Source organism: Rhizobium sp. NFR07 (genome assembly GCF_900111905.1).
In the GTDB taxonomy this organism is placed as follows: Bacteria; Pseudomonadota; Alphaproteobacteria; order Rhizobiales; family Rhizobiaceae; genus Neorhizobium.
In genome coordinates, this window is record NZ_FOKM01000011.1 from 56322 (window position 1) to 111837 (window position 55516).

The following is a 55516-nucleotide window of genomic DNA, read 5'->3' on the forward strand; positions in this document are numbered from 1 at the left end:
GATGCCAACGGCCCTGCCAGTCTTTGCCCTGCCCGTGGTGCCTCTTACATTCGAGACGCTGCAGATCATCTTCCCCTATTCGCTGGCGCTTGCCGCCGTCGGACTTCTGGAATCGCTGCTGACTGCCCAGATCGTCGATGACATGACCGATACGACCAGCAGCAAGAGCCGCGAATGCGTCGGGCAGGGGACGGGCAACATCGTGTCGGGTCTTTTCGGCGGCATGGGCGGTTGCGCCATGATCGGCCAGTCGGTGATCAATGTGTCCTCCGGCGGTCGCGGACGGCTGTCGACCTTCGTTGCCGGAGCATTCCTGCTGATCCTGCTGCTCGTGCTGGACGACATCCTGCGCATCGTCCCCGTCGCCGCTTTGGTGGCGATCATGATCATGGTGTCGATCGGCACATTTTCTTGGAAGTCGATCCTCGACCTGAAGCGCAATCCCGGCACATCTTCGATCGTTATGCTAGCGACCGTCGCGACGGTTCTCGCCACGCACGACCTTTCCAAGGGCGTCATCGTCGGCGTTCTGCTCTCCGGCGTCTTTTTCGCCGGCAAGGTTGCCCGCATGTTCAATGTCTCGTCCGAACTCTCGACCGACGGCAAGTCCAGAGACTATGAGATCCAGGGGCAGCTCTTCTTCGCCTCGACCCAGAGCCTCATCCAGGCCTTCGACTTCGACGAGCCGCTGGAACGGGTCTCGATCGATGTCGGCCGGGCGCATCTGTGGGACATCTCGGCAGTCGGTGCGCTTGACCAGGTGGTGCTCAAGTTCCGCCGCCGTGGCGTCGAGGTCGAAGTGAAAGGCGCCAACGAGGCGAGCGCCAGCATGATCGACCGTTTTGCCCTGCATGACAAGGAACATGCCTCGCCGGCAGCGAGCACACATTGAGATAGAAAAAAAAAGGGCCCGGCAGGTGACTGCCGGACCCTTTGAAAGATGCGCGATCGGAAAGATCAGTCGTTCGCCGTGACCTTGACGCCGAGAACCTGCGGCAGCGTGTTCGGTGCGCCCATCGCAGCACCCATGATCATCGGTAGCGGAACGGCCTTTTCCGGCTCGGCGGTGACGGTCAGGCTACCCGGCTTGTCGATATAGGTGTTGACCGCCTCGCTCAGCATGTTCTGCAGTTCCGGAATGTTGTACTGCGCAAGGATCATCGGCGTCATCGCCTTGATCATCTGGGCCAACTGGTCGGCGGTCGTGTTCTGCTGTTTGGCCGCGACATCCAGCGCCTTTTCCGTGATGCCGGCATCCTCGAAGCGGATCATTGCGCTGTTGAAGCTCAGGCGCTGCATCAGGCCGAGCATGGCGAGATTTGCCGCCTGTGCGGCCTCTTCCTTGTTCGGGTTGGCTTCCATCGCGCGCGCCGTCTCGTTTGCCGAGCGGACGAAGTCCAGCGTGTAGCCGGACAGGCTGAACGCCATGTTCAGACGGCCGATATTGGCGAAATCGAATGCATATTCCTCGATTGCCAGCGTCCCCGGTTCCATGTCCCAGCTGCCCACCATGCTGACCTTGCCGTCGAGCGAGGTGATGCCGAGATCGGCGATCGTCTGGCGCGTCTTGGGATCCTGGATCGCTGCGACATCGCCCTTGATGTCGGTGACCTGAACGTCGAAGTCGACGGACTTCTCGTCTTCGGCGACTTCGGTCGTCAGCTTGGAGGAACCGATCGACATGATGCTCTTGCCGTCGACCTTGACGTCGAGCGGACCGGCAGTTGCTTCGTCATAAAGCAGCACGGATGCGAGCGTGTTGCCATTGACGTCGGCCGGCACCGTGACGCCGGTGAGCGAGATGTTCGAGGCCGTGACCTCGGCATTCTCCTGCTTGACGTCGATATTCTCGAAGGTCACGCTCTCGATCGTATAGCCGCCGCCATCTTCCTCGACGCCTTCCATTTCAATCGTGCCGAGCGGCAGGCTGCCCTGGTCGCCGCCAAGTTCGAAACGGCTGTTGGTCAGCGTCACGTCGGCGCCATTCACTTCGACCGATCCGGCAACGATGCCGGTGCCTTCCTGAACATAGAGGGCGCGGTTGAGCTTGTTGACGAGGTCGTTCCCGTCCAGCGCCAATGCCGGCGTCGCAAAAGCAACGAGAGCGGTTCCGGCCGCAAACAACTTGGCCGAGGGAGTGTAACGCATGAATATCCTCCTGGAGGGCAGGGATCCGCCCGTGAAATCAATGGCATTTATAGGTCGGGCTAATAAAACGTCCATGGCTTTGTGGGAAGGAGTTGCCGGCGTTTTTGTGGCAGGCCCGATCCGACATGCGCGCCGGCCAAGTTCTCCACAGCCAGATCTCCCCGCTTTCTTGCTGAAAACCGGGCTTTCGGCTAGTCAGGGAGCATGGGACAGATCGTGAATCCGCCCGGCGACGACGGCGGCGACAATATTCAACCGGTAGACCTGAAGGCAGCGCTTGAAGAGCGTTATCTTGCCTATGCTCTATCCACCATCATGCACCGCGCCCTTCCGGACGTGCGCGACGGCCTGAAGCCGGTCCATCGCCGCATCGTCTATGCGATGAGCGAGATGGGGCTTCGCCCGAACACCGCCTTCCGCAAATGCGCGAAGATCGTCGGCGAAGTGATGGGTAACTATCACCCGCACGGCGACCAGGCGATTTACGATGCGCTTGCGCGTCTGGCGCAGGATTTCTCGCTGCGCTATCCGCTGGTCAACGGCCAGGGCAATTTCGGTAACATCGACGGCGATAGCCCCGCTGCGATGCGTTACACCGAAAGCAAGATGACGGCAGTGGCCGAACTCTTGCTCGAAGGCATCGGCGAGGACGCGGTCGATTTTCGCGACACCTACGACGAGTCGAACTCCGAGCCGGTCGTTCTGCCCGGCGCCTTCCCGAACCTGCTCGCCAATGGCGCTTCAGGCATCGCGGTCGGCATGGCGACATCGATCCCGCCGCACAACGCCCATGAGCTCTGTGACGCGGCGCTGCATCTCATCCGGCATCCGGATGCGACGGTCGAAAAGCTGGTCGAATTCGTGCCTGGTCCGGATCTGCCGACCGGCGGCATCATCATCGACAGCCGCGAAAGCATCATCGAAAGCTACAGGACAGGCCGTGGCGGTTTCCGTGTTCGCGCCAAATGGGAGATCGAGGATCTCGGTCGCGGCGGCTACCAGATCGTCGTCACCGAAATTCCCTATCAGGTTCAGAAGTCGCGCCTGATCGAGAAAATTGCGGAACTACTGATCGCCCGCAAGCTGCCGCTGCTCGATGACATAAGAGACGAATCTGCCGAGGATGTTCGCGTCGTCATCGTGCCGAAGAGCCGCACGGTCGACGCGACGCTCCTGATGGAATCGATGTTCAAGCTCACCGAGCTTGAAAGCCGCATCCCGCTCAACATGAACGTTCTGTCCATGGGCCGCGTGCCCAAGGTGATGGCGCTCAACGAGGTGCTGGTCGAATGGCTGGCGCATCGCAAGGAAGTTCTTGTCCGCCGCTCACGCCATCGCCTTGCCGCGATCGACCGTCGCTTGGAAATCCTTGGCGGCCTGTTGATCGCCTATCTCAATATCGACGAGGTAATCCGCATCATCCGCGAGGAGGATGAGCCGAAGCAGGTTATGGTGGAGCGTTGGTCTCTCACCGATCTCCAGGTGGAATCGATCCTCAACATGCGGCTGCGCAATTTGCGCAAGCTCGAAGAGTTCGAGATCCGCACCGAACACGACAACCTCACCAAGGAAAAGGCCGGTATCGAAGCGCTGCTAGCGTCCGACGACAAGCAGTGGCGGATGATCGAGGTCGAGATCCAGGACGTCAAGAAGACCTATGCCAAGGCGACCGAACTCGGCCGCCGCCGCACCCAGTTTGCCGAAGCGCCGGAAGCCGATCTCGAAGCCATCCAGCAGGCGATGATCGAGAAGGAACCGATCACCGTCGTGATCTCGCAAAAGGGCTGGATCCGCGCGTTGAAGGGCCATGTCGCCGACACGTCGGGCCTCACCTTCAAGGAAGGCGACGGGCCGAAACTCGCGTTCCCGGCGCAGACGACCGACAAGCTGCTGCTCGTCACGACGGGTGGCAAGGCTTACACGCTCGGCGCCGACAAGCTGCCTGGCGGCCGCGGCCACGGAGAGCCGATCCGCATCATGGTGGACATGGAGAATGACCAGGACATCCTGACGGCCTTCGTCCATGATGCGAGCCGCAAGATGATCGTCGCATCGACCGCCGGCTACGGCTTCATCGTCGCCGAGAGCGAGATGGTCGCCAACACCCGCAAGGGCAAGCAGGTGATGAACGTGTCGATGCCGGACGAGGCCAAGCTCGTCGTGCCGGTGTCCGGCGACCATATGGCCATCGTCGGCGAAAACCGAAAGATGCTGGTATTCCCGCTGGAACAGCTGCCGGAAATGAGCCGCGGCAAGGGTGTTCGCCTGCAGCGTTACAAGGATGGCGGCATTTCCGACATCAAGTGCTTCTTGATGGAAGCAGGTCTTTCCTGGGAGGACAGCGCCGGCCGCGCCTTTAACCGCTCAAAGGACGAACTGCTCGAATGGATGGGCGACCGTGCAGCCGCCGGCCGCACGGTTCCGAAGGGCTTCCCGAGAAGCGGCAAGTTCGCCGGCTGACCTCGGGCCGAGGTCAGGTCCTGGCAAGCTGCTTGAGTGCGGCGTAATAATTCCTCATCGCCGTCCCGGCGATGAGGTGTTCACGATCCCGGTCACCGTTGCCGCGTGGTTCGACGACCTCGATATGCTCTGAATCCGAGCGTATCTCGACCAGATCGCCTTCCTTCCATCCGACTTTATCGAGATGCTTTTCCGGCAGGATGATGCCGTAGCCATCCCCGATCTTCTGGATGCTGACCTTCTCAATCATCGCCGTCCTCCAACGATGCAGGCGAGCTATCACATTCAAGGGGTGAGATATATGGCGTCAGCCGGACTGTACGGTCATCGATTCATTACTGCCCCGTGATCGCATCTGCCACAGGGCATGGCCGACAAGGGCGAGGATCAGAACCACGCCGCCGAGAAGGACACGGATATGGATCTCTTCGCCGAAGATCATCCACATCCAGACCGGTGCCAGCACAGTTTCCAGCAGATAGAACATTCCGACCTCGGGACCGGACAGATATTTCGGCCCGGTCGCAAGACACCAGAATGCGAGCGGCAGAACGAGGAGACCGTCGAGGAGCACCCAGAACGGGGCAGGGACGGTCGACAGCCCGCCGGCGTCCATCATAGCAAAACCAACGAAACCAGGAATGATGGTCGCGGCAAGTGGCACGAGGCCGAGGTTGGTGCCGCTCTTGCGGCCGATGGTGATTGCACCGGCCAGCAGAACGGCGGTCGCGATGGCGGAGAGGTTGCCCAGCAGCTCACCGGCGGCCAGTCCGCCGGATACGATCAGGCCAACGCCGAGTATCATCAGCGCCATGGTGATCGCCGTCGACCGTGAAAGGTGTTCCCTCAAGAAAAACCAGCCGAACAGGGCAGCAAACATTGGTGTGAAGGCAACGATGAAGACGACATTGGCCGTTGCCGTGTTGAACACGCCGCCGAGAAAGGTGATCGTCGAGAGACCGTAGCAGATCCCTGCGGCAAGCCCTGCCTTACCCGGCCGCAGCGCAGGGTTACGAGGATGAATGCACAGTATGACCAGCCAGACGAGGAAGCCGAGGATGAAGGTTGAGAGGCTGCGTAACGCGAGCGTCTGCCACAGTTCACCGCCTCCGAGGCGGACAAGCGGCACGTCGAAAGACAACGCCAGTCCCCCGACAAGCGCGAGCAGAAGTCCCGTCCTGTGATCACTCATCGAGCAGGGCTGCGATGGGATTGGGGTGAGGAACCGAACGTTCCCAGCCGCGCGCGGTCAGTTGCTCCTGCGGCTGATAGCGGGTCTTGTAGTCCATCTTGGGAGAGCCCTTGACCCAATAGCCGAGATAGACATGCGGAAGACCGAGCGATCTCGTCCGATTGATGTGGTCGAGGATCATGAAGGTGCCGAGCGAGCGCTTTTCCAGCTTCGGGTTGAAGAACGAATAGACCATCGAGAGCCCGTCGCTCATCATATCTGTGAGGGCCACCGCGATCAGTTCGCCTTTGGGCTGATCGCTGATGCCGGAACCCGGCGCTCGGATACGGTATTCGATAAGGCGGGTGTTCACATGGGTGTCTTCCACCATGATCGCGTAGTCGAGCGCCGACATGTCCGACATGCCGCCATGCTGGTGGCGGTCGTCCAGATAACGTCGGAAAAGGCCGAACTGCTCCGTCGAGGGCTGGGCCGGATGGACGATGGAGACGATGTCGCTGTTGGCAGTCAGAACGCGCTTCATCGACTTGGTCGGCTCGAATTCATTGGCAAGAATCCGCACGGAAACACAGGCGCGGCAGGCCTCACAGGCTGGGCGATAGGCAATGTTCTGGGAGCGCCTGAAACCGCCCTGGGTCAAGAGGTCGTTCATCTCGGCGGCGCGCGGCCCGACGAGATGTGTGAACACCTTGCGTTCCATTTCGCCCGGAAGATAGGGACAAACTGCCGGAGCCGTCAGATAGAACTGCGGTGAAGGCGTCGTCTGGGTATTCATCGAGTAGCGGCCGATCCCGTCATCGTTGTGATATTCGCACTACCATGGAGCATCCATGGAAAACGTCAACCATATGCGTAAGCACCTCGTCATGGGAGGCGCTTCGCGGCAAACAAAGCTGTGTGTTGCGACAAATCGAGGCCGCAGTCAGCCTGTGCGGGCAATGACGGTCCCGAGCAGCATGTCATGCACGAGGCGGGACCTTTCGGTGAACAGCCCAACTAGCAGGATGAGCGGCGTCAGGAAGGAATTGATCACCCAGAACAGGACGGTGTGAACAACGGCTGTCATGAAGTCCATTCGATGGCCATCCGTGCGCATCAGCGTGATGCCCATGGCGCGCATGCCGGGCGAAGCCTGCGAGGGGCCACCCAGCGTCATGCCGAAATAGAGAAGGGCAACTATGACGAACAGCGCCGGATAGAGCATGAAGCCCAAGCCGAGCGTCAGAATGCCGAGAAAGAATACGATCACCGCTGCCGGAATGCACAAGAGCAGGACGATCAGATAATCGAGGATGAAAGCGAAGACGCGACGGGAGAGAACGCCGCTATAGGCGCGCCAGTCCTCCGGTGCGGCATAGGTCGGGTTCGGATCGATGCTCATTGGTATGCGTCTCCTCGCGGAATAGAAACTCCCTCATAACATGGTGTGATATCCGGCGCTATTCAACCTGGGGCGGGGGCATCACAGCGGACAGCCCGACCAGGATTGAATCCTGACTCAAGCAGGACCTGTAGGCTCCAGGCGGACGAAACCCGAATTTCGGAGGTAGTCACCACCCACGAAGTGAAACCAGGGCGCCGGCCAGTTGTTGTGCCGTGCCACTCGCCGTCCTGGCGATAGGCCATGACTTTGCGCACGGATCCATCTTCCCCTTTCCAAGGGGCAATTCGATGGCGCCATGCGTCATGGTCGGCGACTGCGCATTTCAGATCTTCCTCAGGCAGATCCTGTCAGGGATAGAGACGAAGCCAAGCGAGAGGTCGTCATTTAGGCGGAGCGCAGCTTCAAAGACAGTTTATCGCCGGAAGAACGCGCGGATGACCGGGCGTTCTTGCAGCAATTTTGGTCTGAGGTGTTTCAACCCTTCGCGAGCTTCTGCGCCGCTTCGACAGCGAAATAGGTGAGAATGCCGTCGCAGCCGGCGCGCTTGAAGCAGAGAAGCGTCTCCATCATAATCCGCTCGCCGTCGATCCAGCCGTTCATTGCCGCTGCCTTGATCTGCGAATATTCGCCCGAGACCTGGTAGGCATAGGTTGGAAGGCCAAAAGCTTCCTTCACGCGCCAACAGATGTCGAGATAGGCGATGCCCGGCTTGACCATCATCATGTCGGCGCCTTCCTCGACATCGAGAGCGGCATCGCGCAGCGCCTCGGTGCCATTGGCGGGAGAGACGTAGTAGCTGTTCTTGTCGCCCTTCAAGAGGCCGCTCGTGTTGATCGCCTCGCGATACGGGCCGTAATACCCCGACGAAAACTTCGTTGCGTAGGACATGATGCCGACATCCTGGTGGCCGGCGGCATCCAGACCACGGCGGATCGCCCCGATCCGGCCGTCCATCATTTCCGAAGGCGCTATGATGTCCGCACCCGCATCGGCCTGCAGGATCGCGGCCCTGACGACCTGGTCGACTGTTTCGTCATTGATGATGATGCCGTCGCGCAGGATTCCGTCATGCCCATGGCTGGTGAACGGGTCGAGCGCCACGTCGGTGATGACGCCGATATTCGGCACCGCCTTCTTGATGGCGGCCGTCGCCTGATTGATCAGGTTGTCGGCGACGAGGCTCTGGGAACCGGTGACGTCGCGAAGCTCCATCTCGATATCGGGGAAGGTGGCGATCGCCGGGATGCCCAGATCGGCCGCTTCCTTCACCGCCTCGACAGCCTTGTCGATGCTCATCCGGTTGACGCCGGGCATGGCCTTGATCGGGTCGACAATGCCGGTGCCGGGCACGATGAAGATTGGCCAAATGAAGTCATCCGCCGTCAGCCGGTTCTCCTGCACCATGCGCCGGGTCCAGTCGGCCTTGCGATTGCGCCGCATGCGGCGATGGCCGGTGACTTCGTCGACGATATGGGTCTTGTCCATGGTGGATGCTCCAATATTCCGTGTTGGATCGGTCATTAGCACGCGACAAGTTGTTTATGAATGACCCAACATCCGCATTGCAGCCATGCGTCCCGCTGGCGGCTTGTGCTGAGCGCCTATATGATTGCTCCTGATGGAACCTGATTCACCCTCGGCGCCCCGGCGCTCGCTGACCGAGATCCTTTTCGTCCTCTTCCTGAGGATGATTGCCGTCACCTGTTTCTGGTTCGGCCTGCAGTATTGGGCGATGCTCGTCGGCTATTCGCTGGATGGCCGGGCCCGTTTCGATCTCCTGAACCTCCCATGGCGTGTCACGGCGCCGGCACTTGCCGTGCTTTTCCCGGTCGCCTCGCTCGGGCTCTGGCTGGTGACGTCCTGGGGCGCGGTGCTCTGGGCAATTGCCGCGATCATCCAGGTTTTGATGTATGTGGTGTGGGCCGATCTCTTCGGACACAACCGGCTTGTGCCGATTTTGCATGTCCTAGTGGCGAGCCTCTACATCGTTTTCCGGCTGTCATTATGGCTAGAAGAGCGCCGCAAGGAGGAGCGGATAAGGATTGATTTACCATGACGTTAAAGGGTTTTGCCTCGAAATTGACGCGAGAAATCACCATAAGTAATTGATTTTTATGGCTGCGAATTTGGAAGGGCTGATGGTGGTCCATAGACCGCACAAAAGCGAAAATGCAGGTAGGTATTTGTTAAGCAAGTGTTTTAAGTCGAATTTTATGCGCATTCGATAGGGTCTGTCTCAAGGCGGGAAGAAACAAACACACCGCCAAACAAAACAGTGAGGCAGTCATGATGAACACGAAGCTCAAGCCGCAGGCAGCGGCAATCGCAGACCAGCAGGAAGACACCATTCGCGGTCTTTACATGGAATCCCTGCACCTGGTGGAACGTCTCCACCGCCGTCTTCTGGACGTTATCAAGGACGAGTTCGACCGTCAGGGTCGCGACGACGTCAACGCCGTCCAGGCACTTCTTCTCTTCAATATCGGCAATTCCGAACTGACCGCCGGCGAACTCCGCTCGCGCGGTTACTACCTCGGCTCCAACGTTTCCTACAACGTCAAGAAGCTGGTCGACCTGGGCTTCATCAACCACGCCCGTTCGCGCATCGACCGTCGCTCGGTCCGCATCAGCCTGACCGAGGAAGGCCAGGAAATTGCCGAGACCGTTTCCAAGCTCTATGAGCGCCACATCGGTTCGATCGAAAAGGTCGGCGGTATCGGCGAGGGTGAGTTCTCCCAGATGAACAAGCTGCTCCAGCGCCTCGATCGCTTCTGGAACGACTCGATCGCCTACCGGATGTAATTCTGGACGTGACGGCATGAGCCCCTGAACCACCGGGGGCGGGCGACACTCCATTTCCTCCAGTCGGTGCAGTGGCCTGTGAGATCGTAGCGGAACGCAGGAATGCGTGCCGCTACGCTCGTTTGCGTTGCGGCGACACCGGATAAAAAGATCAGCCGCCCACCGCCTTGATGCGGGTGAGGTCCACGATCACTTCCTGCCACGCAGTCGGACGGTATCCTCGCACCTGTTCCGGCCATTCGCAGATGCCATCTCTGTTGACGTAACCCACCCATTGCGCACTGGCCAGATGATCGAACATCAGGAAAACCAGCCTTTCAGCCGGGAGGTTGGATGCCGAATTCCATTTCATAAGTTCCCCCGCATATATATTTGAAGTGCGAACGATAATCCGGACAGCTTGCTTGAAACTGGCGATTTCGCCAGCGGGGCGCTCGGGCAGCAAGTCGAGTGGCACTCCAGGTCCCGGCCTGGCTGTGGCCAAATCTCATCATTGTCGCCAAAACAGGAAAATCCGTTAGCCGACTGCCGAAAATGCTCCGGATCGGCACGCCGCTTGCTTTGCGTCACCCATCAAACTCAAGGGGTGACACATGCAACAAACTATCGCCAAGCCGGAAGGCAACACGCTTTTCCCGATCGTCCTTTCCATCGTCGCGGCCGCCGCAACTGGCGTGCTCTGGGCCTATGCCAATCCGATCCAGCTCGTCCCGGGTGTGATCCAGTGGCGCATCTTCGCGTTTCTTCCGCCGCTCGTGGGCATCATGCTCGGCTGGAAGAGCGGTTTCATCTGCGGCTATCTCGGCACGATCGTCTGGTCGCTGCTTGCCGGCACCTTCATTCCTGCCCATTCGCTGATCGTCGACGGCATCATGGTCGGCCTCACCGGCCTTGTTCCGGGCCTGCTCTTCGATCCCGCCAAGACGGTTTTCGATCGCACGACGCTGATTAAAATTGCGGCAGCATGCCTTATTGTTGGTCTCGTCATGGTAGTTGCGGTTTCGGCAAGCCTGGCTTATCTCGGCATCTTCCCGTTCTGGTGGGCTGTCGGCTATCTCGGCCTGTCGGATATCGTGCCGATGCTGATCGGAACGCCGCTTCTGGTCGTTCCGGCGCTGAAGATCCTGAAGAGCGCCCATCCGGCCGGTTTCACCCGCTTCTAAGGACTTCGCAGTTTCGTGCTTGATATCAATAATCTGAATATTGGCTTCGGTGCTGACGTGTCCGTCATCACCGAAGCCAATCTGCATCTTGAAAAGGGAGCAAGGCTTCTCGTCTGCGGCGCGGCCGGCAGCGGCAAGTCCACCCTAATGAATGTGATTGCCGGCGTCGTCCCGACACTGGTCACGCCACCCGCCTATGCGGGAGAAGTGAAGCTGCATGGCAGGACGCTTGCCGAATTCGGCAAGGACCAGTGGTTCATGGCGGTTGCGAGCCTTGCCCAGAATGCCGAGGACCAGCTCTGGGATCTCGGCGTCGAGGACCTGATCGCCTTTCCCCTGGAAAACCGCGGCGTTCCGAAAGCCGAGATCCGCGCCCGTGTTGCTGAACTCATCATCGAACTCGAGATCGAACAGCTGCGAGGCCGGCGTGTGCTGACACTCTCCGGCGGCGAGCGGCGGATGGTTGCGATTGCCGCCGCCATCGCCGCAAAACCTGAAATTCTTGTGCTCGACGAGCCGACGACCGGCCTTGATCCGGCGGCCCGCCAGCGCCTCGTGCGGCTGATCAAAAAGCTCGCAGCCGATCTTTCCGGCGTCGTCATTGCCGAACAGGACCCCGCCTCGCTGCAGGCCGTGGTCGATCGCGTGGCGCTCCTGCAGTATGGCAGCCTGTCGGCCCCGGTCGCCGCCGGCTCCATCATGGGGCAGGCCGCGCCCTGGGAGTCCGCGGGCATCCTGCCACCACAGCGCCGTCGATCGCAGAAGGCCGAGGCGACGCCAGGTCGTCCGCTTCTGTCCGTCAGCGGCGTGAAGACGGAACTGAAACGCGCCGATGGTCGTGCCGTGCTGGAAGATGTCGGGCTCGAGCTGCGTGCCGGCGAGATTGTCGGGCTTGTCGGCCGCAACGGTGCCGGTAAGACGACGCTGTTCCAGTCGATCCTCGGACTGGCGAAGATGAAATCCGGCACGATTTCCATAGACGGCGAGGCGGCCAATGGCTGGACACCGGCGCGGCGCGCGCGGTCGATCGGCTACCTGCCGCAGAACATGCGGCGCATCCTGTTCAACATGACCGTCGTCGAAGAGGTGCTGTTTGCCATGACCGGCGGCGCATCCGGCGGTGCGTCCGCTGATAATCGCGACAAGGCGACCGCCGTTCTCGGTCGATACGGTCTTGCCGATCTGGCCGAGGCCAACCCGTTTGCGCTGTCTGCACGCCAGCAGGCTTTGCTCGGTTTGGCTTGCGCGGAAGCCGCTTCGGTAAAGATCGCCATTCTCGACGAGCCGCTTCTCGCCCGCGACATGCAGGGCAGGCGGCTTCTGGAAAACTTCCTCTCGACCATGACGGCGTCAGGTCGTTCGGTCCTGCTCATCTCGCATGATCTGGAACTGATCGACGATGTCACATCCCGGACGCTGATCCTTGAACAGGGCCGGATGGCCTTTGATGGCGAGAGCACGACCGCTTGGCAAAGTGCTGCCTTTGCGGCACTGGGCTGGCCGGCACCCTATGCAGAAAGCGAGGCGGCGGCATGACCGTGCTTCACGACCTCAATTTCTTCGTCAAGCTGGCACTGGCTTTCCTCGTCATGCTCGCCGCTTGGCTCGTGCCGGGCTGGGTCTACGGCGTCCCGCTTGCGATTGCCGCCGTACTGTTCCTGCGCTTTTCGGGCACGCCCGGTTTCAAGGCCTATCTCAAGGGCGCGACACTGCTGACGCTGCTCGTCATCGCAAGCTGGGTTCTCAATCTCTCGATCCAGGGCATGGCGATAGGGGAGGCGGCACTGGTCGCGCTCGGCATGGCAGCGCGTCTGGTCACGACCACGGCGGCCTTCTTCTTCGTCATGGAGACCAGCACGCCCGGTTCGATCCTTGCCGCCTGCAGCGCGCTGCGCCTGCCGCCGATCGTCACGCTCGTCCTCTCGCTCACTTTCGGTATGATCCCGATGCTGCGCGAGGATTTCGAGCGTATCGCCGATGCCCAGCGTGCCCGCGGCATGGAGATCGACGATGTGTCGTTCCCGACCCGGCTGCGCTTCGCGCTCGCCCGCGGCGTGCCGCTTCTGGTGCAGGCGATCCGCACCGCCCATGCCATTTCCCTCTCGCTCTCCGTCTACGGCTTCGACCTGAAGAAAAAGCGCACGACATGGCGTAATGTCGGCCTTCTCGTCGAGCCGCGCCTTCCCATCAAGGATGAAAGAAAATGACCTCCGAAACTTCCCCCATCACCGGCGAAACCTGGAAGCTTGACGTCGCCGGTTATGATGTCCACCTGCCGATCGTCGCGATCAAGCCGGACTTCGCCATTTCGCTGATGATGGTGATCGACCTCGGCGTCAAATTCGGTGAGCATGTCGGCAAAAAGCTCGCCGAACAGCTCGCACCGTTGAAGCCGGACGTGATCGTTGGCGCCGCGACGCTCGGCATTCCGGTGGCGATGGAAGTGACGCGCGCGCTCGGTCTCGACAATTACGTCATCCTGCAGAAATCGCCCAAAATCCATCTCGGCGATGCGCTGGTGCAGACCATCTCGTCGATCACCTCGAAGGGCGAACAGCGTCTGCTTCTCGACCGCCAGGCGATCCCGCTGATCGCCGGCAAGCGCGTGGTCGTCGTCGATGACGTCGTGGCCTCCGGTTCCAGCATCAAGGGCTCGGTCGATCTGGTGCGTGCGGCCGGCGGCGATATCGTCGGTATCGGCGTTATCCTGACCGAGGCGAAGGACTGGCAGGAGGTGCTTGGCGAGGATGCCAAGCTCATCCATAGCCTCGCCCATATTCCGCAGTTCTCCAAGGCGGCGGGCCAGGCGGACGGTAAGTGGGAGCCGATCCCCGAGACCTTTCTCTGATATGAGGCAAGTTTAATCGTTGTCGGCATAAAGGTCACAGCGCCACACGGCTTTGTGACCCATCGTTTGCTGACACGAATTGGCCATATTGCTATCGGACACGGCGTGTTCAAGCAATTGGTAAAATTGGCTTCCGAAGCTGCGACGGGCACGGTTTTAACTGACTGGGTCCGCTTGGCTTTTGCGCCTTTTTAACCATATCCCTGTAGCGCTGATGTGTTGACCGGGAACAGATGGATAGGATGATGTCGAAAAAGATCGGGTCTGAAATTCTCTCGCGCCGTTCCCTTCTGCGGTCGGCGGTATCCGCCGGTGCGGCGGCCCTTGCTGTTCCGGCACTGGCCCAGAGCCCCATCGACTCGCTGATCAACGCGCCGCGTCGCGGCAGCTGGGACGATCAGTTCGATGCGCGCGGCTCGCGCACGGCAGTCGGCGTCGTCTCCAACAATCCGATCCTCGGCCCGGAAGGCCCGGCCAATATCCAGCAGGCGATCTTCGCCTATCAGCAGATCGTCTCGAACGGCGGCTGGCCGGAAGTGCGCTCGTCCACCCGCCTGCAGCTCGGCGTCGTTGATCAGGGCGTGCAATTGCTGCGTCAGCGTCTGATGATCGCGGGTGACCTCGATCAATCCGCCGGCATGTCGAATTCCTTCGACAGCTATGTCGATGGCGCGGTCAAGCGCTTCCAGGCCCGCCATGGCCTGCCGGCTGACGGCGTGCTCGGCGAGTTTTCCGTCAAGGCGATGAACATTCCAGCCCAGACGCGTCTGGCGCAGCTCGAGACCAATCTCGTGCGCCTACAGTCCATGTCCGGCGATCTTGGTTCTCGCTACGTCATGGTCAACATTCCGGCCGCTTATGTTGAAGCCGTCGAGAACGACCGCGTCGCGCTGCGCACCAACGCTGTCGTCGGCCGTATCGACCGCCCGACCCATGCGATCAATTCGAAGATCTACGAGGTCATCCTCAATCCTTACTGGACCGCGCCGCGCTCGATCGTTGAAAAAGACATCGTTCCGCTGATGCGCAAGGATCCGACTTACCTCACACGCAACAACATCCGTCTGATCGATGGTCGCGGCCAGGAAGTTGCCCCGGATACGGTCGATTGGTTCGCACCCAAGGCGCCGAACTTCATGTTCCGCCAGGATCCGGGCAAGATCAACGCGATGGCATCGACGAAGATCAACTTCCACAACCCGAACAACGAATACATGCACGACACGCCCCAGCAGGGCCTGTTCAACAAGCTGATGCGCTTCGAATCCTCGGGTTGCATGCGTATCCAGAACGTGCGCGACATGATCACCTGGCTGCTGCGCGACACGCCTGGCTGGTCGCGTCAGGACATCGAGCGCGTCATTGCTGCGCGTCAGAACACGCCGATCAAGCTCGCCCAGGAAGTGCCGGTCTACATCGTCTACGTGACGGCGTGGTCGGCCAAGGACCAGGTCGTACAGTTCCGTGACGACATCTATGAGCGCGACGGCAACCAGGAGCTCGCGCTGCAGACCACGACCGGCGTAGAGCGCGCTTCCGGTCCGATCACCGAACAGGACATGCTGCCGCAATAAGCTGGCTGCCATTCTCTGCAATTAATGCCCGGTGTTCGAAAGGAACGCCGGGCATTTGCATTTTGGACCAAGACAAGGCTCCGACGTCGCGGTGGGCGTCGCCCGTGAATGTGATCGGTGCTCATTTCGGTTGTCTTTTGGCATTCTTACTTTAGTCTTCGCTTGGGGATAAGGCGGAGCGGGCGATGTCGCGGTACCTCTCATGCACGGGTATGATAGGCTTGGTGCTGGCGATGCTGTCTTCGCCATTTTCTTCTGTTCTTGCCGCCGATTTTGATCAGGCGCGGCTCGCGCCGCAACGCGAATGGGCGGTGATCGTCAGCCCCTATGTCTGGGCCGGTTCGCTCAAGGGCAATGCTTCCCTTGCCGGTTTAGATACCGATGTCGATGTCCCGTTCCCACATATTTTTGACCATCTCGATTTGGCAGTGATGGGCAATATCGAGGTGACCAACGGCAAGTGGGGCGTCTATTTCGACGGCGAGCATGTGCGCACCTCCCAGGACGAGGAAGTGCTGTCGAACGAACTCGGCCTGGAAGTCCGCACTACCTGGTTGGCGGTCGGCGCCTTCTACCAGATCTACGAGCAGGAACTCGGCGGCGATACGGTGTTTGGTCGGCCGCGGACTTTGTCGCTCGAACCGACCGCGGGTGTCAGGTGGACGAAGCTCGAGGCGGATGTTTCATTCCTCGGGTTTCGGTCGAACAAGAGTGCGGACTGGACCGATCCGTTTGTCGGCCTGCGTGTGAATGCCGACCTGACCGAACGCTGGAACCTCTTCGCCGAGGCAGACATCGGTGGCTTTGGTGTCGGTTCGCGGCTGAGTGTCAATGCCCAGGCCTATTTCGGTTATCGAACCGTGATGCTCGGCCGGCCGACCATCCTGAGGTTCGGATATCGCGCTCTCTATCAGGACTATGAGAACGATGATTTCACCCGGGTCAACAAGTTCCGCTGGGACGTGACCCAGCATGGGCCGGTAATCGGCTTTTCCATGCGGTTCTGACCAAGTGCCGCATCGCTGCCAATTGGGGAGTATTGCAGATGAATGTCTCTCACTTCCATGTTTCCAAGGTCGCGACTACCGCATTCAGCGTCGTCGCCCTGAGCTTGGTACCCGTCGCGCAGGCCTGCACCCGCTTCGTCTATCACGGTGTCGATGGCCAGGTGATCACCGCCCGTTCCATGGACTGGAAGAGCGACATGGCGACCAATCTCTGGGTTCTCCCGAAAGGAATGGAGCGCAGCGGTGAGGCCGGGCCGAACTCAATATCGTGGATATCGAAATACGGCAGTGTCGTTGCCACCGGCTATGATGTCTCGACGACCGACGGGGTCAACGAGGCGGGGCTTGAGGCCAACCTGCTCTGGCTTGTCGAGTCGCAATATCCGCCCTTCAGCAAGGACAGCAAGCCGGGTCTGACGATTGCTGCCTGGGCGCAATATGCTCTCGACAATTTCGCGACTGTCGAAGAGGCAGTGGCAGCACTCAAGAGCGAGCCGTTCACGATCGTTACCGATAGTGTGCCAGGAGAAGATAGGCTGACGACCTTGCACCTGTCGCTGTCGGACGCATCCGGTGACAGCGCGATTATAGAATATATCGATGGCAGGCAGGTCATCCACCATGATCGCAGTTATCAGGTCATGACCAATTCGCCGATCTTCGATCAGCAGCTGGCGTTAAACACCTATTGGAAGCAGATCGGCGGCACCGTCATGCTGCCCGGCACCAACAGGGCAGCCGACCGCTTTGCGCGTGCTTCGTTCTACGTCAATGCGATTCCGAAATTCGAGGATCCGAACCGCGCCATTGCCAGCGTCTTCAGCATCATACGCAATGTCTCCGTGCCCTTCGGCCTCATGACGCCGGACGAGCCGAACATTTCCTCGACCCGCTGGCGCACGGTCTTTGACCACAGGCGCAAGCTCTACTTTTTCGAATCGGCGCTGACGCCCAATACCTTCTGGGTGGATTTGAAGGCGATCGACTTTGCCGCCGGCGCCAAGGTGATGAAGCTTGATCTCGGCCCCGATCAGGATCACACATACTCCGGTGATGCGACGCACGATTTCATTGAAGCAGATCCGTTTCATTTTCTCGGATTGCGAACCTGATCATTTCCGCGACTCTTTGCGTTGAAACGCAGTAGGGCGAGCAAATGTCGCTCTCCGTATTGCCCTCGTGCGGGCAGGGCGCTAAGACGCGTGACACCGCCTGACATCCTTCTCGAGGAGCCTCGTCCATGTCGAATACCGAAGCATTCTTCTCCCGTCCGCTTGCCGAAACCGATCCTGAAATCTTTGGCGCGATCGAGAAGGAGCTGGGTCGTCAGCGCCACGAGATCGAACTGATCGCCTCGGAAAACATCGTGTCCCGCGCCGTGCTCGAAGCCCAGGGCTCGATCATGACCAACAAGTACGCTGAAGGTTATCCGGGCAAGCGCTATTACGGCGGCTGCCAGTTCGTCGATATCGCCGAAGAACTCGCGATCGAGCGTGCCAAGAAGCTGTTCGGCGTCAACTTCGCCAACGTTCAGCCGAATTCGGGTTCGCAGATGAACCAGGCCGTTTTCCTGGCGCTTTTGCAGCCGGGCGACACCTTCATGGGTCTCGACCTCAACTCCGGTGGCCACCTGACCCACGGTTCGCCGGTCAACATGTCCGGCAAGTGGTTCAACGTCGTCTCCTACGGCGTTCGTCAGGACGACAACCTGCTCGACATGGACGACGTTGCCGCCAAGGCACGCGAACACAAGCCGAAGCTGATCATCGCCGGCGGCACCGCCTATTCCCGCATCTGGGACTGGAAGCGTTTCCGCGAGATCGCCGATGAGGTCGGCGCCTATCTGATGGTCGACATGGCCCACATTGCCGGTCTCGTTGCCGGTGGCCAGCATCCGTCGCCGTTCCCGCATTGCCATGTTGCCACCACCACGACCCACAAGTCGCTGCGCGGCCCGCGCGGCGGCGTGATCCTCACCAACGACGAGGATCTGGCGAAGAAGTTCAACTCGGCCGTTTTCCCGGGACTGCAGGGCGGTCCGCTGATGCATATCATCGCCGCCAAGGCCGTCGCCTTCGGTGAAGCGCTGCAGCCCGACTTCAAGGACTACGCAGCCCAGATCGTCAAGAACGCCAAGGCTCTTTCCGAGACGCTGGTTGCCGGCGGCCTCGACATCGTCTCGGGCGGCACCGACAACCACCTGATGCTGGTCGACCTGCGCAAGAAGAACGCCACCGGCAAGCGCGCCGAGGCAGCTCTCGGTCGCGGCTACATCACCTGCAACAAGAACGGCATCCCCTTCGATCCGGAAAAGCCCTTCGTCACCTCGGGCGTCCGTCTCGGCACGCCTGCCGGCACGACCCGTGGCTTCAAGGAAGCCGAGTTCAAGGAGATCGGCAATCTGATCGTCGAAGTGCTCGATGGCCTCAAGACTGCCAATTCCGATGAGGGCAATGCTGCCGTCGAAGCCGCAGTTCGCGAAAAGGTCGTCGCCCTGACGAACCGTTTCCCGATGTACCCCTACCTGTAAGAACGAGGAGACGGCATGCGCTGCCCCTTCTGCGGCTCTGAAGATACCCAGGTCAAGGATTCGCGCCCGGCGGAGGATTTCACCTCCATCCGCCGGCGGCGTATCTGCCCGGACTGTGCCGGCCGCTTCACCACTTTCGAACGCGTGCAGTTGCGCGAGCTGATGGTGCTGAAAAAGACCGGTCGCAAGGTGCCGTTCAACCGCGACAAGCTGGTGCGCTCCTTCCAGATCGCGCTGCGCAAGCGCCCGGTCGATGCCGAGCGCATCGAGCGGGCCGTGTCCGGCATCGTCCGCCGGCTGGAAAGCTCCGGCGAGGCGGAAATCTCGTCCGAGCAGATCGGCCTGCAGGTGCTCGAAGCCTTGAAAAGCCTCGATGACGTAGGCTTCGTGCGCTACGCGTCGGTTTATCGCGATTTCTCCCATGCGGATGACTTCGAGAAGGTGATCCAGGAGATCAGCGCCAAGATTGCCCGTGACCCGGGGCTAGAAGCGTGACGAGCGCCGCCGACGACCGGCGTTTCATGGCGGCAGCCCTCAGGCTGTCGCGATGGAATACCGGGCTGACGGCAACCAATCCTTCCGTCGGCTCGATCGTGGTCAAGGACGGCAAGATCGTCGGCCAGGCGGTGACCGCCCGGGGTGGCCGCCCTCATTCCGAAACTCAGGCCCTGGCTGTCGCGGGTGAGAAGGCGAGGGGAGCGACGGTCTATGTGACGCTCGAACCCTGCTCCCATCACGGACGCACACCCCCTTGCGCCAATGCGCTGGTGGCCGCGGGCGTTTCCCGCGTCGTTGTCTGCCTCAACGATCCCGATCCGCGGGTCTCCGGACGTGGCTTTGCCATCCTGCGTGAAGCGGGGATCGAGGTGGAAACCGGGCTTCTGGAGGACGAGGGGCGCCGCGCGCTCGCCGGTTACCTCGCGCGCCAGACGAAGGGTCGCCCCTATGTGACTCTGAAACTTGCGGTTTCCGCTGATGGCATGATCGGCCGCCGTGGCGAGGAACTGGCGATCACCGGTCCGCAGACCCGCGCCCAGGTGCATGTCATGCGGGCCGAAAGTGACGCGATCCTGGTCGGCATCGGCACGGCGCTTGCCGATGATCCCGAGCTGACCGTGCGTTTGTCCGGGCTCGAAAATCGCTCGCCGCTGCGCATTGTCCTCGATCGCCGGCTCGAGCTGCCGACGAGCTCGAGGCTCGTTGCATCCGCCGACACGGTGCCAGTCGTTGCGGTCACCGACCCATTCTGCGAGACGCATCCTTCCAACGAGGCCAGACTGCGGACACTGATGTCCGCCGGCGTCGAAATCCTGCAATCGGCCGACCTTTCCGAGCTTTTGACCAATCTGGCAACGCGCGGCATCTCGTCGCTGATGGTCGAGGGGGGCGCGCAGGTGGCGAGGGGCTTCCTGGATGCCGGTCTCGTCGACCGTGTCGTGCTCTTCCAGTCGGATGTTGCGGTCGGCAGGGACGGGCTTGAATCGCCGCTCACCCCATCCAATATGCCAGCCGAGTTTCAGCGCGTAAGGGAAGGCCGTTTCGGCGCCGACCGCTGCTTCGAATATGAAAGAGGCCTTTGATGTTCACCGGTATCGTCACCGACGTCGGCACGGTTGCCGATCTGACCCCTCTCGATGAGGGCGTGAAGCTCCGCATCACCACGAATTATGATCCGAAAACGATCGATATGGGGGCTTCCATCGCCCACGGTGGTGTCTGCCTGACGGTGACGACGCTTCCCGAGGACGGCAGCAACGAGCGCTGGTTTGAGGTCGAAGCCTGGGAAGAGGCGCTGCGCCTGACGACGATCGCGTCCTGGACCAAGGGCACGCGGGTCAATCTCGAGCGGGCGCTGAAGATCGGCGACGAACTCGGCGGCCATATCGTCTCGGGCCATGTCGACGGCAAGGCGGAAATCCTGTCGGTCGAGCACGAAGGCGAGGCAGTCCGCATCCGCCTGCGTGCGCCAGAAAGCCTGGCTCGCTTCGTCGCGCCGAAGGGTTCCGTCGGCCTCGACGGCACGTCCTTGACGGTGAACGCCGTCGAAGGCGCCGATTTCGACGTTCTCTTGATCCGCCACACGCTTGCTGTGACCACCTGGGGCGACCGCAAAGCGGGCGATTTCGTCAATTTCGAAGTCGACACGATGGCGCGTTACGCGGCACGACTTGCCGAGTTTCCCGCACGCGCCTGAGTGCCCAACCCATGGGGCCGATCGTCCGTGTGGCGACCGCAAGGAACGGTATGCCGGCTCGCCATGCGTGGCAGGCAACGCTGTGTCCGTTGAAAATCGCTTGCCAACCGCCTCAGAGCGTGTTTTGACCGCGCCAATGATGAGGTCCGTTCGCTTAGGGCCTGATAATATGCCCGATATATGAAGGTGATCCATGTCGCTTGAAACCGCTCCTCACATCCTGATCGTCGAAGCACGCTTCTACGACGACATGGCCGACGCTCTGCTCGATGGCGCGACGACGGCTCTCAAGGAGGCAGGCGCGACTTACGATGTGATCACCGTTATGGGCGCGCTCGAAATCCCGCCGGCGATTGCCATGGCGCTCGATGCAGCCGAACAGGGCGGTACGGAATATGACGGTTTCGTTGCGCTCGGCATGGTCATCCGCGGCGAGACCTATCATTTCGACATCGTTTCGAACGAGTCCTGCCGTGCTCTGATGGATCTCGCCGTGTCGGAATCGCTCGCTCTCGGCAACGGCATCATGACCGTCGAAAACGAAGAACAGGCCTGGGCTCGTGCCCGCCGTTCGGAAAAGGACAAGGGCGGCTTCACGGCCCGCGCCGCGCTGACCATGATCGCGCTTCGCGAAAAGCTGAATGGTGCGCGCTGATGTCTAACGAGCAGGAAAAGCAGGGCCAGGACAAGCTGGTGAAGTCGGTCAACCAGCGTGGCGCAGCGCGCCTTGCTGCCGTGCAGGCGCTTTACCAGATGGATATCGGTGGAACCGGCGTGCTGGAAGTCGTTGCCGAATACGAGGCCCATCGTCTCGGTCAGGAACTGGATGGCGACACCTACCTGAAAGCTGATCCGTCCTGGTTCCGCTCGATCGTCTCTGGCGTCGTGCGTGACCAGACCAAGATCGACCCGGTCATCCGCTCCTCGCTGCAGGAAGACTGGCCGCTGTCGCGTCTCGATTCCACGCTTCGCGCCATCCTGCGTGCCGGCACGTTCGAGATCCTCGAACGCAAGGACGTTCCGGTGCCGGTGATCGTCACAGAATATGTCGAGATCGCCCGTGCCTTCTTTGAGGAGGACGAGCCGCGCATCGTCAACGCGGTTCTCGACCGTATCGCCAAGCAGGTTCGCGGCGACGCCAAGAAATAAGCAGGCAGGGTAGTACATGGACGGCGCGGTGGATGGCTTTCAAACGCAGATGCGCGCCGCCCGCCGCAACGTAGCGCTGCTTGCTGCTGCGCAGGCCATCATGGGCGCGGCTGCGCCGCTTTCTATCTCCATCGGTTCTCTGGCCGGCTATCAGCTTCTCGGCGAAGACAAGTCGCTCGCCACCGCGCCAATTACCGGCTTCAACCTCGGCACCGCCTGCGGCGCCGTCGTCATCGCAATTGCCTCGCGCTTCTTGGGGCGCCGCGAAGCCTTCATGCTTGGGTGCCTGATCGGTGCAGCAGGCGGAGCACTTGCGGCGATTGCTCTCTTTCGCAGTGACTTCTGGTTTTTTGCACTGTCGCTGGTGATGATCGGCACCTCATCCGGCTTTACGCAGAAGATTCGCTTCGCCGCAGCGGATGCGTCACCGTCAAGCTACAAAGCAAAGGCCATTTCCTGGATCCTCGGGGCGGGCATCGTCTCTGCCGTACTCGGTCCCCAGATCGTCATCATGGCCAAGGATCTGTTCGCGCCGGTGACCTTTGCCGGTGCCTTTGCCGCCATCATCCCGCTCTGCCTCGCTTCGGTCGGTATCTTCGCCTTTCTGAGGCTGCCGGCCCAGAAGGCTGCCATCCATCATGCCGAGCCGGCGCGGCCGCTGAAGGAAATCGTGCTGACGCATCGCTTTCTCACCGGCATGATCTGCGGCATCTGCATATATGCGCTGATGACCTTCGTCATGACGGGCGCGCCGCTCGCCATGGTCATTGGCTGCGGATTTCCGCCGGAAATGGCGACGCTCGGGATCCAGTGGCATGTGCTCGCCATGTTCGGACCGAGTTTCGTGACGGGGGGACTGATCTCCCGTTTCGGCGCGGAAAAGATCGTGGCCTTCGGGCTCTTCACGATGATGGGCTGCGCGATCGTGGCTCATCTCGGCATCGAACTCTGGAATTTCTGGGGTGCGCTTGTTTTGCTCGGGATCGGCTGGAACTTCGGCTTCATCGGGTCGACGGCAATCGTGGCCTCGAGCTACCGGCCTCAGGAAGCCGACAAGGTACAGGGTTTCCACGACATCGTGCTCTTCGGCACCGTGGCTCTGTCCTCCTTCTCGTCCGGACAGGTCTTCGTTACCTGGGGCTGGTCCTTCATCAACATGGTCATCTGGCCCGTGTCCATAATCTGCCTTCTGCTGATCGCGGTCCTGCTGTTTCGATCGAAAGCGCGCCCCGCCTGACCTGCGACGCCTTGTCTCCAAGCTCGTCCGGGGGTTGACGCCAGTTCTTCTCCACCGCAATCTCGCCTCCGCATGGCGGAAACATCCTTTGGAGGGGAGGCGTCCGCCCGGAGGAAATGCGCGGCCGGGGCGTTGAGGCTCGGCAATTGGGAGAGGAAAAACGAATGATGGTGATTTCGAGTGTGATCGTATGCGGTCTGCTGTCGATCATCTATGCCGTGTGGGCGACACGTTCCGTGATGGCCGCCGACCAGGGCAATGAACGCATGCAGGAGATTGCTGGCTATATCCGCGAAGGAGCGCAGGCCTATCTGGCGCGCCAGTATCTGACGATCGCCATTGTCGGTGTCGTCGTTGCCGTCCTGGCATGGCTGCTTCTGTCCGGCACGGCCGCCTTGGGCTTCATAATCGGCGCGGTCCTGTCCGGCGCTGCAGGCTTTATCGGAATGCATGTTTCCGTCCGCGCGAATGTTCGCACGGCACAGGCCTCGTCCCATAGTCTGGCGGCGGGCCTCGATATCGCATTCAAGTCCGGCGCCATCACCGGCATGCTTGTCGCCGGCTTGGCTCTGCTCGGCGTCTCCATCTATTATTGGATCCTGACGGCAGGCCTCGGCCATGCCAGCGGCTCGCGAGAAGTTATCGACGCGCTCGTGGCACTTGGCTTCGGCGCCTCGCTTATATCCATCTTCGCCCGCCTCGGCGGCGGCATCTTCACCAAGGGTGCTGATGTCGGCGGTGACCTTGTTGGCAAGGTCGAGGCCGGTATTCCCGAAGACGACCCGCGCAATCCGGCAACGATCGCCGACAATGTCGGCGACAATGTCGGCGATTGCGCCGGCATGGCGGCCGACCTGTTCGAAACCTATGCCGTCTCGGTCGTCGCGACGATGGTGCTCGCAGCGATCTTCTTCGCCGGCGCTCCGATCCTCGAATCTGCCATGCTTTATCCGCTGGCGATCTGCGGCGCCTGCATCGTCACCTCGATTGTCGGCACCTTCTTCGTCAAGCTCGGCTCGAACGGCTCGATCATGGGGGCTCTCTACAAGGGACTGATCGTGACAGGCCTGCTCTCGATCCTCGGCCTTGCCATCGCCACCTCGATGACGGTGGGATGGGGCTCTATCGGAACCGTCGCCGGGCAGGAGATCACCGGTGCGAGCCTCTTTGTCTGCGGCCTCGTCGGCCTTGTGGTCACGGCTCTTATCGTGGTGATCACCGAATATTATACCGGCACCAACAAGCGACCGGTGAACTCCATCGCCCAGGCATCGGTCACCGGCCACGGCACCAACGTCATCCAGGGGCTGGCCGTGTCGCTCGAATCGACGGCGCTTCCGGCGATCGTCATCGTCGGCGGCATCATCGCCACCTACCAGCTCGGTGGCCTGTTCGGGACCGGCATTGCGGTCACCGCCATGCTCGGCCTCGCCGGCATGATCGTCGCACTCGATGCCTTCGGTCCGGTCACCGACAATGCCGGCGGCATCGCCGAAATGTCGCATCTGCCGCCAGAGGTACGCAAGTCGACCGACGCGCTCGACGCCGTCGGCAACACCACCAAGGCCGTCACAAAGGGCTACGCGATCGGCTCTGCCGGCCTCGGCGCTCTCGTGCTGTTTGCCGCCTATTCAAACGACCTGCAGTATTTCGCGGCCAATGCGGAGCAATATCCTTACTTCCAGGGCGTCGGGCAGATCTCCTTCAGCCTCTCCAACCCTTATGTTGTCGCCGGTTTGATCTTCGGCGGGCTCATTCCCTATCTCTTCGGCGGCATTGCCATGACCGCCGTCGGCAAGGCGGCAGGGTCGATCGTCGAGGAAGTGCGTCGCCAGTTCCGCGAAAAGCCCGGCATCATGCAGGGCACCGACCGGCCGGATTACGGACGTGCGGTCGACATCCTCACCCGTGCCGCGATCCGCGAGATGATCATCCCGTCGCTGCTGCCGGTGCTGGCGCCGATCGTCGTCTATTTCGGCGTTCTTCTGATCTCCGGTGGTGACAAGGCATCGGCCTTCGCAGCCCTCGGCGCCTCGCTTCTCGGCGTTATCGTCAACGGCCTGTTCGTCGCCATCTCGATGACCTCCGGCGGTGGCGCCTGGGACAATGCGAAGAAGAGTTTTGAGGACGGCTTTGTCGACAAGGACGGGGTCCGTCATATGAAGGGCTCCGAGGCCCACAAGGCATCGGTGACCGGCGATACCGTCGGCGATCCCTACAAGGATACGGCAGGCCCGGCAGTCAACCCGGCGATCAAGATCACCAATATCGTGGCGTTGCTGCTGCTGGCCGTACTCGCCGGCTAAGCCTCGAAACGAAAAGGCCCGCCGGTTCGACCGGCGGGCCCTTCGTTAAAACATCTGTCTGTTGGCCTTACTGGCTCGCGCCGCCGAGCATGCTGCGGACTGCTGCCGCGCCGCTGCTGGCTGCACCGGTACCGCCGGCAAGAATCTGTTGCAGGAAGGTCAGGTCGCGACCGCCGGTCGGCGTCGTGCGCGAGATCGTGTCGAATACCTTGCCGTCCTGAAGCGTGTAGTTGGCCTTGCGCGCCACTACGCCATCCTTGTTGAGATAGATCGCCAGAACCGACTGTTCGACCAGCTTCGGCTTCATGAAGGCGACAGCGCGCTCGCGGCGCTGGGAGATGTAGTAGAGCACTTCCGAATCGAAGGTCGCCGTCGTCGAGGGCGTGCCCATCGTCAGCAGCACCTGTTCGCGGCTGGATCCTTCCGGGATGAGGGCCAGCGACTGCTCATCGACTACGTAGCCGTTATACATGGTGTCGCCGATATTCATCGACGTGCAGCCCGAAGCGGTGACGGAGGCGAGAAGCATCAGGCTGATGGCGGTTTTGTTCAAAAATGTCATTCCGTACTCGGCAGTCCGCTTCTTCAACAGCATCCCCCACGTAATCAAATCCGGCCATCGCCGGGCATCTGCTGTTCATCACCATTGTGGCTATTCCGGGGACGAAGGACCGTGAGGGCATCAACTTGCCCGGATCGATCGAAACCCGAATGCGGCCATGGCCGAACGGCATTGCAATTCGCGCATGCTTCGGTAAACCAGCTTTCGCTTCCATGCAACATTAGGCGCAGAACTCAATCAGGATTTGGATCGCATATGGCGGGAAATCGCTCATTTCTTCGCAGCGAACCTTTGATGGATCATTGGCGGGACTATCGATGATCTTCGGCTTGTTCAAAAAGAAAAAGCAAAACCGGGCCATTGTCGAACGGCAATACGCGACCTTGACTTCGGCGGCGCGCGTTCCCTTCTTCTATAGCGACCTCGGCGTGCCGGACACTGTCATGGGCCGCTACGAGATGCTCTCGGTCGTGATGATCCTGTTCTTCCGGCGCACGGCGAAGTCTGGAACCAGCGGCCAGGAACTGGCGCAGGAGATCGTCGACGCCTTCTTTCAGGATCTCGACCATTCGATCCGCGAACTCGGGATCGGCGATCAGGGTGTGCCGAAGCGCATGAAGAAGCTCGCTGGCATGTTCTACGGACGCCTGGAGACCTATGCGCGCGCATTGGATGCACGCAACGAGAATGAACTGGCTGAAAGCCTTGCCCGCAATATCTACCCTGAGGCGCAGGCGCGCGTCGACATGACGCGGCTAGCAGTCTGGATGATCGAGGCGGAACGGCAGCTCGCCGAAATTTCGGAAGACGATATTTCCCGTGGGGGCGCGGTCATCGCGGCGCCCGGCCCGCAACAGGGCATGGCGGGAGAAGTGAGGAATGATGAAGGACCATAACACCACATCAGGCAAGCCGCCGTTTTCCTATCCGGTAAAGGTCGGCAATATCTCTGCCAATGCCGTCACGGTTAAGGTGGAGGCGAGCCCAGGCGAGCTCAAGGGTGTCGCCGAGCTTTGGGATGTCGTCGAAGTGAAGGCGTTGAAGGCTGAGGTCTATCTGTCGCGCTGGAAGAAAGATGGCGTCAGGATCAAGGGCCGCGTGTCTGCCGAAATCGTGCAGTCCTGCGTCGTGACCCTCGAGCCGGTCGAATCGAAAATCGACGAAACCTTCGAGCAGATCTTCATCCCTGAAGGGTCCAAGCTTGCCCGTATCGTGGCCAATGATGCGGCCGAGATGGTGCTCGATCCGGACGGCCCCGATGCGCCAGAGACGTTTATCGGCGATACGATCGATGTCGGCGAGGCGGTAACGGAGTTCGCAGCGCTCGCGATAGATCCTTATCCGCGCGCTAAAGACGTCGATTTTTCCGATCACATCGAAAGCGACGCGAGTACCAAGAGCGACAAGCCTAATCCCTTCGCTGTCCTCAAAGACTGGAAAAAAGACTAGCCCTGTTGTAAGCGGCGGCGAAAACTATATTTTGGCCACGATTTCGCCGGCTGGGCCACGCATGAGCATGGCCCGACTGCTGGCACCGACCGCCGGACAGCTGAATAAGCCGGTTCGGATGGCCGAGAACAAGGATCAGAGACGAGTGATCAGAATTTCTCTGGATGCGATGGGGGGCGATTTCGGTCCCGAGGTAGTCATACCCGGTGCCGCTAAGGCCCTCGACCGCCATCCTGACGTGACCTTCATCATCTATGGATTGAAGGCGCAGTGCGAGCCCTTGCTCGCCAAATATCCGAAGCTGCGCGAGCGCTCCGTTTTCCATGACTGCGAACTGGCCGTCGGAATGGACGAGAAGCCGAGCGCGGCATTGCGGCGCGGCCGTTACGTTTCGACCATGTGGCGTTCGATTGAAGCCGTAAAGCTCGGCGAGGCCGATGTCGTCGTCTCCGCCGGCAATACCGGTGCGCTGATGGCGATGGCAAAATTCTGTCTGCGGACGATGGCCGCCATCGAGCGCCCCGCCATTGCCGGCATCTGGCCGACCTTGAAGGGTGAGAGCATCGTGCTCGACATCGGTGCCACGATCGGTGCCGACAGCCAGCAGCTGCTCGATTTCGCCCTTATGGGCGGCGCCATGGCGCGCGCCCTGTTCGAGGTCGACCGTCCGACGGTTGGCCTCCTCAATGTCGGCGTCGAAGAGGTGAAGGGCCAGGAAGAGGTCAAGGAAGCCGGACGACTGATCCGCGAGGCCAATCTGCCGACGATCGCCTATCAGGGTTTTGTCGAGGGTGACGATATCGGCCGGGGCACGGTTGACGTTGTGGTCACCGAAGGCTTCACCGGCAATATCGCGCTGAAGACGGCTGAAGGCACCGCGCGCCAGATCGCCACTTTGCTGCGCGAATCCATGTCGCGCACCTTCCTTGCCAAGCTGGGATACCTTCTGGCCAAGCCGGCCTTTGACCGGCTGCGCGAAAAAATGGACCCGAACAAGGTCAATGGCGGCGTGTTCCTCGGCTTGAACGGCATCGTCATCAAGAGCCATGGCGGCACCAATGCCGATGGTTTCGCAGCCGCGATCGATGTCGGCTACGACATGGCGCGCAACGATCTCAACGCGAAAATCTCGCAGGATTTGAAGACTTATCATGCCAAGCGTCAGCCGCCGGCTGGCCCTGAAGCTGCATGACGACAGGATGTGAGTGAATATGATCCGTTCAGTAGTTCGCGGTTATGGGGCAGCGCTCCCCAAGCGTGTGATGACCAACCGCGACTTGGAAGATATCGTCGAGACCTCCGACGAATGGATCGTCCAGCGCACCGGCATTACCCAGCGTTACATCGCAGGCGAGGGGGAGACGACCGCTTCACTCGGTGAGCAGGCAGCGCGCGCCGCGCTCGACAATGCCGGCCTGACGCCGGATGACATCGATCTGGTGCTCGTCGCGACCTCGACGCCCGACAATACCTTCCCGGCAACCGCCGTCGACATTCAGCGCCGGCTTGGCATGAACCACGGCTACGCTTTCGACATGCAGGCGGTCTGCTCCGGCTTTGTCTATGCCATGGCAACCGCCGACCTGCATATCCGCGGCGGCATGGCGCGTCGCGCGCTGGTGATCGGCGCCGAGACTTTCTCGCGCATCCTCGATTGGAAGGACCGCACCACCTGCGTGCTCTTCGGCGATGGCGCTGGTGCGCTGGTGCTCGAGGCTGAGGAAGGCACTGGAACGACAGCCGATCGCGGGGTCCTGACGGCGCAGCTGCGCTCCGACGGTGCCCACAAGGACAAGCTCTACGTCGATGGCGGGCCGTCCAGCACGGGCACTGTCGGCCATCTGCGCATGGAAGGTCGCGAGGTGTTCAAGCACGCCGTCGGCATGATTACCGATGTCATCGAAGGCGCCTTCGAGGCGACCGGAACGACGGCGGATGATCTCGACTGGCTGGTCCCGCACCAGGCCAATCGCCGCATCATCGACGGTTCGGCGAAGAAGCTCGGCATTCCCTCCGAAAAAGTGGTCGTCACCGTCGATCTGCATGGCAACACCTCTGCCGCATCGATCCCGCTTGCGCTGTCTGTCGCCTGTGCCGATGGACGCATCAAGAAGGGCGATCTGGTGATGCTGGAAGCCATGGGCGGCGGCTTCACCTGGGGCTCCGTTCTCGTTCGCTGGTAAGGCAAAAGAGTTCACCCGGAACAAATAGTTGATTTTGCGCAGGTGCTTGACCCTAGTCGCCAAGCAAAATAATCTTTATCGGCTTTGGTAAGATCAATTTGGTAAATGGGCGGGGATCATGGCTGGAAAGACAGTGACACGTGCTGACTTGGCGGAATCGGTATTTCGCAAGGTTGGGCTTTCCCGCACCGAATCGGCCGAGCTGGTTGAAACCGTCATCGATGAGATCTGCCATGCCATCGTCCGTGGTGAGGCGGTCAAGCTTTCCTCCTTCGCGACATTCCAGGTGCGCTCCAAGAACGAGCGCATCGGCCGTAACCCGAAGACGGGTGAGGAAGTGCCGATTTCTCCCCGACGGGTGATGACCTTCAAGGCCTCCAACGTGCTGAAACAGCGCATCCTGAAGGCCCATCTCAGCCGCAAGGCGAAGCTGAAGCCGGTAACTCCCGTCGCCTGAGGCGATGTCACTCTTCTGTCATTCCTGTGAACATGCTTCAATTCGCTGTCTCAACCCATTGAGATAGGTGCGATTCGTGGCGTACCTTGCAAATCCCGGCGCGATCATGGTTGCTCGCTTGGGAATCCGCATTTGAGCGCGGCATGGAGGTTTGAACGGTGGACAAGAGCCCGGATGCATTTCGCACCATCAGCGAGGTAGCGGACGATCTCGATCTGCCGCAGCACGTCCTGCGTTTCTGGGAAACCAGGTTTACCCAGATCAAGCCGATGAAGCGGGGCGGCGGGCGACGCTATTATCGCCCGGAGGACGTCGAGCTCCTGAAGGGTATCCGTCATCTGCTTTACGATCACGGCTATACCATCAAGGGCGTACAGAAGCTCCTGAAGACCAACGGCAACAAGTTCGTGGCAGCCATCGCCTCCGGCGACATGGCAGCCATGGATGCGATAATTGCCTCCGGAAACGAGCGGCAGTCGGATCCCAAGGTTAGCGGCGCCGAGGATGATCAGGTTCTCGGGCGGCCCAAAGTCAAGCCGAGCGGCCGGTTCTTCGGCTTCGGACCTTCCAGTGATGGTGACACGCCCGAGGTCTCGATCGGCAAGTCCAGCGTAGGCAAAGAAGACAGGGCGCTCCTCCAGGAGGCGCTGTTTGATCTTCTGGAATGCAAGCGACTTCTGGATCAGGTGAGATAGCCGCTCACAGTCAGTTGCAACCATCACCAGAATTTTATCGTTCACCCCCGGTTCAGAACGAGAGTTAGATCATTATCTTTAGGGAGACATTCCGAGGAGAATGAAAAATGAAGAAACTTGCGATTATCCTGGTATCCGCAATCACCGCATTGTCTGGTGTAGCACCCGCGCAGGCTTTACCGACCGTAGGTATCCCGAAGGTTCAAACCTCGCAGCCGGTCGAAAATGTCCAGTACCGCGGTGACATGTGGCGTAACGGTGGTCGTCCCGGCCCGTACTGGCGCCACGGTGGCCGCCATCACCGCTATTACCGCGACGGCTACCGCGGCCGCCACTATGGCCGATATTATCGCCACCGCCATCACCATGGCAACAATGCCGGTGCCATCATCGGCGGTCTTGCGGCTGGTGCCATCATCGGCGGCGCGCTTGCACAGCCCCGCTACGCACCGCCGCCGCGCCGTTATGTTGGTGCCAGCGGCCACACGGAATGGTGCTACAACCGCTACCGTTCCTACAGGGCCTACGACAACACATTCCAGCCCTATAACGGCCCGCGCCAGCAGTGCTATTCGCCTTATCGCTGATCAATAGGCGCATTTGACCTTGAAGCTGCCCTGCGTGACGGGGCAGCTTTTCTTTTGCGTGGGGAGGGGGCTGCGAGACAGGGGCTTACGGATTAGCCTTCATATAGGCGATCACGTCATCAATCTCCGACTGGAACCACAGGCCCCAGAAACGCATGCTCGTACCGGGCACCTTCTTTTTCGGGCTCGCCAGGAACTCGGCAAGACTTGCCTCATCCCACACCAGCCCGTCCGCTCCGGCTTTCGTCATGGATTGCGAGTAGCGAAAGTCGGCGACGCTTCCCGCCGGCCGGCCAACCACACCCTTGAGATGCGGCCCCATCTTGTTCACATCACTATCGATCGCATGACAGGCGGCGCAGGTGGCGAAGACGCGCTCGCCGTGATCGAGGTCAGCGCCGGTGGCGTCCGAGAGCCCGTAACCGGACAGCAGGAATAGCAAGAGCAGGGCAAGGTGAGGGGAGCGATAAGACATCAGGTTTTTCGTGCGCTGTTAAAATACATGCGCTGAAAGCGCATCTTTGCGCTGCAAACGATATTACGAAGTCAAAGGGGATTTATTGGTCGGAATGGCGGGATTCGAACCCACGACCCCTTGACCCCCAGTCAAGTGCGCTACCGGGCTGCGCTACATTCCGACCTGCTGCGAGAGCATGATTTCACTATTATTTTCGTCCTCTCTGCGCAAGCCCCAAAATCCAAGCTCGGGAAGAAAAGGCAATGGAAGGATCGATTGGTCGCATTTAGCCCCGCAATCAAGCGGATTATGTGATGCTCTTTCCGCTCCCCCTGGCTGCAGCGTACAAAAAGCCCGCCATCTGAACCTGCCTCATCGGTTTTTCGATGCTGGCAGGCTCTGGTGGCGGGCGTCTTCGATGCCGATGTCTGCCCTATATCAGATGATCGGGCAGCCGCGTCGGTTGGCGAATGTTATCCGGTCCGGCCCGCGACGGGTCATGCCTTCCACAGTCACGCTGCGCGAAGTGACACGAACGACCTCGGGGCGACGAAGTCCTTCGTCGCGTGCGGCTGCTCGGGCCTCGCCGGGGCTGCAGCCGCGGTCGCGCATCCGGTCGTAGTCGCGGTCGCGATCACGCACGACCGGCCGGATACCATCCGGGCCGATCTGGAGTTGAACGTCCTGGGCTGCGGCGGGCATGACAAATGTTGTCGCTGCTATGACCGAAAGCGTAGCCATTGTGGTGGCTTTTGATGCGAATCGAAACATATCTCCTCCTTCGGAGCCGGCTTTTGTTTCCGGCGCCAAGAATAAATTCACGTAGATCTAACGGGAATATGGGAAGAATGTTCCTCGCATGAGGAAGGGTACATAAATATCGAAGTCATAATCGTGATTATGACTGAAGATCATATTGTTCGTTATTCAGAAAAGCTCAGCGAAATCGCGGTGCGCGACTTGCATTCATGAGCAACTCTTGCTGACTTGCAAACGGGCCGAGGAGTTTCAGGAGTCGGGACTCTTCTTCAGAATCGAGCCTGTATCTCTTGGCGAATTCGGCCACGCTCCAGACCTTTTTCAGGCCTTTGTCGTCAATGTCCGTTATATTCAGATGCGACGTCATGTGTATCCCCTCATTACGCCAACAGAAAAATTTCGGTTGTTTTTAGTAGTATTGCGTCTTTGACGTTAAAATTTCCATGCACTTAAGGTGCTCATTCTTCTTGGACTTTGACACCGTCCTGCCCGATGCTGATCGAAACGCCTTCTGGCTTCGTTTCTTCGCGGTAGGCGTAAATGCTGAAGCCCGCGATCACGACGATAAGCGCGCCGATGATGAGGTAGAGGCTATTAGAACGAGCCATGCGTATTCCCACTGTTGATTTGCGGCGAGAGAATGCTTGAAAACTCAAAAGGTTCCCGCACAAACGAGAATTTTAATCGTCGTTCGTGGAGTTAAGGTTTTGCGGCCTGATCCCTTCATCGGGTGAGCCTTGAAGCCTGACGCCGGCGCCCGAGGCGTCCTGCTGGCCAGCAGCCACGAAGACTACGCCTTTTGATTCGAACAGGCGCTTCAGCCGCTCGCCGACATCAGGGTCGGGCAAGCCGGCACCCGCTTCCGCCGCACGAATGGCGTCGGGGCTTAATCCGGACGTTCCGGCGAGGTCTTCCACTGTGATGTCTATGAGGGCGCGGGCGGCGCGAAGCTGTGCTGTCGTGATCATCAGGATGATCTGGAGTGGCGCCCGATGATGTCAAGCCAGCGGATGCCTGCGTCAGGTGCGGGATCGCTGTCGTCGCATATGCCGGTGTTCGAGCGCGAAACAGCCCCACATCACGCCGAGCAGCAGATAGAAGTGCCGCCAGTGGTCGGTGTCGATGACGTTGCCGATCAGCGCATGGCCGACGATCATGACCCAGGCGATCATCAGATAGGGCTGCCAGGGGCGTTCTCGTAGCAGATAGCGCAGACCAAGGCAGATCGTCGACCAGATCATGATCTGGTAGGTCACTGCACCCAGCCAGCCGTATGTGGTCAGCGATTTCAGCCAGATATTGTGCTCGTCCTCGCCGAAGATCTTGCCGAAGGCCATCGGTCCCATGCCGAGCGGACGTTCCAATGCCATGAGGAAGCCGATCTTGTGGCGCTCGAAGCGGCCAAGTCGTGCCCCGTCATATTCCTGCACCAACTTGGCCCGGTTCATAAAGAGGTCGGAGATCTGAGGGACCTGCAGGGCGATCGCGAGCGCAAGGACGAGGATCAGTCCCGCGACGATCGAAATGGTCAGGATCTTCAGGCGGAATGCGGTGGTCCGCTCCTTGAGCAGCATGACGATGACAAGCGCGATGCCGCCGAACAGGAGCAGGCCCCAGGCTGCGCGCGAGAAGGACAGGAAGACGCCGAGGACCAGAACGAGAATGCCGCCGATCAGGAGCGGCGCGGTCATGATGCGGCCCGTCAGCAGGCGGTAGAGCAGGTAGAGGATGGGGGCGACGAGATAGGGGCCAAATACGTTCGGATCCTGGAAGGCACCCATGGCGCGGTCATAGCGGGTGAAGACATGCGCGCCGGGAAAGGCGTTCAGATAGCCGAGAATGCCGAGCATCGCGGTGATCAGCGCGGCGACGATCCACGCCTTGAAGATGAGGTCCAGGCGCTTCGGGTCGTCCTCGATGATCGCGGCATAAAAGACCGAGCTCAGCGCCAGGAAGGTGGAGACGGCGAAATACATTGGCGCGCCGCTCATGTCCGCCATCACGGTCATGGAAAACAGGCCGCCGATATTGAAGACGAGCAGCAGTACGAGAATAGCGCAGACGGTGCGGGAGATGCGCAGGCCGAGCAGGAACCAGATCGCGATCTGGATGACCATGATCAGTTCGTAGGGCGCGGGCTCCGAAATCACGAAACCGGACAAAAACACGCCGAACGCGATCAGCGCCGACCCGAGTAGCCTGAAGAGGGCGGTTGTCGATGGGCGTTGTGCCCGGTCTTGGGTGGTCGTTACGGTCAATAGGCGTTGTCCGTGTTCAACAGCCGGATTGGTGTCAGGAACAGGATCTTCAGATCAAACAGCAATGACCATGTCTCGATATAGTCGAGGTCGTACTGGGTGCGGGCGCGGATCTTGTCGTCGGAATCGAGCTCGCCGCGCAACCCGTTGATCTGCGCCCAGCCGGTCACGCCGGGCTTCACCCGGTGGCGGGCGAAATAGCTCTCGACCACATCAACATACTTGCGTTCGCCGGTCTGGGCGTGGACGGCATGCGGGCGAGGGCCGACGAGTGACAGCTCGCCCTTCAGGACGTTAAAGAGCTGCGGTAGCTCGTCGATCGAGGACTTGCGCAGGAAGCGGCCAACCGGCGTGACGCGCGGGTCGCCTTTTGTCACCGCCTTGACCGCCGTCTGGTCACTCATGTTCGTGTACATCGAACGGAACTTCAGAACCTCGATGGTCTCGTTGTTAAAGCCGTGGCGCTTCTGGCGGAACAGGACAGGCCCCGATGAGGTGAATTTCACGGCCGCCGCCGCAGCCAGCATGATGGGCCAGAGCAGGGCGATGGAGATAAGCGTAAAGGTGATGTCGAAAGCCCGTTTGGCGACGGAATCCCAGTCGCGGATTGGCTTGTCGAAGATGTCAAACATCGGCACTGCGCCGACATGGGAATAGGAACGCGGCCGGAAGCGCAGGCGGTGTGCGTGGGCTGCAAGGCGGATGTCGACCGGGAGGACCCATAGCTTGCGCAGGAGCTGTAGGATGCGCGCCTCGGCCGTCGGGGGAAGCGCGATGATCAGCATGTCGATGCGCGCCAGCCGGGCGAATTCCACCAGTTCGGCAAAAGTGCCGAGCTTCGGGTAACCGGCGACCACGGTCGGCGAGCGGTCATGGCCGCGGTCGTCGAAGATGCCGCAGATGCGGATGTCGTTGTCCGGCTGTTCTTCCAGGCGCCGGATGAAAAGCTTGGCCGGCTCGCCGCCGCCGACGATGACGGCGCGTCGCTCCATCACGCCGTTGCGTGCCCAGTTGCGGATCGCAAATGCCGTGAGAAGCCGTTCGGCCAGGAGATAGACGGCGCCGATCACGAACCACAAGAGCGCGCCGACGATGCTCGGCGGAACGCCTTCAGAGAGGCTGAGGCCGGCGAGCATGAGCCCGAAGCCGACGAACCATGCGCCAAGCACGCGTGCCGCTGTGCGCCTCGCAGCCCGGATCGATGGGATCTGGTAGGCATCGACGACCTGAAGCAGGAGCACCGTCAACGCGGAGCCAGCGGCAACCACCGCGAAACGGGCGGCGAACATGCCCTCGGGATGGGGCGACAGAAAGTAACCGGCAATCAGGCCGATGATCAGCAGGGACAGGAGTTCGAACAACCGGAACTGGCCGATCAGCATGGATGGAGAATAGTTGCTGTCGCTGAACTGTGCCGCGATCTGCTTCGCCAGAGGGTTGAGCTCGGTCGACGTCTGGACGTCTTCCCCTCGGGCCCGGATTTCGGAGACCTTTCGACGCAGCGATTCGAGATCGAGATCTTCGGGATTGCGTTGCTGGTTCATCCATCGGCCCCTTGTTCCTCCCGTCGAAGCCGGGAAGGCAATGGTTTTCCCATAACAAATAGATGCTAAGGAAGCCTTTAGCGAGCCCTAATCGGCTAGCGCAGGAGCAGGCTTTCGTAGAGTTTCAGCATGTCCTGCGCCATGACCGGTGCCGAGAAGACGGCCTTGAAATTCGCCGGATCGGGCATCACGCGCTCGTGCCAGTCCGGCTCTGTCGCTTCCGCCGTCATGATGCGGGCAAGATCCTTCGCGTCGCCGGGCACGGCAAGTGCCTCGCTGCTTTCGCCTAGAACTTCCGGAATGCCGCCGACGCGCGAGGCGATGACCGACTTGTCGGCAGCCAGCGCTTCCAGAACGATATAGGGCATAGCCTCGGCCCGCGAAGGGACGACAACGGCTCTGGCCAGAGCAAAAGCCTTGCGTGCCGGCATGGCCGGCATCATTCTGACCCGGCGGCCGAGGCCGAATTGGGAGAGCATCTGGTGATAGCGTCCGGCATCCGGCCCGTCACCGACCATCAGGGCCGACAGCGGTCGGCCGATCTGCCGTTCGGTGCGCGCAAACGCGTCGATGAAGACGTCGGGACCTTTGAGATCCCGCATCATGCCGATATAGAGAAAATCCGCGGCGTCTGGTGCGGTTTCCACGGGCACGAATTCTGCCTCGTTGATGCCGTTATAGATGACCTGGGTCCGCTTCTTCGGCGTGCCGACCTTCGCCGAGAATGTCCGTCTCTCGTAATCGCAGACAAAGACGGTCGCGTCGGCGAACCGCTCCTGCAGGCGTTCCAGCCGCAGCACCGCCTGGCCGGAGATCGACGCGCGCGAGAAGTGCAGGCTGCCTCCGTGGGGGGAATAGACGCGGGCGACGCGAGACTTACCAACCCGCAACACTGAGCCGATCATCCGGGCCACCGCGCCGCCCTTGGCGCCGTGGCCGTGCAGAATATCCGGCCGCAAACTCTTGATATGCTGGTAGCTCTGATAGAGAGCCGCCATGTCTGTGGGCGAAATTGCCCGGCGCAAAGGCAGCCGCGTCAGCCCGAGGCTGAGCTGCGGCCGAATGCTGTCGAAAAGTGCATCTTCATAGGCGCCGCCCGTCGAGCTGTCGCAGAGAATTCCAACGTCGTGTCCCGCCGCCCGGTGCTCCTCCACCAGATCCCGCACATGCCTGAAGATCCCTCCCACCGGAGAGCGAAAGCAATGCAGGATACGCAGGGGAGCGGCCGCCATCGATGATCAGAACAGGCGCTCGCGGACGTAGATCGTATCGCCAGCAAGCACCGCCGCCGTCACGCCGGTCCGCCCGGTGATGACGCGGCCGTTGATCTTGCGGGTCACGTCGACGTCCTGCTGGTTGCCGCGGGATGTGAAGCCGCCGGCGATCGCCACCGCGTTCTGCGCCGTCATGCCCGGGACATAGGAATACTGACCCGGCCTGCCGACTTCGCCCATGACGAAGACGGGGCGGTAGCGGTCGATCTCGATGCTGACATCCGGATCGCGCAGATAGCCCTGCTTCAGGCGGCTGGCGATCGTGCCTTCGAGCGCTGGCAGCGTCTGGCCGCGGGCAGTGACCTGACCGACGAGCGGGAAGGAAACGTAGCCCGCCTGGTCGACTGTATAGGTGTTGCTGAGGCCCGGCTGTTCGAATACCGTGACGCGGAGGCGATCGCCGCTGTCGAGCCTGTAGGGCTGGACGGCCGCCTCATCGAAGCTCTTGGAGGCGGGCGCATGCGCCGCGCATCCGCTCAGCAAGGCGACGGCGGTCGCAAGGGCGAGCCCCAGGACTTTGTTGGATCGGGCGAAGACCATTTCGCTGCAGGCTCCGGCTGTTCATACCATTCGGCTGCATTATCGTTCGGTTAGGGTTAATAGCCGGTAAAAATCAGCTAGTGCTAAAACTGGACGGACATTAACCGGAGAGTTACTACGGTCCTTTACGTTTCTCTTGATTAAGGTGCGGAGTTCGTCATGTCAGGCGTAAACGGCAATCATCAGGACGTGGATATCGATCTTGGCCGCGTGATCGCAGCGGTCTGGGAGCGCAAGGGACGCATCCTGGCCATCACCGCCCTGGCTGCGGTGGCAGCTCTCGTTTCCACCAGCATGATGAAATCCAGCTATCGGGCGGAAACCCGCCTGCTGATCGAATCGCGCTCCCCCAATCTCAACGGCGGTGATCCGGCTGCGGCAGCCAACGATCCGGTTCTGGATTCCCTCAACATCACCAGCCAGGCGCAGCTATTGCAGTCGACGGATCTGATCAGGCAGGTCGCGCGTGACCTGAAGCTGTCGCAGTATCCGGAATTCGACCCCGCCGGGCAATCGTTGTTCCCGGATCTCCTCGTGATGCTGGGCCTCAAGCTCGATCCGATGGCACTCGATCCAGAAGACCGGGTAATTAAGGAGTTCCGCGACAAGCTCAATGTCTACGCGGTGGAGAATTCTCGCGTTATCGCCATCGAGTTCTCCTCGCATAATCCGCAGCTTGCCGCGTCCATTCCGAACAGGATGGCCGCGGTTTATCTTCAGCTCCAGAGTGGCGCCAAGCTCGACAATCATTCCGAAACTGCCAAGTGGCTGGAGCCGGAGATCGCCAATCTCACGCAGCGGGTCAAGGAAGCCGAGACCAAGGTTGCGGAATACAGGACGCAAAACGGTCTTTTCCAGACGACGGAGACGAACAGCTTCTCCACCCAGCAACTCAACGATATCTCGGCCGAACTTGCACGCGTGCGCGGCGAACGGGCGAATGCGGAGGCGAGGGCGGAAAATGTCAGGACGGCGCTCGAGGCCGGACGGGATTCCGATACCCTTGCGGATGTGGTCAGCTCTCAGGTCATCCAGCGCCTAAAGGAAGCCGAGGCCAACCTGCAGGCGCAGATCTCCGACCAGTCCGTCGTGCTGCTCAACAATCATCCGCGACTGCGCGGATTGAGGGCGCAGCTTTCCGGCATTCGCCAGCAGATCGATACCGAGACCCGCAAGATTCTCGGCAGCCTCGACAGCGAGGCGGAAGTCTCGCGACTGCGGGAACGCCAGCTGATGGCACAGCTCAATAACCTTAAGGCCGATTCCGCCAAGGCCGGCGAAGAGGAAGTCGGCCTGCGCGCGCTCGAGCGCGAAGCCGCCGCCCAGCGCCAGCTCCTGGAAACATATCTCGCCCGCTACCGCGAAGCGACGTCGAGGTTGGACAGCAACGCGACGCCCGCAGACGCCCGCGTCGTGTCGCAGGCCGTCGAGCCCGCCGAGCCTTATTTCCCGAAAATCATCCCGATCGTCATCGTCGTGACGCTGGCGACCCTGATCGTCAGCTGCCTTGCAGTGATGATCTCCGAACTCTTCAGCGGACGGGCCCTGCGTCCCGTTAATCGTGATCCTTCGGATGAGGTGGAGGAGGTCGAATCGCACAAGGTGGAGCGCGTGAGTGTCGCAAAGCCTCTCGCAGCACCGGTCGCCGCGGAAGTGACGGCGCCGCCCCAACCTCAGCCACGACCGGAGCCCCGGTCCGAGCCGGAACAAAAGCCCGCGCCCCAATCCGTCGCGGCACCGGTGGAGGAGCCGAGGCTGGAGCGCGAGGCTGTTGTCCAGCAGACGCCGGTCGTGACGCAGAACGTAGCCGCACCGGCACATGTCCCCTCGGGGGGCATCGAAACGCCGGACAATGCCGACGCCCCCGACCAGGGCTTTACCATCGCATCTGTCGTGCGCCATCTCCAGCGCTATGACGTGCCTGTCGCCACGGCTGTATCGCCGGGCGGCGATGAAGGCTCGACGGCGACCGTCATGCTTGCCCGTGCCGCGGCCGAGGCCGGACGAACCGTGGTTCTGGTCGACCTGACCGGCTCCGCCTGCCCGACGCGCCTGATGGCCGAGAACGACAGGCTTTTGGGCATTACGGACCTGCTCAGCGGTGAGAGCGCCTTCGGCGATGCCATTCATCCGGATCGGCTGTCCGATGCCCACATCATCCCGCAGGGCATCTCGGATCCGGTAAAGGCTATGCGCGGCGTCGATCGCCTGACGATGATCGTTGACGCTCTGTCAGATGCCTATGATCTCGTGCTGATCGAATGTGGGCCGGCCGAGACGGGCGGGCTGTCGCGCCTGGTCCGCAGCGACCGGACAGAGGTCATCCTCTCCGTGCCCGGGTTCAGCGAAACGGATATCACCAGGCTTGTCCTGGACTATGCCGAAGCCGGTTTCCGCAATCTCCTCGTCATGTCGGAGCAGGACGACCGGCATCATCCGCCGTCGCGCAATCGCACCGCAGCCTAAAGCGCCGAATTGAAAGGATGAAGGTGTCGATTAGTGCTGGGCACGCCAGCGCTGGGCGAGGGCGTAAAGCCGCGGACGTTTCTTGATCGCCGCCTTGAGCCGGGTTTCCGCCACCAGCAAAGGCGCCATCACTCTTCCCCTGGTGCTCACGGGAAGCAGGATGTCATGATGCACCGTTTCCTGGCTGCACCAGCTGCGCTTGTAAAGCTGATCGCCGATGCCGAAATCGAAGAGCGTCGCGCCTTCCGCGATGCTTCTTTCCACGGCCAGCCAAAAGAGAAGTTCGCCGGGGCTTGCCTCTGCGCCGATGCTCTCGTCGATAGAGCTGAACTGGCACAGCACGTGGTCCCCCTTGCGTGACAGTCCGCTGACGGCAGCGATATGCCCCTCGTGCTCGCCCTTCAGGCGGATCGCCTGCATCGCCAGAGATGTATCGCGGCCATGCGCCGGTGAGCCGATCAGCCGATGAAGGAAATCGCGGGTCTCGGCGGAGTGAAAGACGTCAGGCAGGCCGAACGCCTGGAGGCGTGCCCCCTTCTGCGAGAAGAAGCAGTCGAGCAGCATATGCTGCTGCTGTGTGCTTGTTGCGACGACGTGCTCGAAGCCGCCGAGCGCCTCCAGCTTGCGGGTCTGGCTGCGGAACTTCTTGCGGCGGGTCTTGGCGTTGAGCTGGGCCAGTGTGGCTTCCATCGTGCTGAGAAGCGGCAGCTGAAAGGACCGGTTCTGGTTTTCCACCGAGGCGAGGACGCCAAGTGGATGGGAGAGCCCTTTCCATTGGAGCGGCACCTGGTCAAGAACGAGAAGATCAGCCCTGCCACGCAGGGCTCTAGCAACTGCGCTTCTGAATTGTTGCAGCTCCTCCGGGTTCGGCGCCACAAGCTCCTCGGAAAAAAGTCCGGTATTGATGTTGTTGAAGCGCCCGCCGGGAAAACGCGCGGTCTTGCAGAATTTTGACGCGACGATTTCGAGCGGCAGGAGGAGCAGGATGCGTCCGCGGACCGAGCCGGTGACGATCAAAAGCTCGTGTTCGTGCGCCTCTGCCCAGGCGCGGCACCAGTCCAGGCTCTGGTTCAGAGAATTCCATTCGCGCTGCTGCAGGCTGCGCCACGCCTCTTCGAGCGAGTGATCGTCATGCACGAGGGCGATTTCGAGATCGGCAAATCCCATGGACGGCTCATCTGCCGTCAAACCGCTGCGGGCCTGCGACACGTTCGTCTCGTCCTGATCTGCCAGAGCGGCCATGCTTCACCCATATCCTCGCGCCTCATATTAGGCTGCGGGCACGAACAATGCGTTTATGGCATGGAAAAGATGTCTGAAGCACGGCGTCTGGTTAATGGGCGATGAAGATCTATCGCTTAGGACGCGGGCCAGCCATCCACTTGATGATCAGCATGGCCGGCAGGATCCAGAGCAGGCCGGACAGCGCGAAATAGAGGAGATGCACCCACCAGGGCGAGGTGGCGAGCGTGAGCGTGGCGACCGTCGTGGCCGCGAGCGCGTAGGTGATGACCAGGACGATGATCAGGATCGTGCCGACAAAGCTTCTCAAACGCGGAACCAAGACACGCCTCCCATATCCCCCACTGGCACCCGCTACCGGTAGCCGCGACCGCATGCCGCAAAGTGCTGGGGCTTGTTTTGCACGGGGGCTTGAGGCAAAGCAACGCGTAAAAGAAAGATGACGCGCGCCTGCGTCGCGTTGTCCCATGATGGCGGCCTCCGTGAAGGCGCGCCGTGAGCGACAGGAATGCTAGGCCATGTCGGCAACAGACACAGTCATCATCGATGCAGTCCGTGACACGAAGCGCGAGCGCCGCGCCCGCAAGGCTGTGCGCATTTGGCTCGGTGTCGTCATCTTCACGCTCTTCTGTCTCGTCTTGGTCGGCGGCGCCACGCGGCTGACCGATTCCGGCCTGTCGATCACCGAATGGAAGCCGATCCACGGCGTCATCCCGCCGCTCAATGGCGCCGAATGGCAGGAGGAGTTCGAGCTCTACCAGCGCATTCCGCAGTATCAGCTCCTGAATAAGGGCATGACGGTCGACGAGTTCAAGCAAATCTTCTGGTGGGAATGGGCGCATCGCTTCCTCGCCCGCTCGATCGGTATCGTCTTCGCCCTGCCGCTCGCCTTCTTCTGGCTGACCGGCCGCATCGAGAAGCGTCTGCGCTGGCCGCTGGTCGGCACGCTGGCGCTCGGCGGCTTCCAGGGCTTCATTGGCTGGTGGATGGTGTCCTCCGGCCTCACCAAGCTCGTCAGCGTCTCGCAATACCGCCTTGCCACCCATCTCACCATTGCCTGTCTGATCTTTGCCGCCTGCGTCTGGATCATGCGTGGCCTGTCGCCCCATGCGAGTGACCGCCCGCCGACCGCAAAATCCCATTGGGCGGCCGGCGCGATTGCCTTCCTCGTCCTCTTCCAGATCTATCTCGGCGCATTGGTCGCCGGTCTCGATGCGGGCCTGAGCTACACGACATGGCCGATGATGGACGGTGCGCTCATCCCGAGTGACCTGTTCGTCCAGAACCCGTGGTGGATCAACCTGTTCGAAAACCCGAAGACCGTGCAGTTCGTCCACCGCTGCGGCGCCTATCTGCTCTGGACCGCGACATTCCTCCACATGATCATATCGCTGTCCAAGGCGCCGGACACGACCCATGCCCGTCGCGCCGTGCTGCTCTTCATCCTCGTCAGCGTACAGGCGGTGATCGGCATTTCGACGCTCGTCATGCAGGTGCCGCTCGATCTGGCGCTCGCCCATCAGGGCATGGCGCTGATCGTGCTTGGTTTCGCCATTGCCCATTTCCGGGCGTTCTTTGGCGAATATCCGCGCGAAACGGCGATCGAGGTCAGGAACTGAGCACGCGCTCGCTCAGGAGGGGAATTGCAGCCTTGGCGAAGGCCAAGCGTTCCATGGCGTTGCCTTGTCGGGAAATACGGTCGCCATCCTCCAGCGACCAGCATATCGACAATCCCGAATGGGCGATGGCGTAGCGCAGGACCTTTTCCTTGCTGCATCCGATCACCGGTGCGAACAGGCTTGCAAGCCGCAGGATCCTGCGCCGGTCGATGATCTCGGGAAATGCGCCCTCGGGATTTCCGAAGATATTCGCGACGTCATAGGCCGGATCCCCGACAACGCCCTGAGGGTCGATCGCAAGCCATCCGCGGCTGCCGCCGCTGACGATATTCTCGTGATGAAGATCTCCATGCAGGGGCCGGATGTCGGCTTGCGAAGACAGCAGGTTCTCGGCGATGGTGGCGCAGACGGTCAGCACGTCCGAGAGATCCGGCCGGTCCGCGCGCTCCACCCTGTCGAACAATGCTCGAAAATGCTGACGGAGCGGGACAAGAGTGGTTGGTGGCGAAAGCAGTGACGCGCTTTGCATCCTGCCCAGCAGCGCGACGATGACATCGTTTGCCACGTCCTCGCCATGTACCAGGCGATGTTCTTTGAGGGTGAGTTTGCCCGCATCTTCCAGCAGGCAGGCGGTCTCCGTGCGATCCAGCAATCGCACCATGCCCTGGCCCTGTTGCCAGTCGAGGAGATCGATGCCTGGAAGTTCGTGCAGGCCGCTAGGTTTCAGCCGCTTGGTGATCGCGTAAGTGCCATCGCGCCGCAGGACGCGATGGACGAGGCTGCTGCGCGTATCGGCAATCACCTCGGCGGAGAGTATGCCCCATCGCTCCGCGAGTTCGGCCGGGAGCGAGGAGGCGGGTGCCATGAGCGGAGCGCCCGGATCAGGCAGACAGCATCAGGTCCATGTTCTGGACGGCTGCGCCCGAGGCTCCCTTGCCGAGATTGTCGAGCAGCGCCACGAGATTGACATGCGAACCACCCGGCGTGCCGAACACGAAGAGTTTCATCTTGTCGGTGTCGACCAGTTCTTCGGCATCGACGCGTGGCAGCTTGGCGCTCTCTTCGAGCGGCACGACGGTGACGATGTCCTGGCCGGCATAATGCGCGACGAGGGCCGCATGGATGCTCTCGACAGTCGCGCCATCCTTCAGGTCCTCGATGAAGAGCGGCACCTGGACGATCATGCCCTGGGCAAAGCGTCCGACGGAAGGCGAAAACAGCGGTGCGCGGTCGAGCAGGCCGTGTTCCTTCATCTCCGGCACGTGTTTGTGCTTGAGCGTGAGGCCGTAAAGGAAGTTGTTGGCGGAGATCGCGTCATCGCGTGACAGATCTTCCATCTGACCGATCAGCTGCTTGCCGCCTCCGGTATAGCCGGAGACAGCATTGACCGAGACCGGATAGCCGTCGGGCAGGATGCCGGATGCGCGCAGCGGCCGGATGAGGCTGATCGCGCCGGTCGGATAGCAGCCCGGGTTGGCGACGTGGCGGGCGGACCTGATCTTGTCCGCCTGTGCCTTGTCCATCTCAGCAAAGCCATAGGCCCAGTCCGGTGCGACGCGATAGGCGGTTGACGTGTCGATGACGCGCACCTTGTTGTTGCCCGAGAGCATCGAGACCGCTTCCTTCGAAGCATCGTCCGGCAGGCAGAGGATGGCGATGTCGGCGCTGTTGAGCAGGTCCTCGCGCATCGCGGCATTGCGCCGCTCGGCTTCCGGGATAGACAGCAATTCCACGTCGCGGCGGCCGGCCATGCGGGTGCGGATCTGCAGTCCCGTGGTTCCGTGTTCACCGTCGATGAAAATCTTTGCCGTCATTGCTTTTATCCCATGTTTTCAGCGCTTTGGATTGGGCGCCTGAATCACTCTAGCAGCGTGTTGAATCAGATTTTTAACGAGCACCGGCGTCTCGTGCCAGTCGTTCGGCCTTCAGCCCGAGCATATACATTGCAACGGTCGCACCGGCAATGGCGGTGATATCGGCATGGTCATAGGCCGGCGCCACCTCGACGACGTCTGCGCCGCGGATATCTAGCTTCCCGAGCTTGCGCAACACCGACAGGATTTTGGCGCTCGACGGTCCGCCCGCGACCGGCGTGCCGGTGCCCGGTGCAAAGGCCGGGTCGAGGCAATCGATGTCGAAGGTGAGATAGACCGGTCGGTCGCCGACATGGTCGAGGATCGCGTCGGCGATCTGCTGCGCGGCCATCTCCTCGACCTCGTAGCCGTGCAGTATCCTGAGGCCGAAATCCTCCGGTGCGTGAGTGCGAATGCCGATCTGGATCGAGTGCGCGGCATCGATGACGCCCTCACGTACCGCGCGGGCGACGAAGGAACCGTGGTCGATGCGCTCGCCGTCGTCGTCCCAGGTATCCTGGTGGGCATCGAAATGCACGAGCGCCAGTGGACCATGCTTGGCGGCATGCGCCTTCAGCAGTGGCCAGGTGACGAAATGATCACCGCCGAGGGAGAGCAGGAAGGCACCCGAAGCGACGATTTTCGCGGCTTCCGCCTCGATAAGTCCCGGCGTCTTCTGGTGATCGCCGTAGTCGAGCAGAACGTCGCCATAATCGACGACCGCCATCTCTTCGAAAAGGTCGCGGGAAAAGGGATATTGTGGGTCATTGTCAAAGATCGCCGAGGCGCGGCGGATCGCCGGCGGCCCGAAGCGGGCGCCCGGCCGATTTGACACCGCCGCGTCGAAGGGAATGCCGAGCACGACGGCATCGGCGCCGTCGATTTCCTTGCTGTAGAGCCGCCGCATGAAGGAGAGAGCGCCCGCATAGGTCGGATCCGTTGCGGCACCGCGCACTGCTGTGGCGGTGAAAGCGTTGTCGATGGTCTTGCTCGCCATTCTATTCTCTACCCTACCTGTCGAACCCGTATGCTCTTTCTACCCGTGCGATCCGCACCTGATATTCCTCGTACCACCGTTCGCGCCCCAGCTTCTGCGCCGCCGCATGGGAAACGACGGCCTTCCAGGCGCGAATGCTGGCCTCGTTGGTCCAATAGGAATTGGTAATGCCGAAGCCGTCAATGCCGCGCGCGCTTTCGACGCCGAGAAAGCCGGGCTGTTCGCTGGCAAGCTGCACCATGGCGTCGGCCATCCCGTCATAACCATTGTCCCGTTCGGTGCGACAGGACGAGAAGGCGACGACGTAATAGGGTGGCTCGGGCAGTGACGCGAAGGGTGTTGCGGATGGCAGGGACATGGCGGGGCTATTCCTCAAGCGTGAAGAGCGTAGTTTGGCGCCGGGCGCGTGATGCGCAAATTCCAAATATTGATCGAAACGATCACCCAATAACACCGAAGTGACTGAACGCTTCGGTGTCTTTCGACTTTGCCAGAAAGCCGCCCCTCCCGCTGCCATTCTCCAGCCAGCCGAAAAGGATCGCTGTATGATGTTTGCTCCTGCTACAAGCCTGTCCCGCCGCAGCTTCATGGGTGGTGTCTGCGCCACGGCCGCCTTGGCGGCCACCCGTGGCTTTGCCCAGCAGTCGAACGAGGTCGTGCTCAGCGGCGGCCATATCGTCAGCATGGATCCGGACATCGGCGATCTGGAGCGTGGCGACATCCTCATTCGCGATGGTGCCATTGCCGAGATCGCGCCGTCCATATCCGGCGGCGCCCGCCGCATCGACATGGCCGGCAGGGTCGTCATGCCCGGCTTCGTCGATACCCATTGGCATATGTGGAATACAATCGCGCGCGGTCTGCCGCGGAGCCGGCTCGGGCCGTTCGGCAAGACGATGCCGGCGCTTGCCAAAGTCTGGACGCCGCAGGCGAGCGCGCTCTCCATCCGGCTGGCGGTCGCCGAAGCCGTGAATTCCGGCATCACGACAATCCACAACTGGGCCCATAATACCGCCGGCCTGGAATTCGCCGAAGCGGAACTCGAGGCGATGCGCGCATCCGGCCTTCGCGGACGGTTCTCCCATGGTTATCCGCAATTGCTAAAGCTCGGCGACCGAATGGACTTTGCCGCACTGGAGGACTTTCAGCGACGTCACTTCGGCGGCGAAGGGCAGGGGGCGGACATGATCGAGCTTGGACTCTGCACCCGCGAGCCGGATCGTTCGCAAGACGCGATATGGCGGGAAGAGTGGGAGATCGCCCGAAGACTCGGAATTCCCGTCACCACTCACATCGCCTCCGACCGCAAGGCAGCGGCAATGGGCAGCATCCGCAAGATGGCCGATTCCAACCTGCTCGGGCCGGATATACAGCTCATGCATGCCACGCACGCAAGTGACGAGGATCTGGCGCTGGTGAAGAAAGCGGGCTCGCCGGTCTCGATCAGCCCCTGGACGGAACTTGAGGTCGGCTATGGTGTGCCGCCGGCGGCACGGCTTGCCGCATCCGGCGTCGAAATGGGCCTGTCTGTCGACAACATGGTTCTGGCCGGCAATGCCGACATGTTTTCGGTGATGAAGCTGACGGCGGATCTGGCCGCTGGAAGCGCGGAAAAGCAGGCGGTGCTCCCCGACCGCAAGGTGCTGGAAAGGGCGATGATCTCCGGTGCCCGCACGCTTGGCCTGAATGATGTCACCGGATCGCTGAAGGTCGGCAAGCGGGCCGACATCATCGCGGCGCGCGCCGACGGCATCAACACGCGGCCGGCCGGAACGATTGACTTCATGCTCACCCATGCCGCCCAGCCTGCAAATGTCGATCTGGTCATGGTCGACGGCGAGATCCACAAGGAGAACAGCCGGCTGGCCAGGATCGACGGCGCCGCACTGACGGCGGAAGCCGACGAGATGATCGCCCACTTCTCCGAACAAGCCGGACTGACGGACGGATAAGGGGGTAAACGAAGAAAGGCGGAGCAAAAGCCCCGCCTTCCAAAAGTCCGTAGATCCTGAAACGATTAACGCTTCGAGAACTGGAACGAACGGCGGGCCTTGGCCTTACCGTACTTCTTACGCTCGACGACTCGGCTGTCGCGGGTCAGGAAGCCACCCTTCTTGAGGACTGGACGCAGGCCCGGCTCGAAGTAGGTGAGGGCCTTGGAGACGCCGTGACGAACAGCGCCGGCCTGACCGGAAAGGCCACCGCCGGTGACGGTCGCGATGATGTCGAACTGACCGGTGCGGGCAGCCGAAACCAGCGGCTGCTGCAGGATCATCTGCAGGACCGGACGGGCGAAGTATGCCGAGAAATCCTTGCCGTTGACGATGATCTTGCCGGAACCAGCCTTGACCCAGACGCGGGCGACGGCGTTCTTGCGCTTGCCGGTTGCGTAGGAGCGGCCCTGCGCATCGACCTTGCGGACGTGAACGGGTGCCTGGCCTTCAGCCGGCGCGAGGTCCTTCAAAGAGGAGAGATCGGCCATTATCAGGCGCTCCTTACGTTCTTGCTGTTCAGCGAAGCCACGTCGAGGGCGACCGGCTGCTGTGCTTCATGGGGATGGTTGGAGCCGGCGTAAACGCGCAAGTTCTTCATCTGACGACGGCCGAGCGGGCCGCGCGGAACCATGCGCTCGATGGCCTTCTCGAGAACGCGCTCGGGGAAGCGGCCTTCGATGATGGCGCGTGCGGTGCGTTCCTTGATGCCACCCGGGTAACCGGTGTGCCAGTAATACTTCTTGTCGGTGTACTTCTTGCCGGTGAGGACGCACTTTTCTGCGTTGATGATGATGACATTGTCACCGTCGTCGACGTGCGGGGTGTAAGTGGCCTTGTGCTTGCCGCGCAAGCGATTGGCAACGAGGGTGGCGAGGCGGCCGACAACGAGCCCTTCGGCGTCGATGATCACCCACTTCTTCTCCACCTCTGCAGGCTTCTGAACGAAGGTAGACATGATTTTCTCTTTCGTTTGGACCCGCGACCGGAAGGCGGAACCTGCCGGTGGGGCGTTTCTTGTTGCTTGAATTTGACCGGCCTTGGCCGTCCAAAAAGAAAGCGGGCCTTGGTAGGTCCGCAATCTGGCGCGGCTTATATCTTGGTGCTGGCCGAGGGTCAACACCGGCCGAAAGTGCAGCCCAAAAATAAAGCCAACAAATACAATGACTTGCATATATGGTAATTCTACACCACAATTTATCTGATCGTAAATTATTGGTCCGCGCGGCGGACGGCCGGAAAATGGATGCCCCGCACGGAGGAGATCCTCGCGATGTGAAGGCGCAACCGGTGCACCGTGCCAATGCTCTCGCTGGCGCATGCATTGGTTCCACCTGTACCAAAGTGGTACAACTTAAGATTTCACTCTATGTATGAGCAATTTCTCAGATATTGAGGCATAATATTGGCCAGCGTCATTGGCGCGGAAAGGGAAAATCTACTCGGATCGTCTCCTAAGAGAATGAAAATACATGATGTTCAGAGGGTGTGCTGTTTCCGATGGAGTGTCGGATAGTGCAAGATTCCACTATGAATTCCTAATATTAGAAAGTTATAATTAAATTATGAGCTGTAGCTAATATGCGTGGAACAAAAATGGAATGTTCCAGAAACAAATATACTGCTCAACATCGGCGCAGCTGAAGCAGGGAGGTAGTCCGCTGCCGCAGCATTTTGCGCGCTTCAATTCTGCCGGCGAACATTCAAACAGTGCTGGTCCTGCCGATGCCGGGCTCCTATCTAGCTACTCGAGCAGTGGCTTGAAGGGGAAGAAACCGTGAATCATGATCGCTACGATGACGATTACCTTGCTGATATCCTGAAGAAGACGCGAACGATCGCCCTGCTCGGCGCATCGCCGAAACCGGAGCGTCCAAGCTACGGCGTCATGCGATTTCTCCTTGCCAGGGGTTACACGGTCTATCCCGTCAATCCGGGGCAGGCAGGGAAGGAGATCCTCGGTCAGCGAACCTACGCCACGCTCGCCGATGTTCCGCAGCCGATCGACATGATCGACGTTTTCCGGGCGCCGGAATATCTGGATGGCGTCGTCGACGAGGCGCTTGCCCTTGAGAATCCGCCCAGGTTCATATGGGCGCAACTCGGCGTGCGTGATGACAAGGCGGCCGAGAAGGGTGAGGCAGGCGGTATCGAGTTCGTCATGAACCGCTGCCCGGCGATCGAATATCCACGCCTCATCGGCTGACACCGGCACGTTGCTTCTTTCTTTTCATCGAGAGCGACGCAATCGGTACGATATTGCTTGATCCCCGCAAGCGCTCACGCTTTTCTGCCGGCGCGATCAGAACAATCATATTTTGGGAGGGTGTCATGCCGCCATTCAATCCGGGCTTTTCCACGCTTGCGGTGCATGCCGGTGCGCAGCCGGACCCGACGACAGGTGCCCGCGCGACGCCTATCTACCAGACGACATCCTTCGTGTTCAACGATACCGATCATGCCGCTTCCCTCTTCGGCCTGCAGGAATTCGGCAATATCTATACCCGGATCATGAACCCAACCCAGGCGGTGCTCGAAGAGAGGGTGGCAGCGCTGGAGGGCGGCACGGCGGCACTAGCGGTGGCATCGGGCCATGCGGCGCAGATGTTGGTCTTTCACACGATTATGCAGCCGGGCGTCAATTTCGTGTCGGCCAGAAAGCTTTATGGCGGCTCCATCAACCAGTTCGGCCATGCCTTCAAGAATTTCAACTGGAATGTCCGCTGGGCCGATACGGATGATCCGGCAAGCTTTGAAGCCGCGATCGACGACCAGACACGGGCGATCTTCATCGAGAGCCTCGCCAATCCTGGCGGCACTTTCGTCGATATCTCGACGATCGCCGATGTGGCTCATCGGCACGGCCTGCCGCTGATCGTGGATAACACGATGGCAAGCCCCTATCTGCTGCGCCCGCTGGAACATGGCGCCGATATCGTCGTCCATTCCCTGACGAAATTCCTCGGCGGCCACGGCAACTCCTTGGGCGGGATCCTTGTCGACGGCGGTACCTTCGACTGGTCGAAATCCGGCAAATATCCGATGATTTCGGAGCCTCGCCCGGAATATGCGGGCGCCGTGCTGCACGAGAATTTCGGCAATATCGCCTTCGCCATCGCCGCGCGCACGCTCGGCCTGCGTGACCTCGGTCCGGCCATTTCGCCCTTTAATGCGTTCCTGATCCTGACGGGCATCGAGACGCTGCCGCTGCGGATGCAGAAACACTGCGACAATGCGCTTGCCGTCGCAAGGTGGCTGAAGCAGCACCCGAAGGTTGCCTGGGTCAGCTATGCTGGGCTGGATGACGACCCTAATCATCTCCTTCAGCAGCATTATTCGCCTAAGGGCGCCGGTTCGGTCTTCACCTTCGGCATCAGGGGGGGGGCGGGCAGTAGCTACGAGGCGGGCAAGACCTTCGTCGAGAGCCTGCAGCTTTTCTCCCACCTCGCCAATGTCGGCGATACCCGCTCGCTGGTCATCCACCCGGCTTCGACAACCCATCGCCAATTGACGGAGGAGCAGCAGGTCGCCGCCGGTGCTGGACCGGACGTCGTGCGCCTATCCGTCGGCATAGAGGATGTTACCGACATTATTGCCGATCTCGATCAGGCACTGGCGAAAGTGAACTGACGCTTCTATAGAGCGCGCTCATATAGTCATTCTTGCACTGCCGGCGATATCTGCTGGTCCTGGCGGCAAGCTGCAATTCGCCGCCGCGCGGGTTTGACCCGAAGCGAAATCAGAGAGAGGGCAGGGGCGTCCGTCGCTGCCTCGATGGAGAATACCCGTGAGCGAGCAGTCACTCCTTCGGCTGTCCATCGCCGTCACGGCCGCGGTTGCGGCATTCGGCATTATCGTCGGTCTCGTATCCGGCTCCTTCGCCATCGTCTTTGATGGCTTCTATTCCCTTACGGATGCCTTCATGACCGTTCTCGCTCTGCTGGTGGCAAGGCTTATCGCCACATCCGCGGAGCCGACCGCCAAGGGCAAGCTCATCGATCGTTTCAGCGTCGGCTTCTGGCATCTCGAGCCGATGGTGCTCGGTCTCAACGGCACGCTGCTGATGGGGGCTGCGGTCTACGCCTTCATAAATGCCGTCGGCAGTGTGCTCGATGGCGGGCGGGCGATCGATTTCGGACCGGCAATCGCCTTCGCGACGATCACGCTTCTGGTGTCGCTTTCGATGGGGATTTATTGCACGCGGGCGAACCGCGATATCAAATCCGGTTTTGTCGCGCTGGACGCCCAGGCCTGGCTGATGACAGCCGCCCTGACCTCGGCGCTGCTGGTCGCTTTCGTTTCCGGCTATGCCATTCACGGCACCACGCTGGAATGGCTCATGCCGTATATCGACCCGGCCGTGCTCGCGATCATCTGCCTTGTCATCATCCCGGTGCCGCTTGCCAATGTCCGGCAGGCGGTCGCAGACGTGCTGCTGGTGACGCCGGCTGAACTGAAGAACCATGTCGATGCGGTAGCGCAGGACATCGTCGAGCGGCACGGCTTTCTCTCCTACCGCGCCTATGTCGCCAAGGTCGGCCGAGGTCGCCAGATCGAGCTCTTCTTCATCGCGCCGGCCGACTGGCCCGCTCGGCATCTGTCGGAATGGGATGCCATCCGCGATGAGATTGGGGAGGCGATCGGCGGCGAGGGGCCGGACCGGTGGCTGACCATCGTCTTCACCAGCGATCCCGAATGGGCGGATTGAGGAAAGCGCCGCCGGGGTTGCTCCAGATTTATTCGTATTTTATTAAACATGTTTCTAATTGGCACAGGCTCGGTCGCAATCATTCCTCATCCTCGTGCGTTCATGCTCCGAACGCACAATAGGGAAATCGGGCATGAACAATTTCCGGCAGAAGACAGTCCTCGTCGTCGAAGATGAAGCACTTATCCGCTTTGCGGTCATGGACGCTCTCGAGGACGCTGGTTACGCGGTGATCGAGGCGTCGAGTGTGCTTGAGGCAATCGGCCAGCTCGGCCAGCACGAGGAGATCGATCTCCTGATTACGGATGTCGACATGCCGGGCGTTCTGAATGGCATCGATCTGGCGCGTATGGTGGCCGAATGTGCGCCGCGTATCAGTATCATCGTTTCTTCGGCACGCAGCGTGAAAGAGGACTTGCCGGCTTCCGTCTATTTCCTGCCGAAGCCATGTTCCGCTGCCGGACTGCTCTCGACTGTCGGCACTATGCTGAAGGCGAGGGGGCACGCCGACGGCGAAATTCGCCGCCAGCGCGCTTGATCGGCCAAGGCCGTAAAGCTCCGAGCGCCCTTGCCGTCTTCGCGGGACAAGGGCGCCCGGTGGTCAGGCGCGCATTTCGGCGGGCTCGGCCTTCGACTGGCCGGCCGTGCTGATCCGCACCTTGTCGATATTGCGGCCATCGAGTGCGACGACCTCGTAGGTGAGATCGCCGAAGGTGACCGTCTCACCCTGCTGCGGCAGGTGGCCGAGCCGCCATAGAATGAGGCCGGCGAGCGTCGAATACCGGTCGGCATCGTCCACGAGATCGCTATCGAGCAGCCTGGACACATGGCGGATGTCGATCCAGCCATCCACCAGAAGCGAGCCATCTTCGCCACGCTCGACGGTCAGCTGCTCCTCGTCGTCATCGGCAAATTCGCCGGCGATGGCTTCGAGCAGGTCCGTCGCCGTCACCATGCCTTCCACCGAGCCGTATTCGTCGAGGATGATCGCCACCTGCAGCGGCGACTGGCGCAGCTGTTCGAGCAGGCGCAGCGCATTGACGCTTTCATGCACGACCAGCGGCTGGCGCAGCGAGCGGTCGAAATCGACCTTGCCTGTCTCGATGAAGTCGCGCAGCAGGTCCTTTGCCAGTGCCACGCCGAGGAATTCGTCGAGGCTGCCGCGTGCGATCGGGAAGCGGGAATGGCCCGATTCAAGCACCTTGCGGCGAAGCTCCTCGTCGCTATCCTCGATGTCCAGCCAGTCGATGTCGAGGCGATGCGTCATCACCGACTTGGCGGGACGGTCGGCAAGCGTCAGCACGCTTTCGATCATCTCGTGCTCGACAGGCGTGAACAGCTCGTTTTCCGAGGCCCGTTCTGCGATCACGTCGGCGGTCTCGCCAAGCGAAGCCTCGCTGCGGCGGCTGCCGAGGAGAGACAGGACGGCGCTCGCCGTCCGCTCCCTCAGGTCGCCGGTTGTCAGAACGCGCTCGCGGTTGCGCCGCGCGATCTGGTTGAAGGCCTCGATCAGCACCGAGAAGCCGATCGCCGCATAGAGATAGGCCTTCGGAATATGGAAGCCGAGGCCTTCTACGATCAGCGAGAAGCCGATCATCATCAGGAAGCCGAGGCACAGGATGACCACGGTCGGGTGCTTCGACACGAAGGCCATCAGCGGTTTCGAGCATAGGAGCATGACGCCGACGGCGACGATGACGGCGATCATCATGACAGAGAGATGCTGAACCATGCCGACGGCGGTGATGACGCTGTCGAGCGAGAACACGGCGTCGAGGACGACGATCTGCACCAGAACCTGCCAGAAGACGGCATGTTCGATCTTGCCTTCCTTGTGGCCGGCATGGCCTTCGAGGCGCTCGTGCAGTTCCATCGTTCCCT

The 55516-nt window shown here is 60.9% G+C and carries 59 protein-coding genes and 1 tRNA gene (2 of these 60 only partly in view); 33 read left to right on the forward strand and 27 right to left on the reverse strand.

Going from position 1 to position 55516, the window contains the following annotated elements; all coding sequences use genetic code 11:
- On the forward strand, positions 1-892 hold the 3' portion of the coding sequence (locus tag BM216_RS21675; protein ID WP_210217059.1) for a SulP family inorganic anion transporter. It extends 593 nt beyond the left edge of the window; the window shows 892 of its 1485 coding nt (coding positions 594-1485); its start codon lies off the left edge, out of view; the stop codon is at positions 890-892.
- 65 nt (positions 893-957) lie between these two features.
- Here BM216_RS21675 and BM216_RS21680 read toward each other — a convergent pair whose 3' ends face one another.
- Positions 958-2148 (reverse strand): hypothetical protein, encoded by a 1191-nt coding sequence (locus BM216_RS21680; protein ID WP_093001307.1) that lies wholly within the window; start codon positions 2146-2148, stop codon positions 958-960.
- A 204-nt stretch (positions 2149-2352) separates the two neighbouring features.
- Between BM216_RS21680 and parC the strand changes: the two genes are divergently transcribed.
- Positions 2353-4608 (forward strand): DNA topoisomerase IV subunit A, encoded by a 2256-nt coding sequence (gene parC / locus BM216_RS21685; RefSeq protein WP_093001308.1) that lies wholly within the window; start codon positions 2353-2355, stop codon positions 4606-4608.
- A 13-nt stretch (positions 4609-4621) separates the two neighbouring features.
- Here parC and BM216_RS21690 read toward each other — a convergent pair whose 3' ends face one another.
- From BM216_RS21690 to hemB, 5 genes are all read right to left on the reverse strand, one after another.
- Entirely contained in the window at positions 4622-4858 is a 237-nt protein-coding gene (locus BM216_RS21690) for an AbrB/MazE/SpoVT family DNA-binding domain-containing protein (RefSeq protein ID WP_093001309.1), read from the reverse strand.
- Positions 4859-4915: 57 nt separating this feature from the next.
- Complete coding sequence (locus BM216_RS21695) at positions 4916-5800, reverse strand: DMT family transporter (RefSeq protein WP_093001310.1); 885 nt, start codon at positions 5798-5800, stop codon at positions 4916-4918.
- Positions 5793-6575, reverse strand: a complete 783-nt coding sequence (locus tag BM216_RS21700) for an arginyltransferase (RefSeq protein WP_093001311.1) — start codon at positions 6573-6575, stop codon at positions 5793-5795. The genes BM216_RS21695 and BM216_RS21700 overlap by 8 nt, the downstream gene beginning before the upstream one ends.
- 147 nt (positions 6576-6722) lie before the next feature.
- Positions 6723-7181 (reverse strand): RDD family protein, encoded by a 459-nt coding sequence (locus tag BM216_RS21705; RefSeq protein ID WP_093001312.1) that lies wholly within the window; start codon positions 7179-7181, stop codon positions 6723-6725.
- Between the two features lie 477 nt (positions 7182-7658).
- Positions 7659-8669, reverse strand: coding sequence for a porphobilinogen synthase (hemB, locus tag BM216_RS21710; RefSeq protein WP_093001313.1), 1011 nt, complete (start codon positions 8667-8669; stop codon positions 7659-7661).
- 133 nt (positions 8670-8802) lie between these two features.
- Here hemB and BM216_RS21715 point away from each other — a divergent pair, with 133 nt between their 5' ends.
- Both BM216_RS21715 and BM216_RS21720 read left to right on the forward strand, forming a co-directional pair.
- Positions 8803-9240 carry a DUF6163 family protein gene (locus BM216_RS21715; protein WP_093001314.1) on the forward strand — a complete coding sequence of 146 codons (438 nt, stop codon included), beginning with the start codon at positions 8803-8805 and terminating at the stop codon, positions 9238-9240.
- Between the two features lie 233 nt (positions 9241-9473).
- Complete coding sequence (locus BM216_RS21720; protein WP_093001450.1) at positions 9474-9986, forward strand: transcriptional regulator LdtR; 513 nt, start codon at positions 9474-9476, stop codon at positions 9984-9986.
- A 151-nt stretch (positions 9987-10137) separates the two neighbouring features.
- On the opposite strand, the gene BM216_RS21725 is transcribed toward BM216_RS21720, so the two are convergent.
- Positions 10138-10431 carry a hypothetical protein gene (locus tag BM216_RS21725; RefSeq protein WP_143102819.1) on the reverse strand — a complete coding sequence of 98 codons (294 nt, stop codon included), beginning with the start codon at positions 10429-10431 and terminating at the stop codon, positions 10138-10140.
- A 148-nt stretch (positions 10432-10579) separates the two neighbouring features.
- Here BM216_RS21725 and BM216_RS21730 point away from each other — a divergent pair, with 148 nt between their 5' ends.
- The 15 genes from BM216_RS21730 to BM216_RS21800 all read left to right on the forward strand — a co-directional run bounded on the left by BM216_RS21730 (position 10580) and on the right by BM216_RS21800 (position 25994).
- The gene (locus tag BM216_RS21730; protein ID WP_093001316.1) at positions 10580-11149 is read left to right on the forward strand and encodes an aminotriazole resistance protein; all 570 of its coding nucleotides are present in this window, start codon (positions 10580-10582) and stop codon (positions 11147-11149) included.
- A 15-nt stretch (positions 11150-11164) separates the two neighbouring features.
- Entirely contained in the window at positions 11165-12685 is a 1521-nt protein-coding gene (locus BM216_RS21735) for an ABC transporter ATP-binding protein (protein ID WP_093001317.1), read from the forward strand.
- On the forward strand, positions 12682-13356 hold the full coding sequence (locus tag BM216_RS21740) for an energy-coupling factor transporter transmembrane component T family protein (protein ID WP_093001318.1): 675 nt from the start codon (positions 12682-12684) through the stop codon (positions 13354-13356). Before BM216_RS21735 ends, BM216_RS21740 begins: the two co-directional genes overlap by 4 nt.
- Positions 13353-13997 carry a phosphoribosyltransferase family protein gene (locus BM216_RS21745; protein ID WP_093001319.1) on the forward strand — a complete coding sequence of 215 codons (645 nt, stop codon included), beginning with the start codon at positions 13353-13355 and terminating at the stop codon, positions 13995-13997. The genes BM216_RS21740 and BM216_RS21745 overlap by 4 nt, the downstream gene beginning before the upstream one ends.
- 245 nt (positions 13998-14242) lie before the next feature.
- Complete coding sequence (locus tag BM216_RS21750; protein WP_093001320.1) at positions 14243-15571, forward strand: L,D-transpeptidase family protein; 1329 nt, start codon at positions 14243-14245, stop codon at positions 15569-15571.
- Between the two features lie 233 nt (positions 15572-15804).
- Entirely contained in the window at positions 15805-16578 is a 774-nt protein-coding gene (locus BM216_RS21755) for a porin family protein (protein ID WP_244530260.1), read from the forward strand.
- A gap of 38 nt (positions 16579-16616) precedes the next feature.
- The gene (locus tag BM216_RS21760; protein ID WP_093001322.1) at positions 16617-17690 is read left to right on the forward strand and encodes a linear amide C-N hydrolase; all 1074 of its coding nucleotides are present in this window, start codon (positions 16617-16619) and stop codon (positions 17688-17690) included.
- A gap of 128 nt (positions 17691-17818) precedes the next feature.
- The gene (glyA, locus tag BM216_RS21765; RefSeq protein WP_093001323.1) at positions 17819-19108 is read left to right on the forward strand and encodes a serine hydroxymethyltransferase; all 1290 of its coding nucleotides are present in this window, start codon (positions 17819-17821) and stop codon (positions 19106-19108) included.
- Positions 19109-19123: 15 nt separating this feature from the next.
- The gene (nrdR, locus tag BM216_RS21770; protein WP_093001324.1) at positions 19124-19603 is read left to right on the forward strand and encodes a transcriptional regulator NrdR; all 480 of its coding nucleotides are present in this window, start codon (positions 19124-19126) and stop codon (positions 19601-19603) included.
- Positions 19600-20688 carry a bifunctional diaminohydroxyphosphoribosylaminopyrimidine deaminase/5-amino-6-(5-phosphoribosylamino)uracil reductase RibD gene (gene ribD / locus BM216_RS21775; RefSeq protein WP_280141696.1) on the forward strand — a complete coding sequence of 363 codons (1089 nt, stop codon included), beginning with the start codon at positions 19600-19602 and terminating at the stop codon, positions 20686-20688. The genes nrdR and ribD overlap by 4 nt, the downstream gene beginning before the upstream one ends.
- Complete coding sequence (locus tag BM216_RS21780; RefSeq protein ID WP_093001325.1) at positions 20688-21302, forward strand: riboflavin synthase; 615 nt, start codon at positions 20688-20690, stop codon at positions 21300-21302. Before ribD ends, BM216_RS21780 begins: the two co-directional genes overlap by 1 nt.
- 193 nt (positions 21303-21495) lie before the next feature.
- A complete protein-coding gene (gene ribH, locus BM216_RS21785) occupies positions 21496-21957 on the forward strand; it encodes a 6,7-dimethyl-8-ribityllumazine synthase (protein ID WP_093001326.1) in 462 nt (153 codons plus the stop codon).
- Positions 21957-22451, forward strand: coding sequence for a transcription antitermination factor NusB (nusB, locus tag BM216_RS21790; RefSeq protein WP_093001327.1), 495 nt, complete (start codon positions 21957-21959; stop codon positions 22449-22451). Before ribH ends, nusB begins: the two co-directional genes overlap by 1 nt.
- Before the next feature lie 16 nt (positions 22452-22467).
- The gene (locus BM216_RS21795; RefSeq protein WP_093001328.1) at positions 22468-23688 is read left to right on the forward strand and encodes an MFS transporter; all 1221 of its coding nucleotides are present in this window, start codon (positions 22468-22470) and stop codon (positions 23686-23688) included.
- A 164-nt stretch (positions 23689-23852) separates the two neighbouring features.
- Positions 23853-25994, forward strand: a complete 2142-nt coding sequence (locus BM216_RS21800; RefSeq protein ID WP_093001329.1) for a sodium-translocating pyrophosphatase — start codon at positions 23853-23855, stop codon at positions 25992-25994.
- 67 nt (positions 25995-26061) lie between these two features.
- Here the strand turns inward: BM216_RS21800 and BM216_RS21805 are convergent, their stop codons facing one another.
- Positions 26062-26589: an outer membrane protein assembly factor BamE gene (locus tag BM216_RS21805; protein ID WP_093001330.1), complete on the reverse strand. Its 528-nt coding sequence runs from the start codon at positions 26587-26589 to the stop codon at positions 26062-26064.
- A gap of 284 nt (positions 26590-26873) precedes the next feature.
- Between BM216_RS21805 and BM216_RS21810 the strand changes: the two genes are divergently transcribed.
- The 7 genes from BM216_RS21810 to BM216_RS21840 all read left to right on the forward strand — a co-directional run bounded on the left by BM216_RS21810 (position 26874) and on the right by BM216_RS21840 (position 31927).
- Positions 26874-27452, forward strand: coding sequence for a ubiquinol-cytochrome C chaperone family protein (locus tag BM216_RS21810; RefSeq protein ID WP_093001331.1), 579 nt, complete (start codon positions 26874-26876; stop codon positions 27450-27452).
- Positions 27439-28005, forward strand: coding sequence for a YceD family protein (locus tag BM216_RS21815; RefSeq protein ID WP_093001452.1), 567 nt, complete (start codon positions 27439-27441; stop codon positions 28003-28005). Before BM216_RS21810 ends, BM216_RS21815 begins: the two co-directional genes overlap by 14 nt.
- Positions 28006-28150: 145 nt before the next feature.
- On the forward strand, positions 28151-29197 hold the full coding sequence (gene plsX, locus BM216_RS21820; protein WP_093001453.1) for a phosphate acyltransferase PlsX: 1047 nt from the start codon (positions 28151-28153) through the stop codon (positions 29195-29197).
- A 19-nt stretch (positions 29198-29216) separates the two neighbouring features.
- Entirely contained in the window at positions 29217-30188 is a 972-nt protein-coding gene (locus BM216_RS21825; protein ID WP_093001332.1) for a beta-ketoacyl-ACP synthase III, read from the forward strand.
- Positions 30189-30306: 118 nt separating this feature from the next.
- Complete coding sequence (locus BM216_RS21830) at positions 30307-30645, forward strand: integration host factor subunit alpha (RefSeq protein ID WP_093001333.1); 339 nt, start codon at positions 30307-30309, stop codon at positions 30643-30645.
- Between the two features lie 158 nt (positions 30646-30803).
- Complete coding sequence (locus BM216_RS21835; protein ID WP_093001334.1) at positions 30804-31340, forward strand: MerR family transcriptional regulator; 537 nt, start codon at positions 30804-30806, stop codon at positions 31338-31340.
- A gap of 107 nt (positions 31341-31447) precedes the next feature.
- Positions 31448-31927: a BA14K family protein gene (locus BM216_RS21840; protein ID WP_093001335.1), complete on the forward strand. Its 480-nt coding sequence runs from the start codon at positions 31448-31450 to the stop codon at positions 31925-31927.
- A gap of 85 nt (positions 31928-32012) precedes the next feature.
- On the opposite strand, the gene BM216_RS35060 is transcribed toward BM216_RS21840, so the two are convergent.
- From BM216_RS35060 to BM216_RS21890, 10 genes are all read right to left on the reverse strand, one after another.
- A complete protein-coding gene (locus BM216_RS35060; protein WP_093001336.1) occupies positions 32013-32402 on the reverse strand; it encodes a c-type cytochrome in 390 nt (129 codons plus the stop codon).
- An 86-nt stretch (positions 32403-32488) separates the two neighbouring features.
- Positions 32489-32565 (reverse strand) — tRNA-Pro (locus tag BM216_RS21850).
- 257 nt (positions 32566-32822) lie between these two features.
- Positions 32823-33125 (reverse strand): hypothetical protein, encoded by a 303-nt coding sequence (locus tag BM216_RS21855; protein WP_244530261.1) that lies wholly within the window; start codon positions 33123-33125, stop codon positions 32823-32825.
- 196 nt (positions 33126-33321) lie between these two features.
- On the reverse strand, positions 33322-33510 hold the full coding sequence (locus tag BM216_RS21860) for a hypothetical protein (protein ID WP_093001338.1): 189 nt from the start codon (positions 33508-33510) through the stop codon (positions 33322-33324).
- Positions 33511-33601: 91 nt separating this feature from the next.
- Positions 33602-33799, reverse strand: a complete 198-nt coding sequence (locus tag BM216_RS21865) for a hypothetical protein (RefSeq protein ID WP_143102820.1) — start codon at positions 33797-33799, stop codon at positions 33602-33604.
- 24 nt (positions 33800-33823) lie between these two features.
- Positions 33824-34111: a helix-turn-helix domain-containing protein gene (locus tag BM216_RS21870; RefSeq protein ID WP_093001340.1), complete on the reverse strand. Its 288-nt coding sequence runs from the start codon at positions 34109-34111 to the stop codon at positions 33824-33826.
- Between the two features lie 51 nt (positions 34112-34162).
- Positions 34163-35401 (reverse strand): O-antigen ligase family protein, encoded by a 1239-nt coding sequence (locus BM216_RS21875; protein ID WP_093001341.1) that lies wholly within the window; start codon positions 35399-35401, stop codon positions 34163-34165.
- Positions 35398-36945 carry an undecaprenyl-phosphate glucose phosphotransferase gene (locus BM216_RS21880; protein ID WP_093001342.1) on the reverse strand — a complete coding sequence of 516 codons (1548 nt, stop codon included), beginning with the start codon at positions 36943-36945 and terminating at the stop codon, positions 35398-35400. Before BM216_RS21880 ends, BM216_RS21875 begins: the two co-directional genes overlap by 4 nt.
- Before the next feature lie 95 nt (positions 36946-37040).
- The gene (locus BM216_RS21885; protein WP_093001343.1) at positions 37041-38177 is read right to left on the reverse strand and encodes a glycosyltransferase family 4 protein; all 1137 of its coding nucleotides are present in this window, start codon (positions 38175-38177) and stop codon (positions 37041-37043) included.
- A gap of 6 nt (positions 38178-38183) precedes the next feature.
- Entirely contained in the window at positions 38184-38759 is a 576-nt protein-coding gene (locus BM216_RS21890; RefSeq protein WP_093001344.1) for a polysaccharide biosynthesis/export family protein, read from the reverse strand.
- Between the two features lie 159 nt (positions 38760-38918).
- Here BM216_RS21890 and BM216_RS21895 point away from each other — a divergent pair, with 159 nt between their 5' ends.
- Positions 38919-41225, forward strand: coding sequence for a GumC family protein (locus BM216_RS21895; protein ID WP_093001345.1), 2307 nt, complete (start codon positions 38919-38921; stop codon positions 41223-41225).
- Between the two features lie 30 nt (positions 41226-41255).
- Here the strand turns inward: BM216_RS21895 and BM216_RS21900 are convergent, their stop codons facing one another.
- Together BM216_RS21900 and BM216_RS21905 are read right to left on the reverse strand one after the other, a co-directional pair.
- Positions 41256-42467 (reverse strand): GNAT family N-acetyltransferase, encoded by a 1212-nt coding sequence (locus tag BM216_RS21900; protein WP_244530262.1) that lies wholly within the window; start codon positions 42465-42467, stop codon positions 41256-41258.
- A gap of 109 nt (positions 42468-42576) precedes the next feature.
- On the reverse strand, positions 42577-42789 hold the full coding sequence (locus tag BM216_RS21905; protein WP_093001346.1) for a DUF2842 domain-containing protein: 213 nt from the start codon (positions 42787-42789) through the stop codon (positions 42577-42579).
- Between the two features lie 196 nt (positions 42790-42985).
- Between BM216_RS21905 and BM216_RS21910 the strand changes: the two genes are divergently transcribed.
- The gene (locus tag BM216_RS21910; RefSeq protein ID WP_093001347.1) at positions 42986-44086 is read left to right on the forward strand and encodes a COX15/CtaA family protein; all 1101 of its coding nucleotides are present in this window, start codon (positions 42986-42988) and stop codon (positions 44084-44086) included.
- On the opposite strand, the gene BM216_RS21915 is transcribed toward BM216_RS21910, so the two are convergent.
- The 4 genes from BM216_RS21915 to BM216_RS21930 all read right to left on the reverse strand — a co-directional run bounded on the left by BM216_RS21915 (position 44076) and on the right by BM216_RS21930 (position 47294).
- A complete protein-coding gene (locus tag BM216_RS21915; protein WP_093001348.1) occupies positions 44076-44951 on the reverse strand; it encodes an aminoglycoside phosphotransferase family protein in 876 nt (291 codons plus the stop codon). The two genes, BM216_RS21910 and BM216_RS21915, sit on opposite strands and share 11 nt — an antisense overlap.
- Before the next feature lie 16 nt (positions 44952-44967).
- Positions 44968-45900 (reverse strand): N-acetyl-gamma-glutamyl-phosphate reductase, encoded by a 933-nt coding sequence (argC, locus tag BM216_RS21920; protein WP_093001349.1) that lies wholly within the window; start codon positions 45898-45900, stop codon positions 44968-44970.
- A gap of 73 nt (positions 45901-45973) precedes the next feature.
- Positions 45974-46936: an agmatinase gene (gene speB / locus BM216_RS21925; protein ID WP_093001350.1), complete on the reverse strand. Its 963-nt coding sequence runs from the start codon at positions 46934-46936 to the stop codon at positions 45974-45976.
- Positions 46937-46949: 13 nt separating this feature from the next.
- Positions 46950-47294 (reverse strand): antibiotic biosynthesis monooxygenase family protein, encoded by a 345-nt coding sequence (locus BM216_RS21930; protein ID WP_093001351.1) that lies wholly within the window; start codon positions 47292-47294, stop codon positions 46950-46952.
- Between the two features lie 187 nt (positions 47295-47481).
- Here BM216_RS21930 and BM216_RS21935 point away from each other — a divergent pair, with 187 nt between their 5' ends.
- On the forward strand, positions 47482-48888 hold the full coding sequence (locus BM216_RS21935; RefSeq protein ID WP_093001352.1) for an amidohydrolase family protein: 1407 nt from the start codon (positions 47482-47484) through the stop codon (positions 48886-48888).
- A 65-nt stretch (positions 48889-48953) separates the two neighbouring features.
- Here BM216_RS21935 and rpsI read toward each other — a convergent pair whose 3' ends face one another.
- A complete protein-coding gene (gene rpsI / locus BM216_RS21940; protein WP_093001353.1) occupies positions 48954-49418 on the reverse strand; it encodes a 30S ribosomal protein S9 in 465 nt (154 codons plus the stop codon).
- 2 nt (positions 49419-49420) lie between these two features.
- On the reverse strand, positions 49421-49885 hold the full coding sequence (gene rplM / locus BM216_RS21945) for a 50S ribosomal protein L13 (RefSeq protein ID WP_093001354.1): 465 nt from the start codon (positions 49883-49885) through the stop codon (positions 49421-49423).
- Between the two features lie 819 nt (positions 49886-50704).
- Between rplM and BM216_RS21950 the strand changes: the two genes are divergently transcribed.
- From BM216_RS21950 to BM216_RS21965, 4 genes are all read left to right on the forward strand, one after another.
- The gene (locus tag BM216_RS21950) at positions 50705-51133 is read left to right on the forward strand and encodes a CoA-binding protein (protein WP_093001355.1); all 429 of its coding nucleotides are present in this window, start codon (positions 50705-50707) and stop codon (positions 51131-51133) included.
- Between the two features lie 125 nt (positions 51134-51258).
- On the forward strand, positions 51259-52557 hold the full coding sequence (locus tag BM216_RS21955; RefSeq protein WP_093001356.1) for an O-acetylhomoserine aminocarboxypropyltransferase: 1299 nt from the start codon (positions 51259-51261) through the stop codon (positions 52555-52557).
- Positions 52558-52714: 157 nt separating this feature from the next.
- A complete protein-coding gene (locus BM216_RS21960; RefSeq protein WP_093001357.1) occupies positions 52715-53635 on the forward strand; it encodes a cation diffusion facilitator family transporter in 921 nt (306 codons plus the stop codon).
- 133 nt (positions 53636-53768) lie between these two features.
- Positions 53769-54173: a response regulator gene (locus tag BM216_RS21965; RefSeq protein WP_093001358.1), complete on the forward strand. Its 405-nt coding sequence runs from the start codon at positions 53769-53771 to the stop codon at positions 54171-54173.
- A 63-nt stretch (positions 54174-54236) separates the two neighbouring features.
- Here the strand turns inward: BM216_RS21965 and BM216_RS21970 are convergent, their stop codons facing one another.
- Positions 54237-55516, reverse strand: the 3' portion of a protein-coding gene (locus BM216_RS21970; RefSeq protein ID WP_093001455.1) for a TerC family protein. The gene runs 304 nt beyond the window's last position; the window shows 1280 of its 1584 coding nt (coding positions 305-1584); its start codon lies beyond the right edge, outside the window; its stop codon occupies positions 54237-54239.

What these genes read in the sequence shown, in the direction of transcription:
- argC (WP_093001349.1), bottom strand. Translation starts at nt 45,900, where the DNA reads ATGACGGCAAAGATTTTCATCGACGGTGAACACGGAACCACGGGACTG.
- BM216_RS21715 (WP_093001314.1), top strand. Translation starts at nt 8,803, where the DNA reads ATGGAACCTGATTCACCCTCGGCGCCCCGGCGCTCGCTGACCGAGATC.
- nusB (WP_093001327.1), top strand. Translation starts at nt 21,957, where the DNA reads ATGTCTAACGAGCAGGAAAAGCAGGGCCAGGACAAGCTGGTGAAGTCG.
- BM216_RS21915 (WP_093001348.1), bottom strand. Translation starts at nt 44,951, where the DNA reads ATGGCACCCGCCTCCTCGCTCCCGGCCGAACTCGCGGAGCGATGGGGC.
- rpsI (WP_093001353.1), bottom strand. Translation starts at nt 49,418, where the DNA reads ATGGCCGATCTCTCCTCTTTGAAGGACCTCGCGCCGGCTGAAGGCCAG.
- BM216_RS21750 (WP_093001320.1), top strand. Translation starts at nt 14,243, where the DNA reads ATGTCGAAAAAGATCGGGTCTGAAATTCTCTCGCGCCGTTCCCTTCTG.
- speB (WP_093001350.1), bottom strand. Translation starts at nt 46,936, where the DNA reads ATGGCGAGCAAGACCATCGACAACGCTTTCACCGCCACAGCAGTGCGC.
- rplM (WP_093001354.1), bottom strand. Translation starts at nt 49,885, where the DNA reads ATGTCTACCTTCGTTCAGAAGCCTGCAGAGGTGGAGAAGAAGTGGGTG.
- BM216_RS21910 (WP_093001347.1), top strand. Translation starts at nt 42,986, where the DNA reads ATGTCGGCAACAGACACAGTCATCATCGATGCAGTCCGTGACACGAAG.
- BM216_RS21745 (WP_093001319.1), top strand. Translation starts at nt 13,353, where the DNA reads ATGACCTCCGAAACTTCCCCCATCACCGGCGAAACCTGGAAGCTTGAC.
- ribH (WP_093001326.1), top strand. Translation starts at nt 21,496, where the DNA reads ATGTCGCTTGAAACCGCTCCTCACATCCTGATCGTCGAAGCACGCTTC.
- BM216_RS21700 (WP_093001311.1), bottom strand. Translation starts at nt 6,575, where the DNA reads ATGAATACCCAGACGACGCCTTCACCGCAGTTCTATCTGACGGCTCCG.
- BM216_RS21740 (WP_093001318.1), top strand. Translation starts at nt 12,682, where the DNA reads ATGACCGTGCTTCACGACCTCAATTTCTTCGTCAAGCTGGCACTGGCT.
- BM216_RS21680 (WP_093001307.1), bottom strand. Translation starts at nt 2,148, where the DNA reads ATGCGTTACACTCCCTCGGCCAAGTTGTTTGCGGCCGGAACCGCTCTC.
- BM216_RS21895 (WP_093001345.1), top strand. Translation starts at nt 38,919, where the DNA reads ATGTCAGGCGTAAACGGCAATCATCAGGACGTGGATATCGATCTTGGC.
- hemB (WP_093001313.1), bottom strand. Translation starts at nt 8,669, where the DNA reads ATGGACAAGACCCATATCGTCGACGAAGTCACCGGCCATCGCCGCATG.
- BM216_RS21880 (WP_093001342.1), bottom strand. Translation starts at nt 36,945, where the DNA reads ATGAACCAGCAACGCAATCCCGAAGATCTCGATCTCGAATCGCTGCGT.
- BM216_RS21795 (WP_093001328.1), top strand. Translation starts at nt 22,468, where the DNA reads ATGGACGGCGCGGTGGATGGCTTTCAAACGCAGATGCGCGCCGCCCGC.
- BM216_RS21815 (WP_093001452.1), top strand. Translation starts at nt 27,439, where the DNA reads ATGAAGGACCATAACACCACATCAGGCAAGCCGCCGTTTTCCTATCCG.
- parC (WP_093001308.1), top strand. Translation starts at nt 2,353, where the DNA reads ATGGGACAGATCGTGAATCCGCCCGGCGACGACGGCGGCGACAATATT.
- BM216_RS21800 (WP_093001329.1), top strand. Translation starts at nt 23,853, where the DNA reads ATGATGGTGATTTCGAGTGTGATCGTATGCGGTCTGCTGTCGATCATC.
- glyA (WP_093001323.1), top strand. Translation starts at nt 17,819, where the DNA reads ATGTCGAATACCGAAGCATTCTTCTCCCGTCCGCTTGCCGAAACCGAT.
- BM216_RS21695 (WP_093001310.1), bottom strand. Translation starts at nt 5,800, where the DNA reads ATGAGTGATCACAGGACGGGACTTCTGCTCGCGCTTGTCGGGGGACTG.
- BM216_RS21780 (WP_093001325.1), top strand. Translation starts at nt 20,688, where the DNA reads ATGTTCACCGGTATCGTCACCGACGTCGGCACGGTTGCCGATCTGACC.
- BM216_RS21690 (WP_093001309.1), bottom strand. Translation starts at nt 4,858, where the DNA reads ATGATTGAGAAGGTCAGCATCCAGAAGATCGGGGATGGCTACGGCATC.
- BM216_RS21830 (WP_093001333.1), top strand. Translation starts at nt 30,307, where the DNA reads ATGGCTGGAAAGACAGTGACACGTGCTGACTTGGCGGAATCGGTATTT.
- BM216_RS21955 (WP_093001356.1), top strand. Translation starts at nt 51,259, where the DNA reads ATGCCGCCATTCAATCCGGGCTTTTCCACGCTTGCGGTGCATGCCGGT.
- BM216_RS21935 (WP_093001352.1), top strand. Translation starts at nt 47,482, where the DNA reads ATGATGTTTGCTCCTGCTACAAGCCTGTCCCGCCGCAGCTTCATGGGT.
- BM216_RS21760 (WP_093001322.1), top strand. Translation starts at nt 16,617, where the DNA reads ATGAATGTCTCTCACTTCCATGTTTCCAAGGTCGCGACTACCGCATTC.
- BM216_RS21730 (WP_093001316.1), top strand. Translation starts at nt 10,580, where the DNA reads ATGCAACAAACTATCGCCAAGCCGGAAGGCAACACGCTTTTCCCGATC.
- BM216_RS21840 (WP_093001335.1), top strand. Translation starts at nt 31,448, where the DNA reads ATGAAGAAACTTGCGATTATCCTGGTATCCGCAATCACCGCATTGTCT.
- BM216_RS21860 (WP_093001338.1), bottom strand. Translation starts at nt 33,510, where the DNA reads ATGACGTCGCATCTGAATATAACGGACATTGACGACAAAGGCCTGAAA.
- BM216_RS21900 (WP_244530262.1), bottom strand. Translation starts at nt 42,467, where the DNA reads ATGGCCGCTCTGGCAGATCAGGACGAGACGAACGTGTCGCAGGCCCGC.
- BM216_RS21805 (WP_093001330.1), bottom strand. Translation starts at nt 26,589, where the DNA reads ATGCTGTTGAAGAAGCGGACTGCCGAGTACGGAATGACATTTTTGAAC.
- BM216_RS35060 (WP_093001336.1), bottom strand. Translation starts at nt 32,402, where the DNA reads ATGTCTTATCGCTCCCCTCACCTTGCCCTGCTCTTGCTATTCCTGCTG.
- BM216_RS21720 (WP_093001450.1), top strand. Translation starts at nt 9,474, where the DNA reads ATGAACACGAAGCTCAAGCCGCAGGCAGCGGCAATCGCAGACCAGCAG.
- BM216_RS21930 (WP_093001351.1), bottom strand. Translation starts at nt 47,294, where the DNA reads ATGTCCCTGCCATCCGCAACACCCTTCGCGTCACTGCCCGAGCCACCC.
- BM216_RS21885 (WP_093001343.1), bottom strand. Translation starts at nt 38,177, where the DNA reads ATGGCGGCCGCTCCCCTGCGTATCCTGCATTGCTTTCGCTCTCCGGTG.
- BM216_RS21705 (WP_093001312.1), bottom strand. Translation starts at nt 7,181, where the DNA reads ATGAGCATCGATCCGAACCCGACCTATGCCGCACCGGAGGACTGGCGC.
- nrdR (WP_093001324.1), top strand. Translation starts at nt 19,124, where the DNA reads ATGCGCTGCCCCTTCTGCGGCTCTGAAGATACCCAGGTCAAGGATTCG.
- BM216_RS21810 (WP_093001331.1), top strand. Translation starts at nt 26,874, where the DNA reads ATGATCTTCGGCTTGTTCAAAAAGAAAAAGCAAAACCGGGCCATTGTC.
- BM216_RS21855 (WP_244530261.1), bottom strand. Translation starts at nt 33,125, where the DNA reads ATGGCTACGCTTTCGGTCATAGCAGCGACAACATTTGTCATGCCCGCC.
- BM216_RS21965 (WP_093001358.1), top strand. Translation starts at nt 53,769, where the DNA reads ATGAACAATTTCCGGCAGAAGACAGTCCTCGTCGTCGAAGATGAAGCA.
- BM216_RS21890 (WP_093001344.1), bottom strand. Translation starts at nt 38,759, where the DNA reads ATGGTCTTCGCCCGATCCAACAAAGTCCTGGGGCTCGCCCTTGCGACC.
- BM216_RS21870 (WP_093001340.1), bottom strand. Translation starts at nt 34,111, where the DNA reads ATGATCACGACAGCACAGCTTCGCGCCGCCCGCGCCCTCATAGACATC.
- BM216_RS21755 (WP_244530260.1), top strand. Translation starts at nt 15,805, where the DNA reads ATGCTGTCTTCGCCATTTTCTTCTGTTCTTGCCGCCGATTTTGATCAG.
- BM216_RS21825 (WP_093001332.1), top strand. Translation starts at nt 29,217, where the DNA reads ATGATCCGTTCAGTAGTTCGCGGTTATGGGGCAGCGCTCCCCAAGCGT.